The 57,295-nt window shown below is 64.4% G+C and carries 51 protein-coding genes and 1 pseudogene (2 of these 52 cut by a window edge); 13 read left to right on the top strand and 39 right to left on the bottom strand.

Translation table 11 applies throughout. From position 1 onward, the window contains the following. The 3 genes from LL06_RS10745 to LL06_RS10735 form a co-directional block, all read right to left on the bottom strand. Positions 1-1,645, bottom strand: the 5' portion of a protein-coding gene (locus LL06_RS10745) for a NosR/NirI family protein (protein ID WP_201772329.1). It extends 605 nt beyond the left edge of the window; the window shows 1,645 of its 2,250 coding nt (coding positions 1-1,645); it begins with the start codon at positions 1,643-1,645; its stop codon lies off the left edge, out of view. A gap of 259 nt (positions 1,646-1,904) precedes the next feature. Then, positions 1,905-3,083: a cytochrome c peroxidase gene (locus tag LL06_RS10740; protein WP_035525941.1), complete on the bottom strand. Its 1,179-nt coding sequence runs from the start codon at positions 3,081-3,083 to the stop codon at positions 1,905-1,907. Between the two features lie 228 nt (positions 3,084-3,311). Continuing rightward, a complete protein-coding gene (locus LL06_RS10735; RefSeq protein ID WP_035525939.1) occupies positions 3,312-3,590 on the bottom strand; it encodes a DUF2249 domain-containing protein in 279 nt (92 codons plus the stop codon). Between the two features lie 247 nt (positions 3,591-3,837). Here LL06_RS10735 and LL06_RS10730 point away from each other — a divergent pair, with 247 nt between their 5' ends. Next, complete coding sequence (locus LL06_RS10730) at positions 3,838-4,119, top strand: DUF1858 domain-containing protein (protein WP_035525936.1); 282 nt, start codon at positions 3,838-3,840, stop codon at positions 4,117-4,119. 85 nt (positions 4,120-4,204) lie between these two features. Here LL06_RS10730 and LL06_RS10725 read toward each other — a convergent pair whose 3' ends face one another. Next, a complete protein-coding gene (locus tag LL06_RS10725; protein WP_035525934.1) occupies positions 4,205-4,903 on the bottom strand; it encodes a Crp/Fnr family transcriptional regulator in 699 nt (232 codons plus the stop codon). A 137-nt stretch (positions 4,904-5,040) separates the two neighbouring features. Between LL06_RS10725 and LL06_RS10720 the strand changes: the two genes are divergently transcribed. The 4 genes from LL06_RS10720 (at position 5,041) to LL06_RS10705 (ending at position 8,821) form a co-directional block, all read left to right on the top strand. Next, positions 5,041-5,484 (top strand): pseudoazurin, encoded by a 444-nt coding sequence (locus LL06_RS10720; RefSeq protein WP_035525931.1) that lies wholly within the window; start codon positions 5,041-5,043, stop codon positions 5,482-5,484. A gap of 460 nt (positions 5,485-5,944) precedes the next feature. After that, positions 5,945-7,192 carry an FAD-dependent oxidoreductase gene (locus LL06_RS10715; protein ID WP_201772328.1) on the top strand — a complete coding sequence of 416 codons (1,248 nt, stop codon included), beginning with the start codon at positions 5,945-5,947 and terminating at the stop codon, positions 7,190-7,192. Further along, a complete protein-coding gene (locus tag LL06_RS10710; RefSeq protein ID WP_035525926.1) occupies positions 7,189-7,509 on the top strand; it encodes a 2Fe-2S iron-sulfur cluster-binding protein in 321 nt (106 codons plus the stop codon). The genes LL06_RS10715 and LL06_RS10710 overlap by 4 nt, the downstream gene beginning before the upstream one ends. Before the next feature lie 28 nt (positions 7,510-7,537). Beyond that, on the top strand, positions 7,538-8,821 hold the full coding sequence (locus tag LL06_RS10705; protein ID WP_052161415.1) for a cytochrome P450: 1,284 nt from the start codon (positions 7,538-7,540) through the stop codon (positions 8,819-8,821). 21 nt (positions 8,822-8,842) lie between these two features. Here the strand turns inward: LL06_RS10705 and LL06_RS26365 are convergent, their stop codons facing one another. The 9 genes from LL06_RS26365 to LL06_RS10660 form a co-directional block, all read right to left on the bottom strand. Then, positions 8,843-9,823: a helix-turn-helix domain-containing protein gene (locus LL06_RS26365; protein ID WP_052161414.1), complete on the bottom strand. Its 981-nt coding sequence runs from the start codon at positions 9,821-9,823 to the stop codon at positions 8,843-8,845. Between the two features lie 154 nt (positions 9,824-9,977). After that, entirely contained in the window at positions 9,978-11,213 is a 1,236-nt protein-coding gene (locus LL06_RS10695) for an aminotransferase class III-fold pyridoxal phosphate-dependent enzyme (RefSeq protein ID WP_035525924.1), read from the bottom strand. A gap of 13 nt (positions 11,214-11,226) precedes the next feature. Further along, positions 11,227-11,883, bottom strand: a complete 657-nt coding sequence (locus LL06_RS10690) for a class II aldolase/adducin family protein (protein WP_035525921.1) — start codon at positions 11,881-11,883, stop codon at positions 11,227-11,229. A 4-nt stretch (positions 11,884-11,887) separates the two neighbouring features. Beyond that, complete coding sequence (gene otnK / locus LL06_RS10685; protein ID WP_052161413.1) at positions 11,888-13,216, bottom strand: 3-oxo-tetronate kinase; 1,329 nt, start codon at positions 13,214-13,216, stop codon at positions 11,888-11,890. Further along, positions 13,213-14,271, bottom strand: coding sequence for an ABC transporter ATP-binding protein (locus tag LL06_RS10680; protein WP_052161412.1), 1,059 nt, complete (start codon positions 14,269-14,271; stop codon positions 13,213-13,215). Before LL06_RS10680 ends, otnK begins: the two co-directional genes overlap by 4 nt. Beyond that, complete coding sequence (locus LL06_RS10675) at positions 14,268-15,278, bottom strand: ABC transporter ATP-binding protein (protein WP_052161411.1); 1,011 nt, start codon at positions 15,276-15,278, stop codon at positions 14,268-14,270. Before LL06_RS10675 ends, LL06_RS10680 begins: the two co-directional genes overlap by 4 nt. Position 15,279: 1 nt before the next feature. Beyond that, positions 15,280-16,122 (bottom strand): ABC transporter permease, encoded by an 843-nt coding sequence (locus LL06_RS10670; RefSeq protein WP_052161410.1) that lies wholly within the window; start codon positions 16,120-16,122, stop codon positions 15,280-15,282. A 4-nt stretch (positions 16,123-16,126) separates the two neighbouring features. Continuing rightward, the gene (locus LL06_RS10665; RefSeq protein WP_035525918.1) at positions 16,127-17,140 is read right to left on the bottom strand and encodes an ABC transporter permease; all 1,014 of its coding nucleotides are present in this window, start codon (positions 17,138-17,140) and stop codon (positions 16,127-16,129) included. Between the two features lie 279 nt (positions 17,141-17,419). Further along, a complete protein-coding gene (locus LL06_RS10660) occupies positions 17,420-19,048 on the bottom strand; it encodes an ABC transporter substrate-binding protein (RefSeq protein ID WP_035525916.1) in 1,629 nt (542 codons plus the stop codon). Between the two features lie 189 nt (positions 19,049-19,237). Here LL06_RS10660 and LL06_RS10655 point away from each other — a divergent pair, with 189 nt between their 5' ends. After that, the gene (locus tag LL06_RS10655; RefSeq protein WP_035525914.1) at positions 19,238-20,263 is read left to right on the top strand and encodes a helix-turn-helix domain-containing protein; all 1,026 of its coding nucleotides are present in this window, start codon (positions 19,238-19,240) and stop codon (positions 20,261-20,263) included. A gap of 23 nt (positions 20,264-20,286) precedes the next feature. Here the strand turns inward: LL06_RS10655 and LL06_RS10650 are convergent, their stop codons facing one another. After that, a complete protein-coding gene (locus LL06_RS10650) occupies positions 20,287-21,723 on the bottom strand; it encodes an NAD-dependent succinate-semialdehyde dehydrogenase (RefSeq protein ID WP_035525909.1) in 1,437 nt (478 codons plus the stop codon). Between the two features lie 17 nt (positions 21,724-21,740). Continuing rightward, positions 21,741-22,961 carry a CaiB/BaiF CoA-transferase family protein gene (locus tag LL06_RS10645; protein ID WP_035525907.1) on the bottom strand — a complete coding sequence of 407 codons (1,221 nt, stop codon included), beginning with the start codon at positions 22,959-22,961 and terminating at the stop codon, positions 21,741-21,743. Positions 22,962-23,079: 118 nt separating this feature from the next. On the opposite strand from LL06_RS10645, the gene LL06_RS10640 reads away from it, so the two are divergent. Next, positions 23,080-23,940 carry an IclR family transcriptional regulator gene (locus LL06_RS10640; RefSeq protein WP_052161433.1) on the top strand — a complete coding sequence of 287 codons (861 nt, stop codon included), beginning with the start codon at positions 23,080-23,082 and terminating at the stop codon, positions 23,938-23,940. Positions 23,941-23,984: 44 nt separating this feature from the next. On the opposite strand, the gene LL06_RS10635 is transcribed toward LL06_RS10640, so the two are convergent. Next, on the bottom strand, positions 23,985-25,124 hold the full coding sequence (locus LL06_RS10635) for an acyl-CoA dehydrogenase family protein (RefSeq protein WP_035525905.1): 1,140 nt from the start codon (positions 25,122-25,124) through the stop codon (positions 23,985-23,987). Between the two features lie 136 nt (positions 25,125-25,260). On the opposite strand from LL06_RS10635, the gene LL06_RS10630 reads away from it, so the two are divergent. Then, positions 25,261-27,432 carry an alpha-ketoacid dehydrogenase subunit alpha/beta gene (locus LL06_RS10630; protein WP_035525889.1) on the top strand — a complete coding sequence of 724 codons (2,172 nt, stop codon included), beginning with the start codon at positions 25,261-25,263 and terminating at the stop codon, positions 27,430-27,432. A gap of 25 nt (positions 27,433-27,457) precedes the next feature. On the opposite strand, the gene LL06_RS10625 is transcribed toward LL06_RS10630, so the two are convergent. The 7 genes from LL06_RS10625 to dctP form a co-directional block, all read right to left on the bottom strand. Continuing rightward, a complete protein-coding gene (locus LL06_RS10625; RefSeq protein ID WP_035525886.1) occupies positions 27,458-27,883 on the bottom strand; it encodes an organic hydroperoxide resistance protein in 426 nt (141 codons plus the stop codon). 31 nt (positions 27,884-27,914) lie between these two features. Next, positions 27,915-28,712, bottom strand: a complete 798-nt coding sequence (locus LL06_RS10620; protein WP_035525884.1) for an aspartate/glutamate racemase family protein — start codon at positions 28,710-28,712, stop codon at positions 27,915-27,917. A gap of 102 nt (positions 28,713-28,814) precedes the next feature. Continuing rightward, complete coding sequence (locus tag LL06_RS10615) at positions 28,815-29,642, bottom strand: alpha/beta hydrolase (RefSeq protein WP_035525877.1); 828 nt, start codon at positions 29,640-29,642, stop codon at positions 28,815-28,817. Between the two features lie 55 nt (positions 29,643-29,697). Beyond that, the gene (locus tag LL06_RS10610; RefSeq protein WP_035525875.1) at positions 29,698-30,861 is read right to left on the bottom strand and encodes an MFS transporter; all 1,164 of its coding nucleotides are present in this window, start codon (positions 30,859-30,861) and stop codon (positions 29,698-29,700) included. Between the two features lie 85 nt (positions 30,862-30,946). After that, the gene (locus tag LL06_RS10605; RefSeq protein ID WP_035525873.1) at positions 30,947-32,422 is read right to left on the bottom strand and encodes a TRAP transporter large permease subunit; all 1,476 of its coding nucleotides are present in this window, start codon (positions 32,420-32,422) and stop codon (positions 30,947-30,949) included. A gap of 3 nt (positions 32,423-32,425) precedes the next feature. Then, positions 32,426-32,947 carry a TRAP transporter small permease gene (locus tag LL06_RS26360; RefSeq protein WP_052161409.1) on the bottom strand — a complete coding sequence of 174 codons (522 nt, stop codon included), beginning with the start codon at positions 32,945-32,947 and terminating at the stop codon, positions 32,426-32,428. Positions 32,948-33,026: 79 nt separating this feature from the next. Continuing rightward, a complete protein-coding gene (gene dctP, locus LL06_RS10595) occupies positions 33,027-34,016 on the bottom strand; it encodes a TRAP transporter substrate-binding protein DctP (protein WP_161784963.1) in 990 nt (329 codons plus the stop codon). Positions 34,017-34,529: 513 nt separating this feature from the next. On the opposite strand from dctP, the gene LL06_RS10590 reads away from it, so the two are divergent. The 3 genes from LL06_RS10590 (at position 34,530) to LL06_RS10580 (ending at position 38,718) form a co-directional block, all read left to right on the top strand. Further along, on the top strand, positions 34,530-36,161 hold the full coding sequence (locus tag LL06_RS10590; RefSeq protein WP_081963880.1) for an ATP-dependent acyl-CoA ligase: 1,632 nt from the start codon (positions 34,530-34,532) through the stop codon (positions 36,159-36,161). A gap of 128 nt (positions 36,162-36,289) precedes the next feature. Then, positions 36,290-37,465, top strand: a complete 1,176-nt coding sequence (locus tag LL06_RS10585; RefSeq protein WP_035526182.1) for a thiolase family protein — start codon at positions 36,290-36,292, stop codon at positions 37,463-37,465. Between the two features lie 2 nt (positions 37,466-37,467). Then, a complete protein-coding gene (locus tag LL06_RS10580) occupies positions 37,468-38,718 on the top strand; it encodes an SDR family NAD(P)-dependent oxidoreductase (protein WP_035525871.1) in 1,251 nt (416 codons plus the stop codon). A gap of 153 nt (positions 38,719-38,871) precedes the next feature. Here LL06_RS10580 and LL06_RS10575 read toward each other — a convergent pair whose 3' ends face one another. From LL06_RS10575 to LL06_RS10540, 8 genes and pseudogenes are all read right to left on the bottom strand, one after another. After that, a complete protein-coding gene (locus LL06_RS10575) occupies positions 38,872-40,188 on the bottom strand; it encodes a TRAP transporter large permease (protein ID WP_035525869.1) in 1,317 nt (438 codons plus the stop codon). Next, entirely contained in the window at positions 40,185-40,739 is a 555-nt protein-coding gene (locus tag LL06_RS10570; RefSeq protein ID WP_161784962.1) for a TRAP transporter small permease, read from the bottom strand. The genes LL06_RS10575 and LL06_RS10570 overlap by 4 nt, the downstream gene beginning before the upstream one ends. Positions 40,740-40,755: 16 nt before the next feature. Further along, on the bottom strand, positions 40,756-41,790 hold the full coding sequence (locus tag LL06_RS10565) for a TRAP transporter substrate-binding protein (protein ID WP_035525867.1): 1,035 nt from the start codon (positions 41,788-41,790) through the stop codon (positions 40,756-40,758). A gap of 413 nt (positions 41,791-42,203) precedes the next feature. Continuing rightward, positions 42,204-42,962, bottom strand: coding sequence for a GntR family transcriptional regulator (locus tag LL06_RS10560; RefSeq protein ID WP_035525865.1), 759 nt, complete (start codon positions 42,960-42,962; stop codon positions 42,204-42,206). 94 nt (positions 42,963-43,056) lie between these two features. Beyond that, positions 43,057-44,049, bottom strand: coding sequence for a 3-hydroxybutyryl-CoA dehydrogenase (locus tag LL06_RS10555; RefSeq protein WP_081963875.1), 993 nt, complete (start codon positions 44,047-44,049; stop codon positions 43,057-43,059). Then, positions 44,046-45,140, bottom strand: a pseudogene (locus LL06_RS10550) (NAD/NADP octopine/nopaline dehydrogenase family protein). The gene LL06_RS10555 and the pseudogene LL06_RS10550 overlap by 4 nt, the downstream one beginning before the upstream one ends. A gap of 106 nt (positions 45,141-45,246) precedes the next feature. Beyond that, positions 45,247-45,675 (bottom strand): cupin domain-containing protein, encoded by a 429-nt coding sequence (locus LL06_RS10545; RefSeq protein WP_035525861.1) that lies wholly within the window; start codon positions 45,673-45,675, stop codon positions 45,247-45,249. A 48-nt stretch (positions 45,676-45,723) separates the two neighbouring features. Further along, the gene (locus LL06_RS10540) at positions 45,724-46,575 is read right to left on the bottom strand and encodes an alpha/beta hydrolase (protein WP_035525859.1); all 852 of its coding nucleotides are present in this window, start codon (positions 46,573-46,575) and stop codon (positions 45,724-45,726) included. Between the two features lie 148 nt (positions 46,576-46,723). On the opposite strand from LL06_RS10540, the gene LL06_RS10535 reads away from it, so the two are divergent. Further along, positions 46,724-47,953, top strand: coding sequence for a flavin-dependent oxidoreductase (locus tag LL06_RS10535; protein WP_035525857.1), 1,230 nt, complete (start codon positions 46,724-46,726; stop codon positions 47,951-47,953). Positions 47,954-48,038: 85 nt separating this feature from the next. Here the strand turns inward: LL06_RS10535 and LL06_RS10530 are convergent, their stop codons facing one another. From LL06_RS10530 to LL06_RS10495, 8 genes are read right to left on the bottom strand one after another with little or no spacing between them, the layout of a single operon-like run. Then, positions 48,039-48,764 carry an SDR family oxidoreductase gene (locus tag LL06_RS10530; RefSeq protein ID WP_035525856.1) on the bottom strand — a complete coding sequence of 242 codons (726 nt, stop codon included), beginning with the start codon at positions 48,762-48,764 and terminating at the stop codon, positions 48,039-48,041. A gap of 5 nt (positions 48,765-48,769) precedes the next feature. Further along, a complete protein-coding gene (locus LL06_RS10525) occupies positions 48,770-49,561 on the bottom strand; it encodes a cyclase family protein (protein ID WP_052161405.1) in 792 nt (263 codons plus the stop codon). Further along, positions 49,558-50,796, bottom strand: a complete 1,239-nt coding sequence (locus LL06_RS10520) for an SDR family NAD(P)-dependent oxidoreductase (protein ID WP_035525852.1) — start codon at positions 50,794-50,796, stop codon at positions 49,558-49,560. Before LL06_RS10520 ends, LL06_RS10525 begins: the two co-directional genes overlap by 4 nt. Before the next feature lies 1 nt (position 50,797). After that, positions 50,798-51,970, bottom strand: a complete 1,173-nt coding sequence (locus LL06_RS10515) for a thiolase family protein (RefSeq protein WP_035525850.1) — start codon at positions 51,968-51,970, stop codon at positions 50,798-50,800. Then, positions 51,967-53,580 (bottom strand): AMP-binding protein, encoded by a 1,614-nt coding sequence (locus LL06_RS10510; protein ID WP_035525848.1) that lies wholly within the window; start codon positions 53,578-53,580, stop codon positions 51,967-51,969. Before LL06_RS10510 ends, LL06_RS10515 begins: the two co-directional genes overlap by 4 nt. A gap of 8 nt (positions 53,581-53,588) precedes the next feature. Next, positions 53,589-54,062, bottom strand: a complete 474-nt coding sequence (locus LL06_RS10505) for an aromatic-ring-hydroxylating dioxygenase subunit beta (protein WP_035525845.1) — start codon at positions 54,060-54,062, stop codon at positions 53,589-53,591. Next, positions 54,059-55,399 (bottom strand): aromatic ring-hydroxylating dioxygenase subunit alpha, encoded by a 1,341-nt coding sequence (locus LL06_RS10500; protein ID WP_035525843.1) that lies wholly within the window; start codon positions 55,397-55,399, stop codon positions 54,059-54,061. The genes LL06_RS10505 and LL06_RS10500 overlap by 4 nt, the downstream gene beginning before the upstream one ends. 18 nt (positions 55,400-55,417) lie before the next feature. Next, a complete protein-coding gene (locus LL06_RS10495; protein ID WP_035525840.1) occupies positions 55,418-56,362 on the bottom strand; it encodes a PDR/VanB family oxidoreductase in 945 nt (314 codons plus the stop codon). 342 nt (positions 56,363-56,704) lie between these two features. Between LL06_RS10495 and LL06_RS10490 the strand changes: the two genes are divergently transcribed. Beyond that, positions 56,705-57,295: the 5' portion of a tripartite tricarboxylate transporter substrate binding protein gene (locus LL06_RS10490; protein WP_035525837.1), read on the top strand. Its footprint extends 354 nt past the window's final position; the window shows 591 of its 945 coding nt (coding positions 1-591); its start codon is at positions 56,705-56,707; its stop codon lies beyond the right edge, outside the window.

The raw sequence follows: 57,295 nt of genomic DNA, 5'->3' as shown, positions 1-57,295 counted from the left end.
TGAGTTCCTGCAAGGCGCCGAACGGGCACAACCAGCCGCAGAACACGCCCCGGCCCCAGAACAGCAGCGATGCCGCCACCGAGAACCAGAGGATGAAGACCAGCGGATCCATCAGGAAGGCGGACCAGGAGAAATCCGTCGTGACCGCCGAGAAGAAGGCCAGAATATTGACCACCGACAATTGTCCGTTGGCGTACCAGCCCAGCCCCACAAGCGTGAATGTGAGGAAGGCCATCCGGAACCAGTAGGTAAAGCGCTCATGCCGCGTGACCTGCATCTGGAAGAAGAAGACGCCGGTCAGGAGGATCAGCGCCGCCACCAGCACGGCCACCTCGACACGCTTCTGGACCCAGATCCGCTTCCACAGATGACTGAGCTCGCGGGTGTCGGATACCGCGACATCGCTGCGGATCTGGGGATTGCTGACCACGGCAGTGTCGATGGCGAGCTTTTCCGTATAGCGGTCGGGAATGCGGTAACCGAGATCGAAGGTGATGAAGGTTTTGTCGATGGCGCCCACCGCGCGCTGCACCAGCAATTGCAGACGGAACGGTTCTGCCGGATCAAATCCGCTGTCGGCGGGCACCTTGAAAATGTCGAGCTCCGAGAAGGACGGCGCGTCATCGGCCGCGAGCCGGCCCAGCCGCCTGTGCTGCTTGTCGTGAAAGCGGACAGCCGTGTCGCCCTGGATGAGCTGGATGCGGTCAAAGATGCCGCCGCGCACATAGCCCGACCCCTTGAAGGAGTACTTGCCCCTGCCCAGCACCAGGATGGCCTGTTCGCCCTCCTTCAGCCAGGCGCGCAACTTGCCATATTCTTCCTCGCCGAGCAGCGTGCGGCCGATTTCCGGAGCGCTGACCAGGGCCATGTGCATGTCGATGAAGGTGTCTTCCGGTGCCCCTTTTTCCGGGCGCTTGATGGCGCGGGCGTCGCCGGTCTCCTCAAAGGCCGTGTTCACCTGCCCGACATCAAGCCGCAAGCTGCGGACGGAGCCATCTCCGGTTAGCGTTTGCCAGTCGGAGAGGGTGACAGCGTCATCGCCGGGCATGACGAGCCGTTTTGTCGGACCGGCACTCGCCAGTTCAGGCTCGAGGCCGCCAAGGCCCAGGGATCGCGCCACCTTCAGGCCGGCCCGGACGATGGAATCGTCGATGACGATAATGGTCACGGTGGCGCCCGAGACGATGTCGAGATCATGCGCAGAGCCGCCGGCGGCGGCCTCCGCGATCAGATCGAGGCCCGCATATTTCTCGGTGACGGCGGTGATCTTGGCCTCGGGAATGCCGATGAGCACGATCGGTTCCGAGTGCTTGACCAGCCGGACCCCGGTCACCGTCGCGGTGTCGTCGACGCCCATCAGCGTGTGGATCGGTTTGCCGGAATAGCCGGTGGTCGTGACGAAATCGGACGTCAGGAACACATAGCCCACGACCGCGCCATCCTTGAGGGCTTCGACGACCGGAATGTCGGCGCGCAACTGCCCGTAGGCCGTGGCGCCGGGGACGATCTCCTCGACAGCGACGGTGTCCAGGAACTTCATGACCAGGGGTTCGGCCTGCGCCGAGCCCAGGCAAAGCAAGAGGCCCGCCAACGCCATCAACGTCGATCTCGCCCACCCCTTCCTGCCGTTGAATATGCCTGCCATGGTTCGCTGGTCCAATGTTGCGTTGGGCGCGAACCTATCGGGGTGCTGCGGGCGGCTCTTTGATGTAGCGCAAACTCAAATAAGATATGCGAGCTACTTCAAGATGTTAGATTGTATATCTGCAATGTATTAGAAACCGCAAATTTAACCCCGACAGCTCGCGCGATCGACCGGGGCCGCGGGCGGGGACGCCTGCAAAACCTGGTCTGCCGCCGAAGGCGCAGCGATCGAAAGAGCCCGTTTTAAAGGAGCGGCCTGCTCATTGGCCGAGCAGCTTTTCGTAGCGGGCGTCGGTCAGCGTCTTGAGAAAGGCCACCAGCGCGTCCACGCGCCTGTCGTCCAGCGCCGGGCCATGCGTCAGTTCCTTGACAGCCAGGGTGTCCGGCACCGGCGGAAGCCCGAACGCTTTGCCCGTCTCAGGGTTGAGCTGGGCGGTCGCGGCCTTGGAATTGTACCGGTTGTAGAAGCGCACGACCGTCCTGAGATCCCCAAACACGCCATTGTGCATGTAGGGGCCCGTCACCGCGACGTTGCGCAATGTCGGCGTGCGGAACTTGCCGCGTTCCTCCGCGGCCTCCGCAAGCGGATTGCCCGCAAGACCGGGATCGACCGTCCCGGCGGCAACGCCATTGGCCTGCCGAAGCGCCGAATTATCCGGAACGCCGATATTGTGGTAGCGGTTGTCGGTGAAGGTTTCCTTCGGGTCCATCTGGCTGCGGGAGAGCTGATGGCACTGGCTGCAGTTTGTGAACTGCTGCGAGAAGAACAGCACCCTGCCCAGCTCCTCCTCGCCGGTCAGCGTCGCCTCGCCGCGCAGGAAGCGGTCATATCTGGAATCGAACGGCGCAAACATATCGGTCCGCTCGAATGCGGCGATTGCCTGGGTCAAGGCCTTGTAGGCGGCGTCCGGATCGTCGAGGACCCCCTCGCCGAACGTCTCCGGAAAGGCTGTCCGGTAGGCCGCGTTCTCGCGCAGCCGTTCGGCGACGGCGGCCTTGTCGGGCATCCCCATCTCGGCCGGATTGAGGGGCGGTCCGCCCGCCTGGTCTTCCAGCGTCGGCGCCCGCCCGTCGAGAAACAGGCCGCCGGTCCATTGGCCGTCCTCGTTCCGGTGAAGCGGCGGCACCAGCGCGCCATAGGCAGCGGTGGGGGCGTTGCGGTCGCCGAGCGATGTCCCGTCGTCGCCAAGCGATGCGGCAAGCCCGCGGGAATCGGCGAAGCCCCGGTCGGGATCGTGGCAGGTCGCGCAGGACTGGGTGCGGTTGAGGGACAGGTTCGGGTCAAAGAACAGGGCTTCGCCCAGAGCCGTCAGGGCGGCGGGATCGGCGGCCGCGATATCGGTCGCCGGTTGCTGCGCGGCAAGCAGCATCGCACTGCCTGATGCAAGCGCCATGGTTGCCGTCGCCAACACGCTGATTGCAAGGGCATATCGCTTCATTGGAGGTCTCCGCAAATGTGCATCTCTAACGACGCGCGGCCCTTCCGACCGTGATCCAGGTCAAAGATTGCCGGGATTTCCCAAGCGCTCGCCACGGCCGCCACGACCGCGGCTTGGCGCCGCTGCCTGGCCGGGCCCGAATCGTCGGTCATGATCATGGCCTTCGCAACAGGCGCGGATCCCGATCGGCCGGAATCCGCCGCGCGCCCGCGCTGCAAATGGACCGCATCAGGAGCCGCTGCAGCATCCGCAACAACTGGCCGCTTCCCTGGAGATGACGGCGCGCCAGACCTCGGGCCCCTGTTCGACATAGGTCCAGCCGAAGACATCTGGGAACCGCGCTTCGATCTGGAACTGCAGCGGCCGCGGCTCGTGGTCGCTGACGACCGCGAAGCAGTGGCCTGGTTCCAGCGCCTCGAGCATGGAGAAGATTCGCGCATGGCGCTCCTGGTGAGGAATGGTGCGGACGTCGATCGCGGGAATTTCGGCGGGGTGTTCAACAGTCATTGGCAAGGCTCCAGGTTCAACGGCGGCGAGCCAGGCGCATGAAGCGCCGCCCGCTCGGCAAGACGCTAGCAAATCCGGCCGGCCCCTTGTTTGTCGAAGCGCAAAGTCCCGACGGGCTGACGATGCAGCGGCGATATCCATCCCCGGACAGGCGGGCATCACCGCGCGGTTCGGTTGAGCTGTTTGCGGCGGAACAACGATGCGACGAAGAAAGACGCGTAAGTCCGTGGCTCGAGGAGGAGCCCGGATGACGCCTTTCACCCTGGACCCGGACATGCCGGTCGACGAGATCATGCGCAGATGGCCCGCGACACTCCGGGTCATGATCCGCCACCGCATGCTGTGCATCGGCTGCCCCGCCGCACCCTTTCATACGGTCGCGGTCGCGGCCGCCGCCCATACATTGGACGAAGCCGTTCTCTCGGGCGAGTTGCTGACGGCGATGCGGTCGCAACCGCCCGCGGAGATCCGGTCGGCGTCTGAGGATCTGGAACCGGGAAACCCGGACGGGCAAGCTCCATCCGGGTAACCGGCCATGGCCCTCTGCTGAACCCGCGACCTCCATCCCTCGCGCCCCGAGCGCCGCTCCACTCCGGGGCAAGCCGTGCGGCGCCCTATTTGCCCTTGCGGTTCTCCGCAACCAGCATGAGGGCATGGGGATCGGTGACCGTCACCTTCTGGCGGCCGCTGCGGACGATGCCTTCCTCCTCCCAGGCGCTCATCAACCTGCTGACGGTATGCAGCGTGCTCCCCGTCATCTCGGCGATGTCCTGCCGCGAAATCGGGAAATCGATCTCGATGCCTTCTTCGGTCTCGCGGCCGGACTGCTGAACGAGGCGCAGGACCGCGCCGGCAATCCGCTGCTCGACCTGGCGCGTCGACATGTCCATCACCCGGGACTGGGTCTCCTGAAGCCGCTCCCCGATCGTCTGGTAGGCGTTGGCGCCGAAGCCGGGGACACGCGACTGAAGATCCTGCCAGGCGCCGTTCGGCCAGGCCAGCACGACGCAGTCGACCGCCGCAATCGCGCTGGCGGGATAGGTGGTCCGCCCCATCGCGACCGCGATGCCGAACAGTTCGCCCTCGTTGATGTAGCGGGCGATCATCTGCTCGCCCTCCGGCGTGGTGCGCACCACCCTGATATAGCCCGAGAGCAACAGGAAGAATTGCCGCGCCTCCTCGTCCTGCGAGAAGACTTCCGTGTTCTTGGCGAAGCGGGAAGAGCGCGCCGGCGCAAGCACGGCATCCGCATCTTCGCCGCTCAGTCCGGCGAAGGCGGGCAAATCCACTATGAGCGACTTGTCGAGCGGCATGCGGGGCGTCATCCGGAGATCGAAACTGCCCGCGTTTCTACCCTTTTGTTTGTGCTTGCGCAAACGGCCTTGCCGCATCGCGGGCTATCAATGGGTCAACGGCACTCCACTGCCGCGGACAGGAAAAGGACAGAAAAATGGGTAACACTCTCACAGCGCTCGCCCTCGGCGCCGCAGTCTTCGTCACCGGCGTGGCTCATGCAGCGGAAATCGAAGTCCACATGCTCAACAAGGGGGCCAAGGGCGCGATGGTGTTCGAGCCCGACCTGGTCATCGCGGCACCCGGCGACACGATCCGCTTCGTCCCTACCGACAAGGGCCACAATGTCGAGACCATCGCCGGCATGCTGCCCGAAGGCGCAGAGCCCTTCAAGGGCAAGTACAACAAGGAATTGACCATCACGCTCGATGCGGAAGGCGTCTACGGGGTGAAGTGCAGCCCGCATTACGCCATGGGCATGGTCGCCCTGATCCGCGTCGGCAACCCTGCCAACGCGGAGGAAGCCAAGGCCGTGAAGCAGTCGGGGAAGGCCAAGGCTGTCTTTGCCGAGCTCTTCGGCCAGGCGCTGGCGGCGAACTGAGACGAGGAGGCCGCCTCACCCAGGGGAGGGCCACCCGGCGGCCGGGGAGCGTGGCGGCGCTCCCCGGCCGTAATACGCATGTCACGTCGACGGCGATTCCCAGACAGTGCCGTCGCGGCTTCGATCGCCGTCGCATTCGCCACGTCCCGCTTGGCGCTCTCGAATACCAGCCCGCAGAAGCCTCAGCGTCGGGGAAGCTCACTCCGGCGTCGCCGATAGTGCACCGCTGACCCTGCCGCATCCGCCGATAGCTGACATACCTGGCGTGCGAAGGAGGCCGCTTGCCTTCCCGGTTTATCAGCAGCGGGTCCGCCCCCAGCAGCGCTCCGGCAATCTGTCGTGTAATGAACAGAGCTTAGCGGATTCTGCGAGCTTACCTTCGGCATTGAACGCTATGTTCGCCAAGACAGCCCAGTTCTGCAACGGTACCGGATTAAGCTCAGCCCCCATGATCTCACCCGTGAACAAGATTGTTATCGTCGGCGCCGGCTTGGCGGGCCTGAACGCCGCAGCCCTTCTGCGATCGGGCGGATACCAGGGAGAGATCCTGCTGATCGGCGCCGAACCCGCTTCTCCCTATCAGCGCCCGCCCCTGTCCAAGGCATTCCTGAAGGGCGAGATCGACTTCGAGAGCCTCAGGCTGAAATCGCAGTCCTTCGCTGCCGATCAGAGAATCGATTTTCGTCCCGGCGTCACTGTCGATCGGATCGATCGCGACGCAAAGGCAGTGAGGCTCGGCGACGGAACGGTGGAACGCTACGACATTCTCATCCTGTCCACGGGATCGAGGCCCCGCCGTTTCGCCGGAATGGATGACGATCTGGAGGGCGTCCATTACCTTCGGACCCTGGAGGATGCAGAGAGGCTGCGCCTGTCCCTCCGTCCCAACGCCCGGATCGCGTTGATCGGCGGCGGCTATCTGGGGCTGGAAGTTGCAGCCGCCGCTGTCGAACTCGGGGCGGACGTGGTCGTCTTCGAGCGGGAGAAGAGGCTTCTGTCGCGGGTCGCGAGTGCTCCCATTTCGGAATTTCTCGAGGCCTATCACCAGCGGCGGGGTGTCTCGTTCATGACCGAGGCGGAGATCGGCGGCCTCGAGACCGCCAATGGCAGAGTGGCAGCGATCCGTCTCAAGGACGACCGCCTGTTTCCCTGCACGGCGGTGCTGATCTGCGTGGGCGGGGTCCCGAACGACGAACTGGCGCAGAACGCCGGGCTGAAATGTGACGGCGGGATTGTCGTCGATGCTGACGGGCGCACGAACGACCCATGCATCTTCGCGATCGGCGACGTCAGCCGGCGGCCCCTACCTTTCAACGACAACCGGCTGCATCGGCTGGAGAGCGTGGCGAACGCGATCGAGCAGGCGAAATCTGCGGCCGCGGCCATTCTGGCGCAGGCGAAACCCGAGGACGAGGTTCCCTGGTTCTGGTCCGATCAGGCCGAGATGAAGTTCAAGAGCGCGGGGCTCGCCATCGATGCCGATCGGCAAATCCTGCGCGGGACGGCCGGACACCGTGGCTTCTCGGTGCTGCACCTGAAAGATGACAGGCTGATCTGCATCGAAACGATCAATCATGCCGGCGACTTCATGGCGGGCAAGAAACTGATCGCTTCGAGGCGCAGGCTCGATGCCGAACAGATCGGGGATCCCGCGATCCCCCTCAAGACCCTGATACCGGACGACAACGTGAGGACCTCCCGCCCATGACAGATACACCGAGACTCCACGTGACCGGGCGCGACGGGAGCACCTGGCAAATCGACGCCTATGCCGCAGGTTCGCTTCTGTCCATTCTCCGGGACGCAGGCGTCGACGAGATCGCGGCGCTGTGCGGCGGCAATTGCTCCTGCGCCACCTGCCACGTCTATGTCGAGACAGCCGCCAGACTGCCGGAACCCGGCCTGGAGGAACGCGAAATGCTCGATACTCTGGTCCATCAGACACCGCTTTCACGCCTCGCCTGCCAGGTGACCGTCGGCGACGGCGCCGAGCTGCTGAGGGTGAGAATAGCGCCGGAAGAGTAATCCAGACCTCAAGCACGGGTGACACGCAATGACCGAACTCGACATCAAATCCCTGCCCGCCTTGTCCGACTACGGCTTCACCGGCGGCCGGGACAATTTTCGCGTCTTCTGCCGGAAGGTCTTCGCGGCGCCGGAGCCGCGCTTTCTTCGCACGGCCGAGAACAATCTCGTCGTCTTTCGCAACGCTGATCTGATCCGGTTCGGCACGGCGCCGGAAATCGGCAACCAGCCGATCGGCAGGATGTATCCCGCTCGCTTCAAGCAGGGCGCAAGCCCGGAGCGGCCGCCTGGTTGGGAGATCGGCGAGGTGATTTCCAGCCAGATCTTCACCTTCAATCCGCCGCTCCACGGTCCGGCGCGCCGCATGATCCTGAACTGGCTCGGGCCAAAGCAGGTCGGCCAGATGGCGGAGCTGGCGCGCGACGTCGCACGCACCGTGATCGGCCGTATACGGGATGGCGAAACCGTCGATCTGGTCGAGACGGTCGCCGAGGCTGTCGTGGTCGGCTTCTGGAGCAGGCTGCTTTACCTGACTGACGAAGAGGCCGTGGTCATCGGCCGCTGTGCCCAGGACATGACGAGGCTTTTCCGCACCAATCGCAGCCAGGAAGACCTGCAGGTCCTCGACAAGGCCTTCGCCGAATATGCCCGCCTGCTTCACCTCGCCTCGATCCGGGGGCTGGAAAGGAGCGATCCGGCAATGCTGGAAATCGCGGCAAGATTGAAGGAGATCGATATCCCCGACGACCCCTATGAGGTGGGACTGGTTCCCAAATCGGTCGGAGCGGTTCTTGCCGGCAATCTGGTCGACGGCTTTCACACGGCGGCGCTGGCGGCAGCCAATACGCTTTACGTTCTGCTCGACACTCCGGAGGCGCTTGCCGCGGTGCGCCGGGCGCCCGACACCCTGCCCCGGGCGATCACGGAGGCGCTTCGGCTGGAGCCGCCCGTTCTGGCCCTCAACCGTTATGCGCTGCGGGATTTCCATTTCGATGGCCTGGTCCTGCCGGCCGGGAACAAGATCATGATGATGTGGGCGGCGGGCAATCACGACCCCTCGGCGTTTCCCGAGCCCGAACGTTTCGACATCGGCCGGCCCCAGCCGGGGCTTACGACCTTCGGCTCGGGAGTCCATATCTGCCCCGGTCGCCACGCCGGCGTGATGCTGACGCGGGTGATGCTGGAGGAATTCTTTGCGCAGGAGGTGGAGATTGGCAAGGCCGGGAAGCCGGCGGAATGGATCCCCGACCATTTTATGAACCAGCTCAGCGTGTTCCCGGCCAGCATCAGCCGCGCGGAAAGGGGCGATTGACCCTGCCCGCCGCGCGAGGCCTCAGTACAGCCGACGCCCGTCCGGACGGTCGCCATTCTCCCGAAACGCCTTTCGGTAGCTTGCCGGGCTCGTCTTGTATCTTGCGCGGAAGGCTCTGAAATAGGATCCCGGCGAGGAGAAGCCGCAGGCGAGCCCGGTCTCGCCGACGCTCAGGCCGCTGTAGAGCAGAAGTTCCTTGGCGCGCTGAAGCCGGAATGTCAGGTAGTGGCTCTTCGGACTGGCCTTGAGGTATTTCCGGAAGAGATATTGCAGTTCTCTGGCGGAAATTCCGCAATGGCCGGCGAGCTCCTCGATCGAGAGCGGTTCCTCGATCATCTCCTGCATCAGTTTCTGCGCGCGGGCGAGGACGGGATTGGTCTGCCAAATCGGGCCGTTGACGATCTGACGCTGGACGCTGGCCCCGCTTCTCGCGGCGGGATAGACGATTTCGTTGGTGACAAGCTCTTTCATGGCCCTGCCACAAAAGCGCTCGAGCAGATCGAGCGACAGATCCAGGCTCGCCAGTTGCCCGGCGCAGGTCGACCGGTCGCGATCCACGACAAAGAGCTGCTCGACGACATCGGTATCGGGGTGGCGCTCCCGGAAGGACGGGATCGTGCTCCAGTGGCTTGTGGCCCGGTAGCCTTTCAGGAGACCGGCCTCCGCCAGGAGCAGGGGCGCCGCGTCGAAGGCGCAGATCTGCGCCCGGGAAGCTGCCTGTCGGCGCAGCCAGCGAAAGAGCGCGCTCTTCCTGTGGCCGCTGAATTCGTAGGAAGAATGCAGCAGCACCAGATCATAGGCCCTGCCGTCGTCGAGCGAGGCGGTGCAGGGCAGGACCTTGTCCAGGGACGCGGACCGGTCATTGTCCTCCGACAGGAAGTCGATCCGGAAAAGGGGCGATTGGCTCAGCCTGTTTGCCGCGCGAAACGGCTCGATGGAAAGCAACGTGGCATGCAGCGCGGGTTCGACACACACCAGCGCGATCGAGAATGTGCGTTGCATGTCCAGGTGCGCTCGCTCGTGTGACTGCATGACATGGTCCGTTGTGCGTGATCGGCCGAGGTTGAGCCGGCCCGTTTGATCCCTTCGCCGTCGCCAGGCCGCGAACTGAGGGCGCGGCCGTTGCGCGCCCTCGGTATGTCTTTCGCGTTCGTTGCTAACGGGCTGTCCGCGCCGTCTCCTTCATCGCCGCGTCCGCCGCCTCGAGCGCATGATCGATATCCGCGGGCTGGTGGGCGGCGCACAGGAACATGTTGTGTCGCGGATGCATGTAGATGCCATGGCGCAGGGCCGCCGAGCAGAAGCTGTTGGCGATCGCGAGATCCTGATCGCCGACGAAGCGAACCATCGGCATCTGCACAGGTCCGGTCTGGCTGAGCTCATAGCCATGGCGCGCGGCAATCTCTGCGAGGCCGTCACGAAACCGTTGGCCCATGGCTTCTATATGGGCAAGCGCGTCCGTCGTACGCAGGATCTCGATGGTTTTCAGCGACGCCGCCATCGCGGCCGATCCGTACCAGAAGGAGCCGGTCACGAAGATCTTGGAGGCCCCTTCCATCATGCTCCGGCTGCCGGCCACCGCCGCCAGCGGCCAGCCGTTGGCGATGGATTTCGAATAGGCGCCGAGGTCCGGCTTGACGCCGTGGCGTGCCCAGCTCCCGCGCAGGTCGAGCCTGAATCCGGCGCGGACATCGTCGAGGATCAGGGCTGCCCCGGTCCGGTCGCAGACCGCGCGGGCATGCCTGAGAAAGGCTTCGTCCGGCATTTCCTGGTCGCGGTTCACATCGTGACGATAGGCCGTCATCATGATCGCGGCCATGTCGTCGCCGGCCTGGGCCACGGCCTCGTCCAGGCTCGCAATGTCGTTGTAGTCGAACAGGACGAGATGGGTGCGATCCTCCGCCGTCACGCCGATGAGCGAGGGCGAGCACCACGGAACCGCGCCATGATAGGCGCCGCGCGCAATGAGGATCTTGCGCTTGCCCGTCGCGGCCCGCGCGACGGTGACACAGGTGGTGGTCGCGTCGGTCCCGTTCTTCTGGAAAAGCGCCCAGTCGGCGTATTCGATCGTGTCGACCAGCGTCTCCGCCAGCTCGACCATCCGTTCGGACGGACCATTGCCGATGTCGCCGATGCCGATCTGTTCGATTGCCGCCCTGTCCACATCCGGTTGCTTGTAGCCCAGGATGTTGGGGCCCCAGGCGCACATGAAGTCGATATATTCGTTGCCGTCGACATCCCAGACGCGGCATCCCTCGGATTTCGCGAAGAACTGCGGGTAGCCGGGTCCGATCGCGCGCGTCGCCATGTGTCCCCAGACACCGTTGGGCACCACCTTGCTGGCCCGTTCGCGGAGCGCCATGTCGCGGCTGTTGATGAGCGTCTGAGTCATCTGCCTCTTCCTTTCACGCGGTCTGCGCGTCTTGCCGGCCATAGGTCTTGTAGCGTTGCTTGACCTCGACCAGCTCCTGATCGGTCAACAGCACCGGCTCGGCGAAGGCCTTGCAGAGCATGTATTGTCGCGCCAGCGTTTCGAGTTTCAGCGCACGGCCATAGGCCTCCGCCAGCGTGGAGCCCACCGTGACCATGCCGTGATTGGCGAGCAGGCAAGCGGTGCGGTCTTCGAGCGCCTCGACCGTGGCTTCCGCCAGTTCCGGCGAGCCGAAGGTGGCATAGCGCGAGCACCGCACGGTGTCGCCGCCGAAGCCCGCGATCATGTAATGGAAGGCAGGCAGATCCAGGCGCGCGCAGGACAGGGCCACGCAATGATCCGAATGGGCATGGACGACCGCCCGGACTTCCGGGCGCGCCTTGTAGATGGCGGAATGAAGGGCCCATTCGCTCGACGGCTTGAAGTCGCCCAACCAGCCACCTTCGAGATCCATGCTGACGATGGCCTCGGTGGCGAGGTCCCGGGGCGGAATGCCGCTTGGGGTAATGAGCATGCCGCCGCCGCTGCGCAGACTCATGTTGCCGGTCGTGCCGATGTTGATGCGCTGCATCTCGGCGTCGATCGACGCGTCGATCAGCGATTGGCGGGGGTCTTGGGAGGATATGCTCATGGGATCAGCCTTTCGGAGGCCATTGGTCGAGACAGGGGGCTTCGGAGATCGGGCGGCGCATGTCGTCCAGCGCCGAGGCGAATATATCGGGGCCGCCGAGCTTTCCGGACTTCAGCATCAGCGCCATGGGATAAGGCCGGGCGGCGACGGATCGGGAAAAGCCGGGCTCGCGATACGGCCCGACATCGAGATCGGTGATGCCGAGCGCCCGGACGACGGATCCGGAGGTTTCTCCGCCCGCCACCACGAGCCGCCGGACGCCAAGATCGACCACGATCGCCCGCGCGATGTCCGACAGGATCGCTTCCACCTTCGAGGCGATTTCGAGCCGGCCATGGCGAGCCTGGAGCTCATCGACGCGCGCTTGCGGCAGGGCGGTGCTGATCGCGAAATGGTGGCCCTCGGCAATCGCTTTTTCGGCGAACTGCGTGGCTTCCGAGACGATATCGTGGCCGGCATAGGCCTGTTCGACATCGATCGAAAAGACGCTGTGGGAGCGAGCGAAGCGATCGAGCTGCGCGGCCGTCTGATCCGCAAGGCTCCCGACCAGAACGGCGCCGGGACCATCGACGCCGTCGAGATGAACGCGGGCCGGCGACGGCAGCAGGCCGCTCTCGAACCAGAGCGGCGGCAGATGGGCGGCGACGGAGGAATTGCCGGTCAGGAGCGGCGCATCCACAGCGGCGGCCGCGAGCGTGGCGAGATGGCGCTCATAGAGCGTGTCGCAGAGGAAGAAGGCGGTTTCGGCTGCCGTCTCGAGGTAGCTCCGCACCGCCTCGGGGCCCCGGTCGACCACGGTGTAGTCGATCAGGCCGGCAGGTCTCCGGCTCTGGGCCTGAAGAACGCGCACGAGGTTGGAGTCCGTCATCGGCGTCAGGGGATCCAGCCGTTTCGGCGATTCCGCCAGCAGTTGCGCCGCGCCGAACATGTGGCCCTGATAGACGGTGCGCCGCGTCTCGCAGAGGGCGGGCACGAACAGCGCCTGGCGCGCGCCGAGCCGGTCGAGGATCGCTTCGGCGCACGGGCCGATATTGCCTTCGGGCGTGGAATCGAAGGTGGCGCAGTATTTGAGGAACACCTGCCGGGCGCCCCGTCCGACGAGACGCTCCAGCGCCTCCGACGTTGACCCGACCGCCTCCGCGACGGGGGCGACGCGGGATTTCAGCGCAAAGACATGCGCGGCGCCGTATCGGGCCGGTTCGCCGGAGCCGATCGACAGCGACGTGGGCACGCCGCGCGCGATCAGCATCGAGGCCAGTTCGATGCCGCCGGTCAGGTCATCCGCGATGGCGCCGAAGACGAGCTTGTTCCGGCTTGAGGTGCCTGGCGTCATGCGGTCACCTGCCCAGTGGCGCTGTCCGCGACTCCGGCCCGGTTCTCGCCCCGTTCGGGAAAGTGGCAGGCGGCCTGAAGCCCCGGCTCGATGGCTTCCAACTCGGGGACCACGGTCGCGCATATGTCCTGCGCCTTCCAGCAGCGTGTGCGGAACGGACAGCCCGAAGGCACGTTGAGCGGGCTCGGCACGTCTCCCGTGAGCGTGATCCGCCGGCGCGCGCGCTCTGCGTCCGGGTCCGGGAGGGGCACCGCCGAGAGCAGCGCCTTGGTATAGGGATGGGCCGGCGCCCTGTAGATCTGCGCGGCCTCGCCGATCTCGACGATCTTGCCGAGATACATCACCGCCACCCGGTCGGAGACATGCCGCACCACAGCGAGATCATGGGCAATGAACACATAGGCGATGCCGAGCTTCTGCTGCAGTTCCTCCAGCAGGTTCAGGATGCCGGCCTGCACCGAGACGTCGAGCGCCGACACGGGTTCGTCGAGCACCAGCACCTCGGGATCGAGCGCAAGCGCCCGCGCGATGCCGACGCGCTGCCGCTGGCCGCCCGACAGTTCATGCGGATAGCGGCCGCCATGCTCGGGCGCGAGGCGGACGAGGTCGAGCAGTTCGGCAGCCCTGGCCAGCGCCGGCGCGCCAGTCACCCCGATCAGCCGGAGCGGCTCGGCGATGATGTCGCGGATCCTCATCCTCGGATGCAGCGACGCCAGCGGATCCTGGAACACGATCTGGAGATGGCGGCGGAACTTGCGCATCTCCTCGGCCGGCAAGGTCGCGAGGTTGGTGCCCTTGAAGCTCACGTCGCCCGAAGTGGGGTCGATGAGCCGAAGCAGGCAGCGGCCGAGCGTCGACTTTCCGCAGCCCGATTCTCCGACCAGGCCGAGTGTCTCGCCCTTGGCAAGCTGGAACGAGACGCCGCCGACGGCCTTGACCGTGCGCACCGGGCTCCAGCCGAACAGGCCGCCCCGCATGACGAAATCCTTGGTGAGATTGCTGACCGACAGGATCGGCTCGTCGGCCCCGGTGGCGATGGTTGCTGGTCGGGTCATGCGCGTTCCGCCTCCGCAGTTACCCGGCCCGCGCCGCCGTCGCGCAGGTCTTCCGCGAAGTGGCAGGCCGTCAGCACATTGTCCACCGGCCGGAGCACGGGCTCCTCCGTCCGGCAGGCATCGCGCGCCATCGGGCAGCGCGGGTGGAACGGACAGCCTTCCGGTCGCGCGCTGAGAAGGGGCGGACTGCCGGGAATGGGTTCAAGGCGCGATTGCTCGCCCGCGATGGTCGGAAGACAGGACAGGAGGCCGCGCGTGTAGGGATGCCGCGTGCGATAGAAGATGTCCCGGACGCTGCCGCTCTCCATGATCTTGCCGGCATACATGACGATCACGTCGTCCGCCGCGCCCGCCACGATGCCGAGATCATGCGTGATCAGGACCAGCCCCATGGAAAACCTGTCCTGGAGCGACTTGAGCACGTCCAGGATCTGCGCTTGCACCGTCACATCGAGCGCGGTTGTCGGCTCGTCCGCGATCAGCACCTCCGGATTGTTGGCGACCGCCATCGCGATCATGGCGCGTTGCCGCATGCCGCCGGAAAACTCGTGGACATACTGATTGACGCGGATCTCCGGCTGCGGCACCGCCACCAGGTCCAGGAGTTCGACCGCCCGCTGCCGCGCAGTCGATGCCGACATGCCGGGATTGTGAAGGCGGACAGCCTCGGCGATCAGCTTTCCGACCGTGATCACCGGATTGAGCGCCGTCATCGGATCCTGGAAGATCATCCCGATCTTACTGCCGCGCAGCGCGCGCATGCGCCGTTCCGGCGCGCGCACCAGTTCCTCGCCGCGCAGTTTGATCGATCCGGATATCACCGCTCCCGGCGGGGACAGACCCATCACCGCGCGCATGGTGATCGACTTGCCGGAGCCGGATTCGCCGACGATGCCGAGAACCTTGCCGGCTTCGGCGGTGAAGGTCACGCCACGGACGATTTCCAGGCCGTTGCGCAGCGTCACGCGCAGGTCGCGCGCTTCAAGCAGGGGTGCAGTCTCCGCCATCTCAGTGCTCCCTCGGGTCGAGGATGTCGCGCAGCGCGTCACCGATGAAATTGAATCCCAGCCCGAGCATCAGGATGGCCATGCCGGGACCGAAGGCGATCCACCAGGAATAGAAGTGAGACGCCCCGTCGGAAATCATCGCGCCCCATTCCGGCGCCGGCGGCTGTGCGCCCAGCCCGATGAAGCTGAGCGAGGCGGCCAGCAACACGACCTGGCCGAAATCCATGGTGGCGCTGATGATCGTCGGCGTCCACGACAGCGGCAGGATGTGCTTGGTGAGCAGGCGGAAGGAGGAGGCGCCCCCCGCGCGGGCCGCCTCGATGTGGTCGCGCGAAATCACGTCGAGCACCTGGCCGCGCATCAGCCGGGCATAGACCGGCCACCAGACGACGATGACCGCAATCGCCGCGTTCTGCAGACCGGGTCCGAGCGACGCCGCGACGGCCATGGCCAGCAGGACCGGCGGGAAAGCCAGGGTGACATCGACGAGGCGCATCAGCACGCTGTCCGTCCAGCCGCCGAAGAACCCGGCAAGGGCGCCGACTAGGGAGCCGATCACCACCGAACAGACGACCACGACGAAGGAAATGGAGAGCGAATAGCGGACGCCGTACAGCGTGCGGGTCATGACGTCGCGGCCCAGCGCGTCCGTGCCGAGCCAGTGCTGCAAGGAAGGCGCCTGAAGCTTGCGGGCGACGATCTTGAGGGGATCGTAGACGGTCCACACGTCGATCGTCAGCGCCACGACGATCCAGAAGCCGACGATCAGCAGGCCGGCGACCAAAGCTGGCCGGAGCGTCAGGTTCTTCATCCAATGCGCGCGCGCGCCCACAACGATGGACATGGGCTCACTCCAGTCTGATGCGAGGGTTGGCATAGGCATAGGCGATGTCGGTGATCAGGTTCGCCAGCAGGAAGGCCGAGGCGCCGATCAGGGAAACGCCGATGATGGCGGGGTAATCGAGGGTACGGGCCGAATCGACCGCATAGGAGCCGATTCCCGGCCAGCCGAACACCGCTTCAGTCAGGACCGCGCCGGTGATCAGATAGGCGAAGGAATAGCCGATGATCGTCAGCGTCGGAATCATGGCGTTGGGCAGCGCGTGACGAAACAGCGTCCGCGCCTCGCCTGCTCCCTTTGCGCGCGCCGCCAGAATGTAGTCCTGCCCCAGGGCATCCAGCATGCTCGCCCGCACCAGCCGCGCGATGATGCCGGTGACGGACCAGCCGAGCACGAAGGACGGCAGTACGAGGTGATGCAGCGCATTGAGAAACGTGTCGAACTGCCCCGCGGCCAGGGAGTCGATCGTCAGCAGCCCCGTCATGAACGGCGGCGGGTCGGCGCGCGGATCGAGCCGGCCGGGACCCGGGATCCAGGAGAACTTCACGGTGAACAGATAGAGCAGCAGCAGCCCGGACCAGAAGACCGGCACCGTGGAGCCGAAGAGCGCCACCAGGCGGGCAAAATAGTCGAGCAGCCGGTTCTGGAACCGCGAGGCGAGCACGCCGAGCGCGACGCCGCTGATCGTGCCGAACAGCATGGCGAAGATCACGAGTTCGAGCGTCGCCGGCAGCCTCTCGGCAATATCGGTGAGGACGGGCCGGCGCGTCCGGAACGAAACGCCCATGTCGCCGGACACGAGATTCTGGATATAGATCAGGTACTGCTCGGGCAGGCTGCGGTCGAGACCCCATCTTTGCTTGGCCGCGGCGACCACCTCCGGATTGTTCATCTGCCGCTCGCTCACCAGTGCGGACAAGGGGTCCGCCTGGGTAAAGTGGGAGAGGAAGAAGGCCACGGTCGCCACGCCCAGCAGGAGGAGGGGAATGGAGATCAACCGTCGGAACAGATACTGCGTCATTATGTTCTGGGTCCAGACATGGGTGGTTCCTGGTCGGGCAAAGGCTCGTTCGACGTCCGCAGGCCACGATACGAAGGTCGGCCGCGACGCCCCGCCCGTTCAGGCGCACTGGCCGCGGCGATCCGGCGCTCGGTCAGTGTTGCGGAGAAAGCTGCAAGGAGCAACCGGCACGCCACGCCGGGACGCGGGCAAGGCGGTCGCCGGTTCCCGGCAAGTCGTTGGCCCGGACCGGAGGCGATGCCGCCTCCGGTCTCCTTCGGCACGCGTCTTGGGAGCGTGTTACTCGGCCTTGATGTCCGCAAGGACCATGTTGCAGCAGGCGCTGAAACGCAGGCCGCTAATACCCTTCCGGAAAGCGAACACGGCTTCCGGACTCAGGATCGGCAGGATGATGTGATCATTCGCCATCACGGCTGCCAGCTTCTCGAAAAGCTCGGCGCTCTTGTCGCTGGGCGCGGCAAGGGCATCGGCAAGCATCTTGGGCGTTTCAGGATTGGCCAGCGCCGGATCGGCCGCGCCGCCGGCGCGCTTGTACCAGACCGTGCCGTCCATCATCGCAAAATACTGGGCATATTGCGAAGACCCGTAATAGTCCGGCGCGAAGAACACGGCCGTCATCGGAATCCCGTCACCATTGACCTTCTCGCGCCAGACGGAGAACTCCACCGGCGCCAGCTCGAGCTCGATGTTGATCTCGGCGAGATCCTGCTGGATCTTCTGCATCATCAGCGTGTAGTCGACGCCATACTGGTTGACGTTCGGGAAGGTGGCGTCGAGCTTGAAGCCGTCGGCTGCTCCTGCCTCGGCCATCAGCGCCTTGGCCTTTTCAACATCGTACTTGATGGGCTCGCCAACGCCGCCGCCAGGAAAGCCAACGGGAATCGGCGCAGGCAACCGGATCGCCTTGCCGTCGACCGTCAGGTCGATGATGCCGTCATAATCGATGGCGCTGGCGATCGCTTCGCGGACCTTGGCGTCGAGCGGATGGGCCAGGTTCTTGGCGCCCGGGCTCAGTGCGATATAGACCATGTTGGGAGACGGCTGCGTCTCGACAATGATGTCTTCGTTGGTGATGTTCTTCGCCGTCGTCGGATCGACCTGCATGGCGATGTCGGCGCTGCCGCTTTCGAGCAACTGCGTCTGGCTCACGGCGTCCTTGGACTGCAGGAAGATGAATTCGGCGACCGCCGGCTTCTTGCCCCAGTAATTCTCGTTGCGCTTGAGGCGCAGTTCCTGGCTGGGGCTGTAGCTTTCCAGCACGAAGGGCCCGGCACCGGCGGAATTGGCGAGCAGCCACTGCTCGGCGGTGTCCGTGGTGGCGGCGTCGGCGCCGGCGTTGCCGCCTTGTTCAGCCACCACATCGGAGTTGATGATGCCGGCATAGGGGGCCGTCAGCGAGCCGACGAATTCGGAATTGGGGGCTGTCAGCGTGACGACGACGGTGGCTTCGTCCGGCGTTTCGATCGACTGCACATTGTCGAGGATGTAAGCGATGCCGCCCTTGATGTTCTTGAGCCGCTCGAGCGTCCACTTGACGTCCTTGGCTTCGACCTGCGAGCCGTCGGAGAACTTCGCGTTTGGATCGAGCTTGAAGGTGATCACCGTCGAATCGTCGCTGGCGCTCCACTCCTTCGCCAGCATGGGCACGATCGACTTGTTGTCGGGCGACAGATCGACCAGCCGGTCATAGACCGAGCTCAGATAGATCTGGCAGGTGTCGCAGAACGCGCGGGCGGGATCGAGCGAGTTCAGATCCATGTCGCGGGCAACGACAAGGGGTCGGCCGCTGTCTGCGGCAAGTCCCAGAGTCGGGAAGGCGGCGAAGGACGTCAGCACTGTCGCGGCCGCTGCCAGAACGGCGCGGCGGCGAATGGAGGCACGGCGGGTCTCATTATTTGTAAGCTGCATTTCTCTATCTCCCATCCACTGATTTCGTGGCTCTTCGCTGCGAGGTTCCTTGTTTTTCTTCGCTGCGACGAGGCGATAATGGCATTGAAGAAAGTCCGGATTGTTGACAAAAGCGAACATTCTAGTGCTAAATGCGCATAGAAAAACGCTTTTGATGGCGTCCTGCCGTCCACGGGGCGGGGGTGATTCTTGGAACGGCTCGGAGAGATCAAGCAGTCTTCGGAAGTCGGGGTCGAGCGGCCGCGCTCGATCGCCCTCGTCATCGGACGCGAGCCTTCGCTCCATACCGTTTTCCTGTCGATCGAGCCGTTTCGCGCCGCCAATCGGGTAAGCGGAAAAGCCCTTTTCAGCATCGATTTCATCCCTGCCGATGCAGAGACGCCGCCGACAAGCATGGATGTCACCCTGCCGGTCACCGGCAGTCTCGACTTGGGCAGGAAATACGACCTGATCTTTCTTCTCGTCACCTACGATGTCGCGGATGCGGCGAAGGCCAGGCTGTTCAAATGGCTGCGGCGCCAGGCCCCCGCCGGCGCGCATCTGTGCGGAGTCGACGCCGGCCCGCTGCTGCTTGCCGAAGCGGGGCTGCTCGACGGATACACCGCGACCTGCCACTGGACGGGCATGGCCTCGCTTAAGGAGTTCTCCGCCACCAGCCGCATTGTCGAGCAACTCTATGTCGTCGATCGCAACCGCTCGACCTGCGCCGGACAGGCCGCGATCCTCGACTATTCCATGACGATGCTACGGATGATGTGCGGGGACGCGCTCTACACTCTGGTCTGCAACGAGCTGATCTATGCAGCGCCGCGCCCCGCGGAAGTCAGGCAGCGCGAAATCGTCAACGGCCAGCCGTTCATGATCAATCCGATCCTGAACCGCGCGCAACGGATCATGCAGGAGACAGTTGAGGAGCCGCTGGACATGGCGGAGGTTGCCGACCGTTGCGGCATATCCCTGCGCGAACTGCAGTATCTCTTCCGGCGCCACCTCAACACCAGTCCGAAGAAGATCTACATGGCGCTCAGGCTGCAGCAAGCCAAGGAACTGCTGCTTTACAGCTCGATGAGCATCCGCGAGACCGGCCTTGCCTGCGGCTTTGCCAGCCCCTCCGCCTACTACCGTGCCTTCCGCGCCGTCTACGGGAAGAGCCCGCAGGAATACCGCAGCGACTTCGCGAAGAAGTCGACGATGTATGGCCGCAATCTCTATTGAGGCGCTTCCCGGCCAGCGGCAATTCAGCCCTTGCGGGTGACAAGTCGGGTGTCGAGATAGGCCTCGAGCGCCTCCGAGCCGCCTTCGGTGCCGTAGCCCGAGTCGCGGGTGCCGCCGAACGGCACCTCAGGCAGCGCCAGACCATAGTGGTTGATGCTCATCATTCCCGCCACCACCTCGTTGCCGAGACGGGTCGCGGTTGCGCTGCTGCGCGTGAAGCCGAACGCCGCCAAGCCGTATGGCAGGCGGTTGGCCTCCTCGATCGCCGCGTCGAGTGTGTCAAACCGATTGATGATGGCGACCGGGCCGAAGGGCTCCTCGTTCATGATGCGGGCGTCCGTGGGCACGTCGGCCAGCACGGTCGGCTCGAAGAACCAACCTTCGTTGCCGATCCGCCGGCCCCCCGTCACCAGTTTGGCATTGCGTGTCGTGGCGTCGTTGATCAATGCCTCGAGCGCCGGAATGCGACGTTCGTTCGCCAGAGGGCCCATCCCGACGCCGGAGTCCAGGCCATCTCCGACGCGGATGGCCCGGGCGCCTTCCGCGAAACGCTCGGTAAAATGGTCGGCGACGCTGTCATGGACGAGGAAGCGCGTCGGCGCGACGCAGATCTGGCCGGCATTCCTGAACTTGGCCGCGACCATCACCCTGGCGGCCTCATCGACATCCGCATCCTCGGCGACGATGACAGGCGCGTGTCCGCCCAGTTCCATGGTGGCGCGCTTCATGTGCAGCCCGGCCAAGGCCGCCAGCGTCTTGCCGACCGGGGTCGATCCGGTGAAGCTGATCTTGCGGATCGCGGGATGCGGGATGAGATATCCCGAGATGTCCGCCGGCACGCCATAGACCAGGTTGACGACGCCTCTGGGAATGCCCGCATCGACGAACGCGTTGATCAGGGCCGCGGGAGAGGCGGGCGTCTCTTCCGCCGCCTTGACGATGATCGAACACCCCGCCGCAAGCGCTGCCGAAAGCTTGCGCACCACCTGGTTGATGGGAAAGTTCCAGGGCGTGAAGGCCGCGACCGGACCGACCGGCAGCTTCAGCGTCATCTGGATCACATCGGGCGCGCGGCCCGGGATGATTTGGCCATAGGTGCGCTGCGCCTCGCCCGCGAACCAGTCGATGATGTCGGCGCCGGCCAGGGTTTCGAGGCGCGATTGCTCGAGCGGCTTGCCCTGTTCCAGGGTCATCCAGGTCGCGATCTCGTCAGCGCGGGATCTGAGGATCTCGGCCGCGCGGCGCATGAGCCTCGCCCGCTCGTGGGCCGAGGTTGCGCGCCAGATGCCGAAGCCGCGCACCGCCGCGTCAAGCGCCTGATCGAGGTCGTCCGTGTCGGCCCATGCGACATGGCCGATCACCTTGGCCGTGGCGGGATTGACCACCGGCAAGGTCCTGCCGCTTTTCGAAGCTCGCCACTCGCCGTCGATGAGAAGCTGGGTGTCGGGATAGGCATGCATGGCGATCGTCCTTCGTGTCAGGCGGCGTCGTGGCAGGCGATCGCGCCTGCGGCTTCAAGCGCGTCGATCTGCCCGGGGGACAGCCCGAGAACGGCCTGTAGCACGCAGGAAGTGTCCTCGCCCAAAAGGGGCGGCGCCTTGGATTTGAGGTCTTGCTGGCAGGCGAGCCCGTGGGCCGGGCGGATGAGCCGGATCGGGCCCAGGTGAGGATGCTCGAGCTCCTGGACCACGCCGCGCTCGAGCACGCTCGGGCTCTGCAGCGCCTCCGAAACCGACTTCACGCGGCCGGCCGGCACCTTTGCCTTGGCACAGGCGTCGAGCCAATGCTGGCAGGTCTGCCGGCTGAGGATGTCGATCAGCACCGGGATCAGGGCGTTGCGATTGACGGCGCGCAGATGCGCGGTCGAAAACCGCGGGTCGCCGGCCATGTCCGGGCGGCCGATCACCTGCTCGCAGAAGCTCCGGAAAATCCTGTCGTTGCCGACCGCCAGGGCGAAGACGCCGTCCGATGCATCGAACACCTGGTAGGGAACCACCGTCGGATGGGCGTTGCCGTAGCGCCTGGGTTCGGTGCCGCCGTTGAGATAGCCGGTGCCCACGTTGATGAGCATGTTGAGCGCCGAATCCAGAAGCGCCACATCGATGTACTGGCCAACGCCCGTGTCGCGGCGCTGGTAGAGGGCGGCGAGGATCGACTGGGTCGCGATCATCCCGGCGACAACGTCGGTGAATGCGACGCCGAGCCGGTTCGGCGGGCCATCCACCTCCCCGGTGATCGACATCAGCCCGCTCTCGGCCTGCATGATGAAGTCGTAGCCCGGCCTGTCGTGCTCGGGGCCGGTCTGGCCATAGCCCGAGATCGAGCAATAGACGACGCCGGGATTGAGGGCGCGGATCGCCTCATAGCCGATGCCGAGGCGGTCGGCGGTGCCGGCGGTGAAATTCTCGACGACCACGTCCGCCTTCGCCGCCAGATCGAGCGCGACCTGCAATCCCTCGGGATTCTTGAGATCGAGCGCGATGCTGTGCTTGCCGCGATTGGCGCAGAGATAATAGGTGCTCACGCCCTTGTAGTTGGGGATGGACCAGGCGCGGGTGTCGTCGCCGCCGGCGATGGTCTCGATCTTCCAGACTTCCGCGCCGAGGTCCGAAAGGCTCATCGTCGCCCATGGCCCCGCCAGGACACGGCTGAAATCAAGGATTCGAATGCCGTCGAGCGGCATCTTGGGCTGTGTCATGATGGTCTTCCCAAAGGCTGGCCTGTGGTAATATTGACAAGGCGCTCACGCGCCGTCAACATAATTGAAATTAATTTCCATTTTTGATGTCACGTGACCCGGATTGGAGTCGGACTGGATGCGCAAGCGAAGCAAGTCGACTGACGGCGCCGACGGGGGCAGCTCCGGCAATCCCGCCGCCTCGCTGACCCGGGGCCTCGACATCCTGCGCGCCTTCACGCCCGACGACGCCACGCTGGGTAACCAGGAGCTGATCGAGCGCACCGGCCTGGCCGGGGCCACCGTCTCCCGGCTCACCTCCACGCTCGTCGGCCTGGGCTACCTGCACTACGACGCGGCGCTCGGCCGCTACAGCATCGGCGCGGCGACCATCTCGCTTGGCTATTCCGCGCTGAGCTCCAATCCGATCATCCATATGGCGCGCCCGCTGATGCAGGAGCTTGCGGACTGGACCGGCGCCGCCGTGGCGCTGGGCACGCGCGACGGGCTCGACATGGTCTATCTCGCCAATTGCAGGTCAATGTCGCCGGTGACGCTGCAGCTCAATGTCGGATCCCGCGTGCCGATCGCCCGGACCGCCATGGGCCTCGCCTATCTCAGCGGTCTCGACGCGGAGAAGCGGGAGCCCATCGTCGCCGCCGTTAAGCGGGCGGAGACCGACGGCGGCGAACGGTTCGCCGCGAATCTCGCACGGGCGATGGCGGACCGTGCAGACCTCGGCTTCGTGACGGGTTTCGGCTCCTGGCACAGCTACATCAACGCGGTCGGCGTCACGTTTCATCCGACCGACGGTTCCCCGGTTGTCGCGCTGACATGCGGCGGCATCGTCGATATCCTGCCGGCCGAGAAGTGTCGCAAGGCAGTGGGCCCAAGGCTCGTGGCAATTGTCGACCAGCTTCGCGACAGGCTGGCAGGCGGCCCGGGCGCCGGGGCTTCCGGCATCGCCGGCGGCGACGGCCAGCCGGGTCCACGCGGTTAGGCGATTCCGGCCGATGCGGCTTCCGCCCGCGGCCTTTTGCCCGGTCAGGCGTTCAGCATTTCCCGGGCGATGATCAGTTGCTGGATCTGCGAGGTCCCCTCATAGAGGCGGAACAGCCTGACATCGCGATAGAAATGCTCGACCGGATAGGCCTGCATGTAGCCGGCGCCGCCGTGGATCTGCACGGCCCGGTCGGCGACGCGGCCCACCATTTCGGAACAGAACAGCTTCGCGCTCGCCGCCTGCTGGATGATGCGGTCGCCGTCATCGAACATGCGGGCGGCCTCCAGCACCATGGACCGGCCGGCAAAGGTCTCGGTGGCGCTGTCGGCCAGCATGGCCTGGATCAACTGGTGCTCGGCGATCGGCTTGCCGAACTGGACGCGGGTCTTGGCGAAGGCGACGCTCTCGTCGCACAGCCGCTGCGCCGTGCCCGCGCACACGGCGGCGATATGAAGCCGCCCGCGGTTGAGCACTTTCATCGCCGTCTTGAAGCCCTGGCCTTCCCGGCCGCCGATCAGCGCATCGGCGGGAACGCGGCAATTGTCGAACATCACGTCGCAGGTCCGTGTGCCGCGCTGGCCCATCTTCCTGTCGACGGGTCCGAGCGACAGGCCCGGGCTGTCGGCCGGGACGAGGAAGGCGGAGACCCCTCCGGCGCCTTCGCCACCGGTGCGGGCCATCACCGTGAAGACATCGGCGACAGGCGCATTGGTGATGTAGCGCTTCGTGCCGTTGAGCACGTAGCCATCGCCATCCCTCGCCGCGGTCGTCTTCACCGAGGCGGCGTCCGATCCGATATCGGGTTCGGTCAGCGCGAAGGATCCGATCACCTCGCCGCTCGCCATCCGCGGCAGCCAGTGGGACTTCTGCGCGTCGGTGCCGTCGAGGATGATGCCCTGCGAGCCGATGCCGTTGTTGGTGCCGATGACCGAGCGGAATGCCGCGGATGTGTAGCCGAGTTCGAGCGCGACCAGCACCTCTTCCTCCATCGTCAGGCCGAGCCCGCCATGGGCCTCCGGTATGGACATGCCAAAGAGCCCCATCGACCGCATTTCGTCGACCAGGCCCGGCGGTATCGCATTGTCCTCCTCGACTTGAGCTTCCGCGGGCATCAGCCGTTCGCGGACGAAGCGGCGCACTGTCTCCGTGAGCGCTGCGATGAGATCACGATCCCTGATCATGGATGGACTTTCGAATGTGGACAGGAATGATGGATATCAAAAGGCTCGCACAGCTTCGTTTGACAATCAATCAAAATCGGAATTAATTTCCAGAAATGAAATCCGGAATGTTCCGACTGCCTTCAAGAGGAAGCCCATGGTCACCCAGATGTCGATTTCGCCTGCGGCGCCCTGGTTCCGGATCGAGGTGAATGAGTCGGACTGGCGCGACGAACAGGCGCGCGATCTCGTCAATTGGTACGGGCAGATGCTGCTCGTCAGGCGGTTCGAGGAGAAGCTGCTCGATCTCGAAAAGGCCGGGCTCATTCATGGGCCGGCGCATGCGAGCATCGGCCAGGAGGCCTGCGGGGTCGGTGCCATGTCGGCGCTCGGCACCCACGACAAGATCAACGGCACGCACCGCGCCCACCACCAGGTGCTGACCAAGCTGCTGAACGCCGAGCTGCCCGAGGATTTCGACATCAGCCGCGACTCCTTCGCCGAAGGCATGGACACGGCCATCTACCGCCTCATGGCCGAGATCATGGGTCTCGCGCCGGGCTATTGCGGTGGCCGTGGCGGCTCGATGCACATGCGCCATGAAGATGCCGGCATCGTCGGAACATCCGCGATCATCGGCGGAAATCCGCCCCATGCCGTGGGCTACGCGCTGGCCGACCGGATGCTGGGCCGCGACGCCATCTCCGTGACCTTCTTCGGCGACGGCGCGGCACTCGCCGGCACCACCTATGAATCGATGAACATCGCCGCCGCGCAGAACCTGCCGGTGATCTTCTTCATCGAGAACAACCTCTATGGCGTGTCGACCCACATCAGAGAGGTGACGCGCGAGACGAGGCTGTCCTCCCGCGGCGCGATGCTGGGCATCGCCTCCATCGAATGCGATGGCATGGATGTGGTGGCCGTTCACAGGGCGATGCTGGAGGCGCGCCGCATCATCGGCGAGACGGGGGGTCCCGTCGTGATCGAGGCGCTCTGCTACCGCCATCTGCATCAGTCGGGCGGCCGTGCGGGAAGCGACTTCGGCTACCGCACGCGCGAAGAGGAAGCCGAATGGAAGGCGCGGGACCCGATCAGCCTGGCGCGGGCGCGGCTGACCTTGCTCGGCGTCCTCGACGAAGCGGCCTTCTCGCGCATCGACAGTCTCGTGACCGAGCGCGTCGCCGCCGCCGCGTCGCGCCTGACCGAGCCGGTGCCCGGCGGAAATGCGCTGAGGATCCCAGACCGCCTCTTCCCGGACCCTGCGACGGTTGATGAGGGGATCGTCGGGACCCTCGCCGAGATGAAGGGGGCGCGCTTTCTCGACCATGACCAGATGCATGGCAGAGCGGTCGAAAAGCTGAAATACGTCACCGCCGCCTCGGAGACCCTTGCCGCCGCCATGGACCGCGACCCGACGATCATCGTCATGGGCGAGGACGCGCACCAATTGCGCGGGGGCGTCAGCGGCTTCACCAAGACTGCGCTGGAACGCTTCCCGGAGCGCATCCTGCCGATGCCGATCGCCGAAAACGGCTTCACCGGGATTGCGCTCGGGGCGGCGCTGAACGGCCTTCGGCCGGTCGTGGAGATCATGTTCGGCGATTTCTGCTTCACGGCCGCCGACCAGATCGTCAACGGAGTGGGCAAGGTCCGGCACATGTTCGGCGGCGGCTTCCCGGTGCCCCTGGTGCTCAGGGTGCGCATTTCCCCGCACACCGGCTACGGGTCCCAGCATTCGGGCGACCCCTCGGCGCTGTTCGGCATGTTTCCCGGCTGGCGCATCGTCATGCCGACAACCGCCTTCGACTATATCGGCCTCATGAATTCGGCCCTTCGCTGCGACGACCCTGTGGTCCTCTTCGAGCATGTCGCCTTTTACCAGCGCGAATACGAGGTTCCGGCGGGCGACCGGGAATTCTGCATCCCCTTCGGCTCCGCCCGCGTGGTGCGGCCAGGCGCGGCCTGCACCATCCTCGCGACATCGGTCATGGTGCAGAACGCCGTGGACGCCGCCGAGGAAAGCGGCGTCGACGCCGAGATCATCGATCTGCGCAATCTCGATCACCACGGCATGGACTGGGAGACCATCGGTCGCTCGATCAAGAAGACCGGCAACGTGATCATCGCCGAGCAGACCGCCCGGCGGCTGTCGATGGGGGCGACGTGGTGCGCCGAGATCCAGGAACGGTTCTTCGATTATCTCGACCACGAAATCCTGAGGGTGACGGGGGGACTGGCGGCTCCGACCGTTTCCTCCCCCCTGAACCGCGCAGCCCTCGGCGATGCGGACGCCATTCGCGACGCCATGCGGAGAATGTGCCGGTGAGGCGCAGCCTCCGGTCCGGCCCCGGTCAGACCAGGGTCAGCGTGACATCCATGTTGCCCCGCGTGGCGTTCGAGAACGGGCACCGCTTGTGCGCCTCGGCGACGATCCTTTCGGCGATGTCCCGATCGATCTGCGGGATCGAGATCAGCAGTTCCGCGGTCAGCTTGTATCCTTCCGAAGTCGACAGGACGCCGATATGCGCTTCGATCGTGGGATCCTCGGGAAGCTTGATCTTCTCGAGCCGGGCAACCAGTTTGGTCGCGCTCAGGAAGCAGCCGGAATAGGCTGCGGCGAACAGTTGCTCCGGATTCGTGCCGTCGCCTCCCGCGCCTCCGAATTCCTTCGGCATCGACAAGCCGACGTCCAGATTTCCGTCGCTGCTGACAGCCTTGCCGCCGTCCCGTCCGCCGGTGGTCCTGACCTTTGCGGTATAGATGAGTTTGTCCGTCATGTGCTTTGTCCTTGGTTGGGCTGTTGGAAAATCAGTTGGAAGCGAGGGCGTTCTGGCCATGGGCCATCAAGGTCCTGAAATCTTTGCGTGATCGCTCGTTGGCGTAGCCGAAGCTCGGGCCGCGGTTCGGCTCGAGGCCGCTCAAGGCGTTGAGCTGGACCCACATTTCCGCGGATTTCAGCGCCACCGCCGCGCAGTTCACGACCGGCGCGTTGCCGACCATGAAGCCCTTCTCGCCGCCGATCAGCAGGCCCGGCAGGACGCCGGCCGGGACGATGACATCGGCGCCGCCCTCGACCATCGGCAGGGCGCAATCGGCAAAGCCCTTGAGCAAGGCGGCCTTCTTCTCCGCGTTGCCGGCGAAGGCCTCGTTGAAGTCCTGCGGGGTCAGGCCAAGGCCCTTGACGAATTTCACCCGGTGGCCGAGCCCGTAAAGATCGGCCTGTTCGTAGTGCATGATCTCGAAGGCGGGATCGATGGAGACCAGGCCGATGCGCCGACCCAGTTGCGATGCCGCGAGCAAGGTTGCCTCTCCCGTGCCGACGACCGGAATCCGCAAGGCGGATCGCACATCGTAAAGGCAGGGATCCTGGAAATGGCCCATGACGAAACAGTCGTACCCGGCTTCCTCGGCGGCCAGCGCCGCGTCGATGGCCTGCAGACCACAGCGCAGTTCGCTCAGGCGGCTGAAATCGCGATCGGGCGGCACCATCCCCGCCACATGGACCTCGGTCCCGGGGGCGGCGATGTCATTGAGATAGGCTTGCAGCGTGCTCAGGTAAGACGCTCCAATGTTCGAGTCGACGAAGCTTTGCCAAAAAATCCGCATTCTCATCTCCGTTGATCAGACCGGCCGGTCCTCATCGCGTACTGGCCGGCCTCTGGTTGACATGTCTCTCGTCCAGGGAAGCCGGCTCCCTGCGTTCTTCTCTCAGGTCGGGGCAGACGGTACAGTCTCGTTGCGCCCGAGGAAGTCAGCCACCGCGCGTGCGAATGTCTCCGGCATCTGGTCGGGAAACGGGATACCTGCGCCGGGGATCTCCATCAGCTGCGCCTGTTGCAGGGCGGCAACGATCCGGGGAGCCATCGCACAGGCCTTGGTATCGTCGCCTGGAGCGATGACCAGCGTCGAACACTCGACAAGGCCGATCCTTTCTTCCATGCGGTAGCGGTTGACGACCCGGTGCCCTTCCGCGGCCATGGGACCTGCCCTGATCGCGTCCACGACGAAGCGTTCCAGCAATGCCCGGCCATCCGCCTGCGGGTAATGCGGCTGCCGGCGGGACCAGAGTTCCGTGAGGTGGCTGCCATCGTCGCGGGGCTCGACCTCGTCGATGACACGGACGCCCGCATAGGCCGCACGGCGGGCCGCATCCACATAGGACATGGCCGAAACGACCAGCCGGCGAACCCGGCTCGGCGCCCGGGCGGCGATCTCGAGGCCGATCACCGCGCCGGTATGATGCCCGGCGACGCAAAATTTCTCGTATCCCAGCGCACTCATCATCTCCAGCGCTGCCTCGGCCCATCCTTCGATCGTTGTCCTGTCGGAAGGGAGCGGATCGGAATCGCCAAATCCGCGCGTATCCATGGCGATGGCCCGGTGGGTCCGGCCAAGGCGCGGCAGGACATCGACGAATTCCATCCAGGAGCGCGGGGTCTGATGCAGCAGCAGGACAGGCTCTCCCTGCCCGGCAATGGCCACATGCACGCGCCCGGACGGCGTCGCCACGAAGCTGCGGTCGATCTGCGGCATCATACGGCGAACCTCTCTGTCTCCCATGGGTCCCGCCCGGTGTTGGGAAGGCGCCATGTCATAGTCCCGACCAGTCCCGCAACCGGCCGAGAATCAGCACCAGGACCGCTCCCCCGCCAAAACACGCCATTGTGTAGCTGATTGCGCTGTGGTCGCCGTCGTACAGACGCGACGCCATCAGCGCTCCCATGAAACCCGCGATCATGGTGCAGGCGCCGAACAGGGAAGCGGCAAAGGCCGGCATCTCCGCGGCCGGCTCCAGGGCCGAAGCCATGGACGTGGGCAGGATCATCCCGAACACCAGCAGGTAGAGACAGACAGACATCCAGAAGACCTGAAGATTGGGCGAAAGCTGGCTAAGCGCCAGATGGAGGACGACCGAACCGCTCAGGATCGTGACCGCCAGGTTGCCGACCTTGCGCAAGGTAATCCGCTTCAGCAACTGGCCCGCGAGCAATGCACCCGCGGTGTTGGCCAGAGCCGCGACCGTGAACAACGCGCCAAAGGAGCCGGGGCTGATCCCGTATCGTGTTTCCGCCGTGATGGCTCCCACGGCGCCGAGCGACGCATAGCCGCCGAAGACCAGGCCTCCGGTGGCGGTCGGCACCACGAAGCGCCGGTTCCCCAGCAGGTAGCGGGCCGACTGCCGCAGGAACCTGAGCGAGAACCGCTCCGGCCGGCTGCGGCCGAAGTTCGGATCGAGCACGAAGAACGTGTAGGCGAGGAACGCCAGCGACAGCGTCATCAGCGCGAGAAAGATGACGCGCCATGAAAACAGGATCAGGAACCCCGATCCCAGCACGGGCGCGATCAGGGTCGCCATTGTCAGTATGGCGCCGAGCAGCGTCAGGACGCGCGCCGCCTCCGATCCTGACGACACATCCCTCACCATCGCCCGCGCGATCACCGGCGCGCCGGCCATCAATCCTTGCGCACAGCGCGCCGCCAGAAGCAGTTCGAACGTGGGCGCCAGCGCACAGGCCAGCGAGGCGATCGCGAAGCCGAACAGCGAGATCAGCAGCGCCCGCCGCCGGCCGAACGCGTCCGAATAGAGCCCCCAGAAAATCTGGCCGATTCCGTAGGCCAGGAAGTAGACCCCCACCAGCAAGGCGCCGCTGGCCTCCGGTTTGCCGAAAGCCCGGGCGACGACGCCGGTGGCCGGCAGCACGACTTCGACCGTGACTGCCGCGAGCGCCGTGATGCCCCCCATGTAGATCAGCATGTCAGGTCGACTGAACGGCTGATCTGCCTTCGTAGGGTCGTGAGGCCGGGTCACGGGAGCGGAGCCCGGAAAGGTCGAAGGGCCATCATTTCAGTTGGTTCGGAAGCCAGGTGGCCAGTTCCGGAACAAGGATCAGCAGTCCCAGAACCAGAAGCTCGATCAGGATGAACGGCACCGCGGAGCCGATGATCTGGCTGATCGTGATCCCTTCGGGCGCCACGCCCTTCATGACATAGAGCAACAGGCCGAAGGGCGGCGTGAGAAGTCCGATCTCCATGGAAATCAGGATCAGCACCATCAACCAGATGGCGTCGATGTCATAGACCGCCTGCAGGGAATGAGACCCGAGCAGAAAGAACGGCAGCGTCAGGAGCAGCATGCTGACCTGGTCCATGAAGGCGCCGAGAAACAGCAGGATCACCATCATCATGATCACCACGACCAGCGGGCTCATCTCCAGCGAAACCATGGCTTCGAGCATGCCGTTGGTCGCACCGGAAACCGCCAGCGCCTGGGTGAAGACCAGGGACCCCGCGATGATGAAGATGATCATCGTGTTGATCTTGACGGTGCCGATCAACGCATCGGCGATGGCGCGCCAGGTGAAATCGGCGCCCTCGATGCCGGTGATCGTGATCTTTTCCTTGAACAGCCGGAAGAAGTAGCACGACCCGAGCGCCGCCAGGCAGCCCATCGCGGCGGCCTCGGTGGGCGACGCGAACTTGAAGAAGATGCTGCCGACGACAACCACGAAGATGGACATGAGCGGCGTCACATAGACGATGAACGGCAACACCCGGTTCAGCGTCCGCTTGAGATTGCCGTCATAGGTCCGCGCCCAGACCTGCCGCCCCGCCTTGTGGTAGGCGAGCGTGATCGGCCGATCGAGATGGCTGGTATCCGGATCATAGGCGGGAGCGAGGTCGGGATTGAGGGTGCAACGCACGATCACATAGAGAAAGAACAGCAACGCCATCAGCAGGCCCGGCACGATGCCCGCCACCAGCAGCATGGCCACCGATTGCTGCGCGAGACTGGCGAGCAGAACCGCAAGCGAGGAAGGCGGGATCAGCATGGCGATGCCGCCGACGGCCATGATCGGCCCCATCGCGATCGCCGGCTTGTAGCCCCGCTTGATCATGTCGGGCAGCAGCACCTTGCCCAGGATGGCCGTATTGGCGACCGTGGAACCGGACAGCGAGGAAAACACCGTGCCGCCGACGATCGCGACGATGGAGAGACGGCCGGGTATGCGGGAAATCATCTGCTCGATGGCGCCGATCGCCCGGAACGCCACGCCCGTCTGCAGCAGGATTTCCCCCATCAGCAGGAAGAGCGCGATCGTCGTGAGTGAATAGCTGACCGCCTCGTGGAATTCCATCGGCATGCTTTCGAGCGACACCATGACGATGGCCCAGTTGCCGAGCGAGTACCAGGCGCCGATGAACAAGGCGGTTCCGAACAGATTGGCGGCCATGAAGGCGAAGGCGACGGGCAGGCCGAGAAACAGGAAGAAGCAGACCGTGCCCAGCAGCAGGCTCAATGCATAATACCATTCCATGGATCAGAATCCCGCGCTTGCTTCGGCGACATAGCCATGCTGTCCGGCACGGCGATAGCGCAGAAGAAATTCGATCGTGAGCAGAACAAAGGCGATGCAGAAGACCGAGAGGATGATCCAGTTCGGAATCCTCAGGTCTTTGTCAGGCAATGTTCCCAGGAGATAGGAGGAGAAGGTGCTCCGGGCCCCCAGATACGCCATGATGGCGCAAAGGACCGCGCCGACCAGATCCATCGCGCGCTCCAGCCAGGCTGCGGCGCGGACCGGCAGGTTGGAGATGACGATATCCACCCGCACATGTGCCCCCTGCTGCAGCACCCAGGTCGCAGACAGGAATATGCCGAAGAAGAGGAAGTACTCCGCCCCCTCGTTCAGCCATTCAAGCCCGCCCACTCTGAGCTTGCGCAGCATGAAATCGAAGGGCACCAGAAGGGTGAAGATGCCGATCGAGATCGCCACGCCGATTGCGATCGCGGTATTGAATCGGATGAACTTGGCTTCGAAGGTGTTGAGCAAGTCGGTCATGGGGCGCCCCAGTCTTCAGGTGAGAAGATCGTCGACCTGCCAGGGCGGCAGGTCGACTTCGATCGGATCGCTGAGCGGATCAGTTGCTCTTTGAAAAGAGCTCCTTGAGCTTGGGACCCGTTTCGGGGTTCTCCTGAAGGAACTCGGCCCAGGCGGAGTCCTTTGCCACGGCGAGCCATTTTTCGGCATCCGCGCCTTCAAACGTGATCGTCTTCATGCCGTTTTCGGCCATCGTCGCCAGCATCTTCGCATCGAGGTCCTTGGCCAGGTCGCTGGTCGGCTCGGCCTTCGCCTCGAACTCGAGGACCACGGACATCACAAGGTCGCGCGCTTCCTGGCTCATCGATTCCCAGCGTGCCAGATTGGCGATGGTGTGAACGGTCGCGTGATAGACGCCGGGATCGACGCGATAATGCGCGACCTTGTACCAGTCCGGGGAGATGCCCCGGAGCGACCAGCCAAAGCCGTCAACCGTGCCGTTTTCCATCAGCGTGTAGACCTCGGGCATCGTCGAGCGCTGCACCGTCGCCCCCATGGCCTTGAAGAAGGCGGTGTAGACCGGCGAAATACGCAAGTTGAGGCCTGTCAGGTCCGGCCTGTCGATCGGATCGGCGAGGAAAAGGTGGAAGGCACCATCGTCCTGGTGCCGGCCGAGAAAGATCGCGCCTTTCGCCTTCATCAGCTCCTGGAAATAATCGAGGCCCCCGTTCTCGCGCAGTTCGGCATAGGTGTGGTCGGCCAGGCGCAGGACGGGCGCTTCGGGGACGAGGTTGCCGAAGAACGCTTCAGGGCAGCCGGCGATGTCATAGGCACCCAGCGCCATGCGTTCGGCGACCTGGAACGGGCTGCCGATGGCGGGCGCACCGCCCAGGAGTTCGACTTGGACAACCCCCTCGCCGCGCTTGTTGATCTCGGCAACGAGCTCCTCGAACAGGACACCGGGAGGTGCGCCGACCGGAAAGCAGCTCACGGCCCGAAGGACGGCCACCTCTGCGAATGCAGACGTTGCGGCGAAGGTTGACATTGCGAGTGCTGCTGCGCCGAGCAGAAACGACTTCATAGGCTTCATTTCAGACCCTCCTTTTTGGGTTGATGTCCCGGACATGCGGCGCCTCATTGGGAGGCCGCATGTCCCGGGCTGACGAAGCTGGTTTCCTGACTGTCCCGAGTGATTTCTTGTTGCTGATGGACAGGAAACTCCGCCTGGGTTGTGTGTCGGACCGGAGGGGCATTCGCTCCCCGCCGTGGATTGGACTGGATGGGATGGCAACCAGTTCTCATTGCATCCGGCCAATCCCGCCCCCGGGGCGATCCAAACTATTTTAGCGCTTAACCTTTTATTTTACATATAAGCTTTTGTCAAAGCATATAAATTGAATCGCGGCCGGCAGCCGGAATATTTCATTTTTGTATTTTTATTCAACAGGATAGAATGGTAACGAGGCGGGCGAGCCATGCTCCGGGGCCGTTTGCGCCGGCAAATGGCATTTGACGCGAACAGGCTGGCGGATTATTTGACATGTAAGATAGTCCCGGTCGAAAGCCGGCTTTTTTCGCTTAGTCCTTGCCGGGGGAGAGCACCTTGACGCATCTGGAACGGCCATCGCGACAGCAGCAGACGGACAGCTATGCCCGGATTGCCGCGGAGTTCCCGCCCGGGGACCGGACGCTCTCCACGCTTCTCACACGCCAGGCGGAGAAATACCGCGACAAGCCGTTGGTGACCTGCGGCGACGCCCGCTGGAGCTTCGAACAGACGGCCCGGATCGCCCAGACCTATGCCCGGTATCTTGCCCATGCCGGCGTGACGGCCGGCGACAGGGTCGCCATCCATTCCGGCAACCGCGCCGAATTCCTGCAGGTCTATCTGGGCTGTGCCTGGCTGGGGGCCATCGCGACGCCCATCAACACAGCCTTCCGGGGCGCCCAACTGGCCCATGTGATGAACAATGCCGAGCCCAAACTGCTGGTCGTGGAGTCCGGGTTCCTGCCGGTCTATGACGACCTGCCCGAAGGGACCAGGGTGCCCGGCCTGATCTGGCGGATCGAAGACGATCAAATCGTGACCGGCCAGGGCGATCTCGCGGCGGTCGGCGCCGAGCTCGGCGACGTGGTCCCGTGCACCACCCCCGGCCAAACGGTTGCCATTCTCTACACCTCCGGCACCACCGGCCCGTCGAAAGGCGTGTGCTGCCCGCAGGCGCAGATGTTCTGGTGGGGCGTGTATTCGGCGCGCGCGCTGGGCGTGCGCGAGGGCGATGTGCTGATGACCACGTTGCCTGTGTTCCACACGAATGCGCTGAACACGTTCTATCAGGCGCTGCTGAACGGATGCGAATACGTGCTCGAGCCGAAATTTTCGGCATCCCGGTTCTGGGATCGCGCCAGGGAAACCGGCGCCACCGTAACCTATCTGCTGGGGGCAATGGCGGCGATCCTGATGGCGCAGCCCGCCCGCGGTAACGACAGGGATCACAGCGTGCGGGTCGCCCTAGGCGGCGGCGTGCCGGGGCCGATGCAGGCCCCCTTTCTCGAGCGCTTTGGTGTGCCGCTGGTGGATGGATACGCCTCGACGGAAACCAATTTCGTCTTCTACACCCCTGCTCCGTCGGATCATCCGGGATCGATGGGGTATCTCGCGCCCGGCGCGGAAGCCATGATCGTCGATGAGCACCAGACACCCGTTCCCGATGGCGTCGCTGGCGAACTGCTGTTGCGCCCCACGGAGCCCTATTCCTTTGCATCGGGCTATTTCGGCATGGCCGAGAAAACCGTGGAGGCCTGGCAGAACCTGTGGTTTCACACCGGCGACCGGGTGCAGCGTGAACCGGAAGGCTACTACCGCTTCATCGACCGGACAAAGGACGCCATCCGTCGCCGGGGCGAGAATGTCTCCAGTTGGGAGGTCGAGCAGGTGATCCTGTCGCATCCCGCCATCAAGGCCTGCGCGGCCTATCCTGTCCCCTCGGAACTGGGCGAGGAAGAAGTCGCCGTGGCCCTGCAGTTGAAGCCCGGCGTTGAGTTCGACGAACTCGACCTCATCAAATACGCGGAGAGCCGCCTCGCCTATTTCGCGGTGCCGCGGTTTCTCAGACGTGTTGACGACATGCCGCTCACCGAGAACGGCAAGGTCAAGAAAGTCGTCCTGCGATCGGATGGAATCGTCGACGGCATGTGGGATCGTGACCAGTCGGGCTACAAGATCAGGCGATAGCACAGGCGAAGGACCGCTTTCATGAACACTCGTCACCCAAGTTGTGCGTCCCGGCGGCCTTCGATGCGGCGCCGCTTCGCCTCGCCTTGTCCGGCCGCGGGTCTCCTCTGTCCGCCACGGGGGGCCATGTGAGCGCCGCCACGCCAGGCCGAAGCGGGTATGACGGCGTCGTCCTCGCCTGCCCCGTCACCGTGCCCTATCAGCGCTTTTCGACCAGGCCGGCCCATTGGTGGATCGGCAAGGCGCTGCGCGGCCTGAGCACATCGGCAGGACTGTCCCACAAGGATTTCGACGGCTTCTGCCTGTCGAGCTTCACGGTTGGACCCGACAGCGCCATCGGCCTGGCCCAGCACATGGGGATGTCCCTGCGCTGGGTCGATACGATTCCGCTGGGAGGCGCAAGCGGCATCGCCGCCGTCCGCCGCGCGGCCCGGGCGGTCCAGGCCGGAGATGCAAGCGTGGTCGCCTGCGTCGGAGCGGACACCAACCATGTCGACACATTCCGGCAGACGACGGCGAATTTCGCCCGCTTTGCCCAGGATGCGGTGCTGTCCTACGGCTCCGGCGGGGCCAATGCCAGCTTCGCCCTGATTGCCCGGACCTACATGCAGCGCTTCGGGGTGACCCGCGAGGATCTCGGCCGCATCGCGGTCGCGCAGCGCGACAACGCCTTGCGCAATCCCAACGCCCTGATGAGTAAGCCGCTCACGCTGGAGCAGTACATGACGGCGCGGCCGATCGCCGACCCGATCCATCTGTTCGACTGCGTCATGCCCTGCGCCGGCGCCGAGGGGCTGCTGGTCATGCGCGAGGAAACGGCCAGGGCGCTCGGCCTGCCCTTCGCCCGGCTTCTGTCATCGATCGAACGCCACAACGCGGTGCATGACGACGTGCAGCTTCGCGGCGGCTGGGTGGCCGATATCGACGAGCTCTACGCCATTGCCGGCATTGGGCCCAAGGATCTGGACGTGGTGCAGACCTATGACGATTATCCGGTGATATGCATGATGCAATTCGAGGATCTCGGCTTCTGCAGGAAGGGCGAAGGCGCGGAGTTCGTCCGCGCCCATGACCTGACGATCGACGGGGATTTCCCGCACAACACTTCGGGGGGCCAGTTGTCGTGTGGGCAGGCCGGGGGCGGCGGTGGCTATCTCGGGCTGAACGAGGCGCTGCGCCAGGTCACCGGCACAGCCGGGCCGACCCAGGTTCCAGGCGCCCGGCTGTCCCTGGCTTCGGGATTTGGCATGATGACCTACGACCGCGGCCTTTCGTCAGGCGCCGTCATTCTGGCGGGGAACTGACCATGACAGAGCCACTCAAGCGCCCGTCCCGCAAAGACCCGCTGATGCGCACTCAGGTGCCGATGCTGCCGCCATCGTTTCAGTCGCGGACGGCGCAGATCCTCACCGCGGCCGCCGCCGAGGGCCGGTTCGCGCTGCAACAATGCGCCGAGTGCGGCGCCATCGCCTATCCGCCGCGGGACGCCTGCACCGAGTGCCTGTCGGACGACCTGCCGCTCACCGACCTTCCCACCGGCGGCGTGATCCTGTCGCATACCCTGATCTCGGCGCCGGGCGAGCCCTATTTCCGCGAGCGTGCTCCCTGGCTGATCGGACTGGTGAAACTCGATTGCGGCCCCATCCTGGTGGCCCATCTCCACGCCGATTGCAGCACCGGCGACAGGGTCCGTCTGTCGCTGCAGATGGACAAGGCCGGGAACGCCGCCGCTTTTGCGCGGCCTGAGCAGGATGCACCCAACATGACCGACGACAGGCAGTGGCGCGAAATGACCGCGGACCCCAAATTCCGGCGCGTGCTGGTGACCGACGGGAGATCAGGCGTGGGCCAGGCCATCGCCCGCAGACTGGCGGATGCGGGCGCCACCGTCCTTGTCGGGATATCCGAGCCTTGGAAGCCGTTCGAGGGGCAGGACCGGCTCACCGCCGGCGATCGGCTGCAGGTGATGGAGCTCAGCGTCGATGACGAGCGTTCGGTGCAGCGACTGGCGGCGCTGATTGGCGGCAAGGTCGACATCCTCGTCAACACCACCGATTACGTCCGGCCCGGAAACCTGCTCGACCAGGCCAACGCCTCAGCCGTCCGGGACCAGGTCAACCGGCATTTCATGGGGTTCGTGCACCTGGCCCAGGCCTTCGGCGGGGCGATGCGGGCGCGCGGCGCGGATGGACCCACCGGCGCAGCGGCGTGGGTGAACGTGTTTTCCGCCTATGCCCTGGCCAATGCAAATCCGTTCGGCGCGTTCAGCGCGGTCCAGGCCGGCTGCCTGTCGCTGTCGCAGTCCCTGCGCGGCGAAATGCGCCCGGGCGGGATCCGGGTGATCAACCTGTTCGCCGGGCCGATCGACGGGGAATGGTACCAGACCCTGCCCGCGCCGAAACTCGCGCCCGATGCCATCGCCCTGGCCCTGGTGAAGGCGCTGCAGACCGGCCAGGAGGATGTGTTTGTCGGCGACATCGCCCAGGACATCCGGGAGCGCCTGAGGGAGAACCCCAAAGGCGCCGAGCGGGCGCTCAACAAGGATCAATCCGCCTGATCGTCACTTGCCGGCACGCTTACCCGTAAACTCACGCCGACGCCGTGCAAGACCGGCGGCGGCCTTCGGCGGGTCATGATCCTGTCCGGGCAGCCGGCAAGGCCGCCCGGACAGGCTTTCCAGACCGATGGGGTTATCGGTTTCGTTCGGGCCCTAGTTCATCATGTTCGGAAGATAGAGGCTGATACCGGAGAACGCCATCAGCAGCGCCAGGCGGAAAAGGTCGGCCACCCAGAATGGCGTGACGCCGCGGAATATGGTGCCGGTGGAGACATCGCTCACCACGCCCTTGAGGACGAAGACATTCAGCCCGACCGGCGGCGTGATGAGGCTGATCTCGGTGACCACGACCACCACGATGCCGAACCATACCGGATCGATGCCGAGCGCCGAGACCAGCGGAAAGAAGATCGGCACCGTCAAGAGAAGCATCGACATGCTCTCGAAGACGCAGCCGAGCAGCAGATACACCGCAACGATGACCAGCATGACGGTCATCGGTCCCGCCCCGAAGCTCAGCACGAATGTCTGAAGGTCGGCGGGCAATCCTGCCAGGTTGACAAAATTGGAGAACATCCAGGCCCCGATCAGGACGCTGAACAGCGCGGCGGTGGTCGCCGCCGTATCGATCAGTATCACGCCGATCACGCGTGCGTTGAGCTGGCCCCGGAAAAGAGCGATCAGGAATGCCCCCATCGCGCCGATGCCGGCCGCTTCGGTGGGCGAAAACGTGATGTTGAGGGGAGCGAAGTCGAACGCGCCATAGAGTCCGCCGATGACGATGAAGAACAGAAGCACCACGCTCCAGACATCCCGCAGCGCCCGGAGCCGTTCGGGCCATGTGCTGCGGGGGCCGCTCGGACCGGCGGACGGATCGCGCATGACCGAGAACTGGACGGCGAAAAGATAGAACAACACGCCCAGCAGACCCGGAATGATGCCGGCCAGGAACAGTTTCGCGATGCTTGTCTGCGTCATCAGACCATAGATGACGAGGATCACGCTGGGCGGAATGAGAATGCCGAGCGTCCCCCCAGCCGCGATCGACGCGGTGGAGAGCGCGTCATTGTATCCGAGCCTCCGCATTTCCGGCATGGCGACCTTTGCCATCGTCGCGGCGGTGGCCACCGACGAACCGCAGATCGCCGAGAAGCCGGCGCAGGCGACAATCGTTGTCATCGCCAGGCCGCCGCGCAAATGGCCGAGAAAGACAAATGCGGCTCGATAGAGTTCCCTGGAGAGGCCACCCTTGTTGACGAACTGCCCCATCAGCACGAAGAGCGGCACCACCGACAGACCATAGTCCTGGCTCGTATCGATCATCAGCCGGCCGACGACGGATATCGAGGCGGACATGCTGGTCATGTAGGCCATGCCGACAGCGCCGACGACACCCATGGCAAAGGCAATCGGCAGACGCAGGAACGCAAGCACCATCACCGCGATCAGGCCGGCAATCGAGATCATCATAGCGGATTGTCTTTCTTCGGCTGGATGTCGGATTGGCGCTTCTCCGGCCCCGAAAATAGCCTCGCCAAAGCCGAGACAATGCGAGCCAGGTAGATCAGGCAGGTGAATGCGATGGCGAGGGAGAAGAACTGGATCAGCAGGTACTGCGGCAAGCGCAGATACTCGGTCACCTCGCCATAGCCGCGCGACCTGGTGCCCAGCTCCCAGATCCGGTGACACGCCACCGCCAGCATGCCCAGGCACAGCAGGTCAATGAGCATGCGCTGCACATCGGCCATGCGTCCGGCGAAGAAACCGTCGAACAGATCGACCACGATATGCTCCTCGCGCACGGCCGCCAAAGGCAGCGCGGCGAAGACGATGATGCCCATGAAGATCTGGGTCACCTCCGCCGAAGACCCGAGAGGCGCCGAGAACAGGCTGCGCATGATGACGTCGGCGAAGGTGAGCAGCATCAGGACGAACAGACACGCAGCCGACAGCCAGGCAGGCGCTCTTGCAAGCCGCTCGATGCGGCTTGCAAGAGTAACAATCGAAGCCGGACCCTTCATGGCCTCAGGACCGCCGTCACTTCGCATCGAGCTTTGCCAGCTCCGACTTGAAAAAGTCGTAAGCTGCCTGAGCGTCGATCCCGGTCTTGGCCACATCGTCGATGACATTCTGGGTGATCTCCGCTGTCATCTCCGCCCAGATCGCCTGGTCCGCTTCGCTGGCGATCGTCAGGGTGTTGTCCGGGTCAGCTTTGAGGGCTTCCAGGCCTTCCGCGTCGAACTCATCCCAGAAGCGGCCGGTGATGCGCGAGAGCTCTTCGCCGAAAAGCTCGTTCAGGGCCGCCTGGTCCCTTTCCTCGAGCGATTCGAACTTGCTGCGGTTCATGATGGTCGCCATCGAGGTGTGATAGAACCCGGAAGGCATCTTGTAGGTGTGCTCGGCGACCTCGGTGAGATTGAACCCCTTCTTGGCCTCCATCGGCATCAGGACGCCGTCGGCGGCATGCGACGCCAGGGTCTCATAGACCTTGGGCGCGGGCACGTTGATCGCGACAGCGCCCAGCGCATCGCCCACCAGCCCGGCCACGCCGCCGCCGATCCGCAGCTTCATGCCGGAGATCTCGCTCAGGGAGGAGATTTTCCGCGAGGTGTGCAGGAGACCGTCGCCGTGGGAATGCAGCGCAAGCACCATCAGGTCGCCATGCTCATTGGCCTGCTTGAAGAATTTTTCATAGGTGCGCCAGTAGGCCACGGCCAGCGCTTCCGCACTGCCGCCCATGCCCGGCACATCGGCGATCAGCGCGCTGGGGAAGCGCCCGGGCGTGTAATGGTGCGTGATCCAGGAGATATCGGCCAGCCCATCGCTGACCACGTCCGCCTGGGCCGGCGGAGGGGCGAGATTGTATTTGAGCTCGGCGGTGACGCGGCCTTCCGTTCTCTCTTCGATCTGCTTGATCATCCAGGGGAACATCGTCGCGTTGACGCCATGCGACGGCGGCGCCCAGGTGGAAATCGTCAGCTTGATCTGCTCGGCGGAAGCCTGGCCCAGCGAAGCCATCAACAGCACTGATCCAAGCAGTCCCTTGATCATCGATTTTGCATTCATCTTCATTCCCTCTCTTGTTGATTGCTTGTTGACACATCGAACCGGCATGCTTCGGCGCCTGACGATCTCTCCCATCGCACGCGATGAGCCGGTTCTTTGCGGCTCGCTCGACGGGCCCAGTCTCCCTGGTGCGCCGTACCCAACCACTCGCTGCATCTCGCCCACTTCGTGGGCTCTCAGGTCGCCGCAGCGAGCAATCCGGATTTCATTTTACACATAAATTTATTCATTACCATAGATTATCTTGTAAAATATCCTCGCTGGATCCCTTTGTTTCTCAAGGTTCGGCTGGCCGGGAGCCTCATTCTCTCTCAAACGCGAAGCCGTGCGGTGCGCATGGAGGGTCCTTCCCGGAAGCGGCTGCTCCCAGGCCGAAATGCCCGTGTTTCGACAGGGTATCGGCGGCAGACGAAGCCGCGTCAGCCCTCCCGGTGGCGGGGAATGTCGTCCTTCGACAGGGTTTCGATCAGTTCACCGGTCCGGTGGATACTCGCCGCGAACATTTTGACCGCCTCGTCCGAGGACCGTGCCAAAGACAGCTCGACGATCTTCTTGTTTTCTTCGAGAAAGTAGCGCTTGAGCGAACTGTTGGAGGCGGAGGCCACGAAATACGGCCAGCGATACCTTTGGGTATGATCGTAGAGCTGCGCCGAGATGTTCTGCATCCATTGCGATCCGCTGGCCGAAAGCAGCGTCAGATGAAACGTCCGATGCCGGTCCTCGAGCTCCGCAACCTCGTCTTCGGTGGGATCCTGGTCTCGGGCGAGCGATCGCTCGATGCACTTGGCGAGGGCATGAAAGGCTCCGATCAGGCGCCCTTCCCAATCGTCGTCACCGCGATCGATGGACCGCCGCAATCCCTCGCAGTCAACCAGGATCCGCGTCTCGATGGCGTCCCACATTTCCTCGAGCGAGACTTCCGTCACCCGAAAGCCGCGGGCGGCCACGGAGTCGACCAGGCGTTCGCTTTGCAGCCGGTTCAGCGCCTCGCGCAAGGGCGAGAAACTCAAACCGTAGCGATCCTTCAGGGCTTGCAGCCGCAACGGACTGCCCGCCGGAAAATGACCCTTGAGGATATCGGAACGGATCTGGCCATAGGCATACTGGCCCAGGGTCACCGCATCCTCCTGATCGGCGCCCGACGCCTCGGATGATATCGATTTCAGTTTCGTGGACATCAACTCATCTTCTCCGTTTAAGCAAAGGCCGACCCGACCCTAGCTCGACTGGCGGCGGAAGCGACTGAAATCGTCGCCCCGCCGCGAATCCATTCTACAATACCGGCGGGCGCGCCAGGCCTTCCTGCCGCAGACGATCCAACATTTGTCCCAGGCGGCCTTCCCGGTAGGCCGGAATGTCCCGCCCGGTGTAATCGAGAAAGCCCTGGCCGGTCTTCAGGCCGATCCGGCCCTGTTCCATGTTGCGCTTGACGATGTCGGGAGCCGCATAGCGTTGATCCTGACGCGCCTCGCTCAGATAGGCGCAGGCATTGAACAGAATGTCGCCGCCGCCCCAGTCGATGAACTCGAGCATTCCCAGGACCGAGAACCGGAAACTGAAGCCGTAGCGGATCGCCTTTTCAATGTCTTCGGCGCTGGCAACGCCTTCCTCGACCAGCCGCGCGGCCTCGATCATGGCGACCTGCTGGATGCGCGGAATCATGTATCCGGGGCTCGGTGCGCAGACGACCGGCACCTTGCCGATGGATTCCAGGAACGAGGTGAGCCTCTGCGTCACCTCCGGCAGGGTCTTGGCGCCCGGGCACACTTCGACCAGCGGCACGAGGAACGCAGGATTGAGCCAATGGGCGTTGAGGAATTGCCCGGGCCGGGCCATCGCCGGAGAAAGGTCGTCCACGCAGATCGTCGATGTGGTGGAAGCGATGATCGCGTCGGGCCGCATCGCGGCCTCCGCGCGGGCAAGAACCTGCTTCTTGACCTCGAGATTTTCCGGCACCCCCTCGAACACGAAATCCGCGCCGGCAAGCGCTGCCTCCGCATCCGCATCTGCGACGATCCTGATCCGGCGCAGGATCGTGTCGACCCCCGAGAGCTCGAAGAGGCCGAGACGGCTCAGCATCTCCAGGATGTCGCGGCATTCATCGAGAACTTCCCGCGCCAGCGCGTCGAAGGCATCGGATTCGCGCGGCTTGATATCGACAAGCACCATCTCGTGGCCGGCATAGGCAAAGACCACGGCGATCCCGCGCCCCATCCTTCCGACCCCGAGACAGGCGACGACTTCCTTTTCAGCAGCCCGGCTCATGCCGCAAACCCCGTTCGCAGCAGGGCCTGCAGCTCATCCCTGGACAGGCTTCCCAGGCCGAGCGTCGCCAGCGTCCGCCCGTCCCGGGCGAAATCCCTGCCGCAGACGGCCGAGGCGATCGAAAGCAAGCCGCGCGCCACCGGCGCCTCCACCCCCGCAAGGTCGGCGAGCGAGCACAGCAAGGCAAGGCCCAGTCGGACGTCCTCCATCATGTACCGGTGCTCGGTCAGGACGATTTTCTCGCGCCAGTCTCCGGACTTGGTCAGGTTCGACCGTGACTTGCGATTGTACATCCATTCGTCGCCGTCGTCCCTGTAGTGATCGGCGAGCGGGAAATGCGGCGCGCCGTATCCCAGCGCCTCGCGTATCGCCACCCGCTCGCCATCAAGACGGTCGGTCACCCGGCGGATGGAGGCTTGCGTCCCTTCGTTGTGGATGTCCCAAGCCTCGAAATGCTCCAGCGGTCCCGCATTCATGAGGATCAGCGGCGGATGAATGATCGGGCCCGCGTTCATCAGCGCGGCCGACAGCACGTCGCCGCAGGATTCGACAACCCCGGGAAAGGCTTCGCCGATGACGGCGATTGCCTGGTCCTTGAGGACAAGCGGAAGGATGCCGGTCGGCAGACGAACCGCCCGGGTCGAGATGAGGACCTCGGCAAACCCGTGCTTTCGCACCAGCCAGGGCAGGGTGCCGGTCTCGGCGAATGCGACCCCTTCAAGCGTTCCGGCAGCGGCTGCCGCCCGGGCGAACACCACGGATCCCAGTGTCCCGGGCGGCAGAAAGACGACCTGCCCCGGAACCAGATGCGGCGCAATCGCCTGGGCCAGGTCCTCTTGCGCGTGCGCGGGAACCGGACAGAAGACCAGTTGCGCGCCCTTCATGGCCTCCGCGATGTCGGACGTGGTCATCTACAGCTCGGCCTCGCGGCTGCCGTCCCCATCGCGAACGGCGATCCGGTTGCCGAGCCGGCGATGGTTGTCGATATCGGCCTGCGCACGACGCCAAAGCCGGACGTCGTGTCCATTCAGCGCGAAGTCGCCTGCTGCCGCAAGCGAACCGTTTCCTCCACCGAGAACTGCGATTTTCATGTTCTATTCCTTATCGTGCACCGAATTTCATGCGGACGCTGCGGGGGCCGCATGCCGGAGAGCCTTGGCCGGCCTGCAATTCTGACCTGACCGATCTGAGCCTGGCTCAGACAAACGGAAGGTCATGCTCGGCGGCGAGCGCGGCCATCGCGTCCCTGTCCGTCATGTTGTTGATTTTCTGGAAATACTCATAGGTCAGGTTGGTGGGAGAGACCGAGAAGATCGCCCTCACCGGCTTGCCGGATCGATTGTGGATCGAGTGGGGCACGTTCATGGGCATCGTCACCATGTCTCCGCGTCCGATCTTGACGTCTTCCTGACCGAGGACCAGTTCCAGCTCGCCTTCCAGGATATAGATGAACTCGTCCTGGTTGGGATGGACGTGCCGGGGCACGAAGCTGTCTGCCGGCAGCGTCGCGTCCCAGATGAAGGAGGTCTGCGTCACCGCCATCGGGATGTAGATCTGGTCGAGGATATTCCAGGCCTGGCCATCCACGCCGGCTTTCGCCCGGACTGCGCCGCTACTTGCATCCATTTTGCCACTCTCCCTGTGATTGGCCTTCAAAAACACTGCGCCCGCCCGCTAGAGAGCCTGGCCGATGCGCCCGACCAGCGTGTCGAAAAGCGGATTTCCCGGCTTCTCCAGCTCGAGAATGATATCGAAATGGTGGAAATCGGGCATGGCGATCGAAGTCGCGCTGTTGCCGTTGCCGCGCCACGCCTGCTCATAGATTTCGGTCTGCCGCCGGAATTCCGATGATTCCAGACCGCCGTAGGAGACCAGGAGGTCGGCGACGCTTTTCCCGGGAACATGAAGGATTGGGCTGTTGCGCTGGATCAGTCCGGCGTCGAGCCGCAGTTCCTTGTTGACGAAGGTATGCTCGATGGGCGCAAGATCGAAGATGCCGCTGACCGACAGGGCCGTGCCGACGACATCGTCGCGGAAATCAAAATCCTTCTGCCATCCCTTCGCCAACAGCATGCCGACGAGGTGGCCCCCGGCGGAATGGCCGCCGATATGGATCCGGCCCGCATCAATGCCGTAATCGCCCGCATTGGCCGCAAGCCAGGCGATTGCCTGCCGAACCTGCCGGACAATCTCGTCGAGATCGACCACCGGCGCCAACTGGTAGTCGACCGTGCAAACCGCGATCCCCTGCCCGACCAGCCCGGGCGCCACGAAGATATTCTCGTCCTTCGAGGACGACCGCCAATAGCCGCCGTGGATCCAGACAAACAGCGGCGCGCCCGGTCCGGCGGGGAAAAGATCCAGCTTCGAGCCGGAGCGCTGGTCGTAGACGACATCGGCGATCCGCTCGACCCGCTCAGCCGCGTCCGCGCTGCGTTGCCGGTAAATCGCGTCCTTGTCGAAACCTGCGGCGGGAATGAACGCGTTGTACTCGTCATCCAGATTTGCGCTGTACGCCGCGTCCATACGAGCCTCCCTGCCTTGACCGTTGTCGGAACCGATCTGATGGCCGGATCCTGCAGGAGCAGTTTCGCAAAGTCAAATTATTTTATAAAATATCTAGAATTGTCGCAAATAGCTGCTACCCTCCCGGAAATCGCGAAGGAGAGCTCACTTGCACTTATTGATCATAGGCGCCGGGATCGGCGGCTTAAGCACGGCCCTGATGCTCGCCGAGCAGGGCATCAGTTGCAGCGTCCTTGAACAGGCTCCGGAGATCAGGGAGGTTGGCGTCGGGATCAACATCCTGCCGCATGCGGTCAAGCACCTGGCTCGCCTCGGACTGCTTGGCGAGCTCGAAGCCAACGCCATCCCCACCGGAACCCTGATCCTGGCAAACCGCTTCGGGCAGGAAGTCTGGCGCGAAGTGCGCGGCGCCAAGGCGGGATATGACGTCCCGCAATTCTCCATCCACCGCGGACGCCTGCAGAAGATCCTGCTCGATGCCGTGCGTGAGAGAGTGGGGGATGTGGTGCGGGTCGACCACAGGCTGACAGGCTTTGTTCAGGCCGACGGAGCGGCGACCGCGCTGTTCGAGACCGCGCAGGGGCCGGTCACCCTGCAGGCGGACGGGTTGATCGGCGCGGACGGGATCCATTCCGTGGTGCGCAAGGGTCTGTTTCCCGATCAGGGGCCGCCGCTCTGGAGCGGCGTGATGATGTGGCGCGGCGCCCGCGACTGGCCCAAATTTCTTGACGGAAACTCGATGACCATCCTGGGCGGGCGGCGCGAGAAGCTGGTGGTCTATCCCATTGCGCCCGGCACGACCGAGGACACGCGCCTGACCAATTGGGTGATCAATATCGGCATTGCCGCGCCCGGGTCCCCACTGCCCCAGAGTGAGGACTGGTCGCGCGAAGGCGCGCGCCAGGCGCTTCTCAAGCGAATCGACCGGTTCAGCAGCCCGCTTCTCGACGTCCGCGGATTGCTCGAATCCACACCCCAGTTCTGGGAGCATCCGATGTGCGACCGCGATGCGCTGCCTTTCTGGTCCAAGGACCGCGTCACGCTCCTGGGAGACGCCGCCCATCCGATGTATCCAATGGGCTCGAACGGCGCCGGTCAGGCAATCCTCGACGCCGCATGCCTGTCGCGCGAACTCGGCGCGCGCAAGACCGTGATCGACGCCTTCAAGGCCTATGAGGCGGAACGGCTTCCCCTCACAGCCGAGGTCGTGCGGCGCAATCGCCTGGGCGGGCCGGAAATGGTTATCGATCGCGTCGAGGAACTCGCCCCCGACGGGTTCGACGACATCGAGGCCCTTCTGCCGTACCCGGAACGCCTGAGGCTTTCGAACGAATACGCCGAAACAGCCGGTTTCTCGCAAGCCAGGGTGAATGCATGAATGGGCACGGCTGGGTCAGCGCCGGCTGACCCGGCACGCCCGGCAGATCTGTTGCGACATGCCGCGCGTCATTGCGCGGCAGGCTTCAGCTTCCAAGCCCGCCCAGGCTGGTTCCGCCACAGACATAGAGCACCTGGCCGGTCACGAAGCTCGCCTTCGGGTCGAGGAAGAACAGGGCGGCATTGGCGATATCGTCCGCCGTGCCGATGCGCCTGACCGGCACGGAGTTGGCGATCTTGTCCTCGAGTTCCCCGCCCTTCGGCACGATGCCCCAGAAATTTTCGGTCTTCACCGGTCCCGGAGCGATGACGTTGACGGTGATGCCCTGGCCTGCCAGTTCGAGCGCCCAGGTCCGGGCAAGGCCATGCACGCCGGCCTTGGTGGAGGCATAGGCGGAGCGGGTCGGCATCCCCATCGAGGCCCGGGAACTGATGAACAGGATGCGGCCCTGGCCGCTCTCCTTCATTCCCGGCAGCATCGCCTGCGTCAGCGCCAGCGGGGCCGCCAGATGCAGCTGGGCGAGCGTGAGAACATCCTCGGGCTTCGCATCGGCAATCAGATTGGGCAGGATCATGCCGGCATTGTGCACAAGTGCGCTGACCCTGTGGTCGGCGGCGATCCGTGCGGCGATCTCGGCTGTCGCGGCCGCATCGGTGAGATCGGCGGCATAGCCCGAGAGCTTCTCATGCTCCCAGCCGGGCAGCTCCAGGCCTAGGGAGACGACCGCCTCGCCGGCGGCCAGCAGCCGTTGTGCGATTGCCGCCCCGATCCCGGAATTGCCGCCGGTTATCAGCGTCGTCCGCCCCGCCATGCGCCTTACTCCGCGTCATAGAGCGCGAAGACGCGCAAGGGGCTGGCCGAGCCGCCCTGAATTTTCAACGGTGCCGCAACGATCATCGCGCCGAAGGTCGGCAGCTTGTCAAGATTGGTGAGACACTGGAGCCCATAGCGGCCATTGCCGTGCAGGATCGAATGGGCGGGCATCGGCGGGTTGAAATGGGAGCCCTGTCCTGCATCGGTTCCCACCGTCTCGACAGCCAGGCCGATGCAGTCCCGCTCATGCACCAGGAACTCCATGGCGCCTGCATCCGGACCGGGCGAATGCGCGCCGTCCTTCTTGAGGTTGAGATAGTCCGGGGTGCCGACCCGCTTGTACCAGTCGGTGCGCAGGGCGACCCAGTGCCGGGGCGGGATCTTGCCGTTGCGGGTTTCCCAGTCCTCGAGAAAGGCCCGGGTCAGCACGAAATCCGCATCCGCGGCAGCTTCCGCGGAAATATCGACGACAACCGCAGGCGCGACAAAGTCGCTGACCGGGACTGCATCGACCGTGTTGGACGGCAGGTCCCTGCCCGTCACCCAGTGAGCCGGCGCATCGAAATGGGTGCCGGTATGTTCATTCATGCTGATGTTGTTCCAGTACCAGGCCGGGCCGTTGTCGTCGTAGCGCGACACGGTCTCAACCCGGAAAGGCGCGCACTGGCCGAACTCGGCGGGCAACACAATCACCGGAAAATCGGGGGACAGTGTATTGGTCAAGTCGACGCATTTCAGCTTTCCGCTGACCAGGGCCGCGGCCATCTCAGCGCACAACGAACCGGAATTGCTCATAGGTTTTCCTCTCGGATGGTCAAAAATGGATCCTGCTGCCAGCGCGCCGCCAGGTCCTCGGCGACATCGCCGACGCACACCTGTTCCAACCCGTCCTGAAGCACCTGGACGACAGCCTGCGCGACCCTGGATGTCGCGACCTTGGGCGGCGGCACCGCCTGATGCCACGCATCGTCAATCGGTCCGCACAGCACGCTCGCAACACGGATGCCGACGGACGCCATCTCGCCGCGAAGACCGGCGACCAGCGACAGCCTGGCCGCGGCACTTGCCGCGAACCCGGCAAATCCCGCGTTGCCGGTCATGGCATAGATGGAATTGATGTCGACGAAGGCGGCGGCGGAATTCACGCCGTCATCCGAGCGCGCGCCCAGGGCCGGGCCAAAGGACTGCGCCAGCCGCAGCAGCCCGAAGGCATTGATGTCCATGGCCGTCTGCAGCGTCGCAAGCCTGCTGCCGGACGACACGCCCCCGGGGCGGACATAGCCTGCGGTGTTGACGATGATATCGACGCGGCCGCCAAGCGTGCCGGCCAGCTCGCTCACGCTGCGGCTGTCGGTCAGGTCCAGCGGCACCATGTCGATATTGGGCGTCGACGCGATCCACTCCTCCCCGTCATGGCGGAGCAGCGGGTCGGAATTGCCAAGAAAGACCGTGCCCGCGCCGGCCGCAAGCAGCGCCTGCGCGACATCCTGCCCAAGCCTGGTCCGTCCGTCGGTGACGAGAATACGGCGGTGCTTCGGCGCCGAGGTGAAGACGCGCAGTTGCGGGTCATCCTGCATATGCGGTGTCTCCTTCAACGGCAGGGCGAACAGGGCGGGATTGCCGCCGCGATCCAGGACCAGGCGCATTCTCACCTGGTCACCGATCGCGACGTCGCCGTGAAGATGCGCCACCGCGGTGGGGCCGGCGTCGAGCTGAACCGTCCCGATCCGCCAGGGCAGATGTTCGCGAAAGAAGTTGTCGGTGGTTGCGCGCACGACGGTTTCCGCCAGCAGGACCGCGGTCTGCGGCTGGTCGGCCCAGCGCAACTCCCCCCAGCAGTGAGGGCAGCGGTCTCTGGGCGGATAGGTCGCTTCGCTGCACCCCTCGCAGACCTGCAGGACGAACCGCCCCTGCCCGGCGCGGACCGCCATCGCCTTGGCGGCGCGGCTGCGCAGACGCGGCGGGACATGGCCCAGCCGGGACGGCGTCAGCGGATCCTTGCGCTTAGGGGGAGAAAGGGGATTGCTCATGTCAGGTCGCCCCTTCCAGCACGGCGGCGCCGGTGCAGACGCCGCGGTCGTAATTCACAAGTCCAAATCCCGACACCAGCGCCCGCCTGGCGTCGGGAACCTGGTCGCCCAGCGGGCACCCCAGCACCTGCCTCAACGCCTCGGTGACGTTCTGGAACCCGCCGGCCGCACCCGCCTGGCCTGCGGAGAGCTGGCCGCCATTGGTGTTGAGCGGCAACGATCCCGAGATCGTGAAATCATGCCTGTCGATGAAGCCCGCGACTTCGCCCTTCCGGCAGAAGCCGAGATCCTCCATCTGCATGGCCACGATCACCGGATAATCGTCGTAGAACTGGATCGTATCCATGTCTTCGGGACTGCAGCCGGCTGCCTCCCACAGCGTGTCAACATCCCTGACCCATCCGCCACGGACCTGGATGGGGTCTTCGGGAAAGGCGTTGTGGCGCTCGATCGTCGCCTTGATCGAGGCTGCAGCAAGCCCCAGGGATGCCGCCTTCTCTTCCGTTGTTACGATGAAGGCTTCGGCGCCCGCGCAGGGCATGACGCAATCGAGAAGATGTACCGGGTCGCTGATCGCCCGGGACGACATGTATTGGTCAAGGCTCAGCGGGCGCTTCATCAAGGCATGCGGGTTGGACAGGGCGTTTGCCCGTTGCGCCACGCAGAGCTTGCCGAAGCTTTCGCGCCCGACCCCATAGGTGCGCATGAAATTGTCGGTGATCAGCGCGAAGGTCGCGTTCGGCCCGCCAAAGCCATAGGGATACATCGCGTCTTGGGAAAACCGCGAGAACCCGGCAAGGGTCTGGCGGAAGCTGTCGACCTGGTTGGTGTCGGCGGCAAGGCAGACGACAAGGTCGGCGTCGCCCGACTGGACGGCGCGCGCCGCACGTCGGAGTGCCATGACCCCGCTGGCGCCGCCTGTGGGAATGTGGTCCATCCATCTCGGGCAGAGCCCCAGATGCTGGATCATGCCGACCACGCTGTCGGGTCCCGACGAAAAGCTGGCGAAACAGAACCCGTCGATATCGGCCGGCCCGAGACCAGTGCGTTCGCCGAGCGCGCTCAACGCGGCGCCGGCCCACCAATGCGCGGTTTCAGGCGAGTAGCGGACATAGGGCACGGTGACGGGGCAGCAGACCGCGACGCCGTCATAGGCGGCCGGGCGCCGGGTCAAACCCGCCGCCTCTTGAGCGCGCGCGTGTCATGGAACTCGCCCCTGGCCATGAGGTCGGCGACCAGGTCCTTGACCTTTCCCCGCAGGATTTTCTGCGTGGCGGTCAAGGGCAGTTCCGGGACGAAGGACACCCAGCCCGGGACCTTGTAATAGGCCATCTGGTCCAGCGCCCACTGCACGATCTCCTCCGCCTTGCCGGCCGACCCGTCGCCGGCGCCAAGGACGATGACGACGGCAACCTCGTCGCCGCGGGTCTCGTCCGGCGTCGCCGCAGCCGCGGTCATGCGGATGTCGGGATGGCGATTAAGGATGGTCTCAACTTCCACCGCGGCGATGTTTTCGCCCGACCGGCGGATGACGTTCTTCTTGCGGTCGATGAAATGAAACGAGCCATCCGCATCCCGCGAGACGATATCGCCGGTGTGAAACCAGCCCCCTTCCCAGACCTCGTCGGTGGCCTGCCGGTTCTTCAGATATCCGGAAAAGAACCCGTAGCGGGGATTGTCCCCGGCCCGCCGCACCAGCAGTTCGCCGGGCGCATCGCCCTCGACGTCGTGCCCGGCATCGTCAACCACCCGCACTTCGACGTCCGGCTCGGCGCGGCCGAAGCAGGACGTGCCGGTCTTGCGCGGCTCTTCAAAAGCGCAGATCACCCCGCCGCTGCCGGTTTCCGTCATCGCCCAGGCCTCGATGAGCGGGAAGCCGAAGCGCTGTTCGAAGGGCTCGTGCAGCTTCTTGTCCACGCCGGCGCCGAACCCGAACCTCACCGAATGATCCCGGTCCGCCGGCGATGGTTCTGCGCCGCTCAGCATCGACGGCATGACGCCCAGATAGTGAACCACCGTGGCGCGGCTCTCGCGCACCGACTGCCACCAGCTCCGGGGATGAAACCGGTCCAGAAGGATGATGCAGCCGCCAACCGTGATCATCGCCATGACCGAGACGGCCATGGCATTCATGTGGAACACCGGCAGGGGCGTGAGCATCCGCTCGCAGTCCTTGCGCAGGCTGATATATCCGCCGGTCGTCTCATACCAGTCGCCGGAATGCAGGAAGTACTCGTTGCTCAGGATGCAGCCCTTGGGCTGGCCGGTGGTTCCGGACGTGTAGAGTAGGGCGCATTCGGTGGAACTCCCCAGATTCACGCCGCCCGAAGCGGGGAGGGTCGCTTCGGGCAGCGTGTCTCCGGGGGAGATGACCGGCAGGGTGAGACCCGCATTTGTGGCCGCCTGGCGCACTTCGTCTGCCCTCTCGGGCAGGACGATCGCCAGGATCATTTCCGAGTGGGCGGCCAGGTATTCGAGCTCCGCCAGCCGCAGGTCGGGATTGATCGGCACGACCGAAGCGCCGAGGCTGTTGAGCGCCAGCCAGATCTCCAGATAGACCGGCCGGTTCTGCAGCAGCAATCCGACGCGGTGCCCTGCCCCGTAGCCGGCCCCGGCGAACCGCTTGGCCCAGCGGCCGACGCGTTCCCCCATTTCGGCATAGGAGACTTCACCGGCCGGGATCGCGTAGATGCGGGCGGTCTCGTCCAGAACCTGCAGAAAGGGCGCGTCGCCACGCCGATGGACGGCGTCAGAGAAGCGTTCGAAAACGGTTTGGTGGGACATGCGCCGCCCTAGATGAAGAGTTGGAGATTGCCGAAGGGGGCATCGAAATTGATCAGGTCGATCCGCTTGAGCTTGATCTTCAGCGCTCCGTCCACGTCGACCAGGTGATGCGACACCCAGCCCGAATAGCGCTCGAGCTGATCGCCGCGGGTTTCGGTGTAGATGAAGGAGGTCCTGGCCTTGCAGACGCCGTCGTCCTCGCCGAGCGACAGGACGCGCGGCCGCTCGAGCAGGTGGTGGCAACGGCTCTTGGGCTTCTGGCTGAAGGTGCGTTCGCCGGCAAGGCGCTCGACCCGCACCGTCAGCAGCAGCCGGTCTTCATACATCAGCGACGGCTGCATGATCGGATCCTGCTGCTTCCATTCGAGCGGCATCCAGTAGCGCCCCTCCTCGTGAAACAACGCCAGCCAGTCTTCCCAGCGCATCTCGTCGAGAGCCGCGACCTCATCATAGATGAAGTCCACAATCCGGTCCGGTTTCATTCCGCGGCCTCCACGCTTTGATCCATGTTGAGGGTCATGAACTTGCTCCAGGCATAGAACTGGTTGCGCATCTGCCGCTCGGAGGTTCCGTTGACCACCTCGTTCGCGTCGCGCGGCTCGTCCGCCTCGTACAGGCGGTGAAGGTCGATCCATTCATTGCCGTCCGAGCGCAGCCCTTCCTGGGCCCGCTCGTACATTTCGAGGTCGTCGTGGCCGACGATCGAGGTGGGCGCATTGATGAAGCGGTTGTACATAAGAGATCGCTCATATAGCTTGTCCGGCGCCCCGACCAGACGGAAGACAAAGCTCTCGACCAGGGTCTTGTCGACGGCGAGGGGGATGAAGTTGCGCAGGATCTGAACCGGCCCCTTGACCATGATATTGGGGAAATAGATCGTGTTGTGGCGGACATCGCCCAGGATCGCCCTGGCCCTTTCGGGTCCATAGGCCGCCTCCATCCTGGTCATGTATTCGGACACGTCGTCATAGTCCTGGTGGATCGAGCCAGAGACGCCGGTATGGCCATGGCCGTTCGGCCAGACGCGGATGCCCGCTCCCTCATAGAACTCGTAGGGCGACATGAACGGCGCATAGAGCTGCACGGCCATCGGGGTTTCGGTGAACTTGTGCTTCTCGCGCTCCCAGACGCTGACCGCCGTGCCGGCGGAGCTTTCATGGGCGACCATCGGATGGCAAGTGTCGGTCTGGTTGTCGACCAGCATCTTCCAGTTGCACTGGTGCATATAGCGGATCGGCGCGGCAATGATCTCGAGTTTGCCTTCGGGAGACCGGTCGATCATGTTGTCGATGGTCGACAGGGACTCGCCGAAATAATCTTCAAAGGAGAGCCCGTTGTCGGCGAGCCGGGCGAAGATGAAATCGCGATAGATCTTGACGTTCCTGACGCGGGCCAGTCCTTCGGATGCGGCATCCGTATCGAACCCGGTTCCCTCGTATCCCTTTTTCAGCGGGATCGCGAGAATCGATCCGTCGGTCTTGAACGACCAGGCGTGATAGGGACAGCGGAAGAACTTGCCGGTGTTGCCGCAGGCCTCGGAGGCGATCTTGACGCCCTTGTGCGGGCACCGGTTGTGCAGGACGTAGATCTCGCCGTCGCGATGGCGGGAGATCAGCAGCGGCTGGTGGCCGATTTTCGAGGTGATGAAATCGCCCGTATTCTTCAACTGGCTGGCATGGCCGACATAGACCCAGGTGTTTGGAAACAGGCTTTCCATCTCCAGGTCGAAAATCTCCTTGTCCACATAGGTATCCCGGTGAACGGCATAGCCTTTCACCAGGTCTCGTATGGCTTTCGCATTCCCACGGTATCGGTCCATGACAACCTCCCTTGCGGATCAAATATCCAGAACCAGTCGCGGCGTCTTCGACCGCGAAACACAAATCTGCATGACTTTCCCCGAAGCCTTTTCGGCGTCGGTGAGAATGATGTCCCGGTGATCGGGCTCGCCCTCGATCACCTCGCACTGGCAGATCCCGCAATCGCCCCGCTTGCAGTCGTAGAGCGGGTCGAGACCCGCCTCCTCCAGCGCCTCGATGATCGTCTTGTCGGCGGGGACGTGAACCACCTGCCCCGAACTCTTCACGACAACATCGAAGGCCGTGTCCGATGCGTGGTCGATCTCGGCTGAGAAGAGCTCGTAGTGGAGCTGGTCCGGCGGGAATCCCTGACTGCCCGCGATCGCCTTGACGGCCTCGATCATGCCGGTCGGCCCGCAGAAATAGACGTGGGCGTTCCTGGCTGCCGCTTTCAGCACGGCGGCGATATCGAGCGCGGTGTCCTGATCGTCGTAATGGAGATGCAGCCGGTCGCCGCAGATCCGTTTCATGTCGTCGACAAACGCCAGCCTGCCCTCGCTTCGTCCCGCGTAATGCACGTCGAACCGCCGGCCCGCGCGCGAAAGCTCGTCGGCCATCGACAGGATCGGCGTGATCCCGATGCCACCGGCGATCAGGATTGCGGGCCCGTCATGGTCCTGCAGGGCGAACTGGTTGACCGGGTCCGAGATCCGGACCTTGTCGCCCGGCTTGAGGGCGTGCATGAAGCGGGACCCGCCCCGGCCGCCCTTCTCAAGCAGAACGCCCAGCACCAGGCCTCCCAAGTCCGGCCCGGGCAGAGCGAGCAGCGAATAGGCCCGGCTGGTTCCGTCGGTCAGGTGCACGCGAACATGCGCACCCGCGGACCAGGCCACTTCCGCACCGTCCACGCCGACGAATTCAAGCCTCTTTATGTCAACGGTCTCATACGCCGATGACCGGAGCTGGTAGGTGTTGGTCCGCATCTCACACACTTTATGGTTTTGCATAGTTTTATATATGAAATAATGCCTGTCAAGCTATTTGCTCGGCAATTGCAGGACTCGGATTGATTTCCATCGTTTTAGCTGTAAAATTATGCATTAGCATGTATTGCAATTCCGGCCGGGCCTCCGGGCTCCTTCCGGGCACCCGGCCAATCCGAGGGAGAACGCGGCACATGCGGCGAATGGCGTCCTTCTCCGAGGCTTCGGAGGACCGGCGGCCATGAACAGGGTGAAGTGGAAGGGCGCTCTCGAAGAAACGACCAAGGGTGGTCGGGCCCGGACACCGCGAACAGCAATGTCAAACCAAACTGGGAGAATGAAATGTTAAAGAAAACACTGATGGCCGCCACGGCTGTTGCCGCCATCTTCGCCGGCAGCCAGACGACGCTGGCGGAATATCCGGAGAAGCCGGTCGAATTCGTCGTGCCGTTCCCTCCCGGGGATCTCGAGGACATCCTGACCCGGATGATCGCCGACAAATTCCAGGAAACCTACGGCGTGCCATCGGCGGTCGTGAACCGGCCCGGCGGCGGCGGCGGTCCCTTCCCCGGCGCGGTGAGCGTCGCCCAGGCGCCGGGCGACGGGTACACCATTGGCTCCTTCGTGCTCGATGTGCCGCTGATCGGCCACATGATCGGCATCCCGGACCTCGCCGACCAGCCTTTCGAACCGGTCGGCATCTTCCTGACCTATCCCTTCATCCTTGCCGCCGGCAAGGACGCCCCCTTCAGCACCATGGAAGAGCTCGCGGCCTATGCGCAGGACCACAAGGTCGTCGTCGGGCATTTCGGCGCCGGCGCCACCCCGACCGAGATCACCATGGCGGCCCAGTCCGCTTTCGGCTTCAAATGGGGCGCCGACGCGGCGTTTGATGCGCTCGACTGCAATACGCTGGCTTCGGGCGACGCCGAC

This window comes from Hoeflea sp. BAL378 (assembly GCF_000759435.1).
Lineage (GTDB): Bacteria > Pseudomonadota > Alphaproteobacteria > Rhizobiales > Rhizobiaceae > Hoeflea.
Note: the sequence above shows the minus strand (reverse complement) of the source record. Positions and strands in the feature narration are given on the sequence as shown.

Excerpts from the sequence above, each read along its gene's own strand:
- LL06_RS26365 (WP_052161414.1), bottom strand. The coding sequence starts at position 9,823 with ATGCAACGCACATTCTCGATCGCGCTGGTGTGTGTCGAACCCGCGCTG.
- LL06_RS10695 (WP_035525924.1), bottom strand. The coding sequence starts at position 11,213 with ATGACTCAGACGCTCATCAACAGCCGCGACATGGCGCTCCGCGAACGG.
- LL06_RS10650 (WP_035525909.1), bottom strand. The coding sequence starts at position 21,723 with ATGCATGCCTATCCCGACACCCAGCTTCTCATCGACGGCGAGTGGCGA.
- LL06_RS10580 (WP_035525871.1), top strand. The coding sequence starts at position 37,468 with ATGACAGAGCCACTCAAGCGCCCGTCCCGCAAAGACCCGCTGATGCGC.
- LL06_RS10555 (WP_081963875.1), bottom strand. The coding sequence starts at position 44,049 with ATGAGCCGGGCTGCTGAAAAGGAAGTCGTCGCCTGTCTCGGGGTCGGA.
- LL06_RS10640 (WP_052161433.1), top strand. The coding sequence starts at position 23,080 with ATGCGCAAGCGAAGCAAGTCGACTGACGGCGCCGACGGGGGCAGCTCC.
- LL06_RS10680 (WP_052161412.1), bottom strand. The coding sequence starts at position 14,271 with ATGACCCGACCAGCAACCATCGCCACCGGGGCCGACGAGCCGATCCTG.
- LL06_RS10495 (WP_035525840.1), bottom strand. The coding sequence starts at position 56,362 with ATGCGGACCAACACCTACCAGCTCCGGTCATCGGCGTATGAGACCGTT.
- LL06_RS10605 (WP_035525873.1), bottom strand. The coding sequence starts at position 32,422 with ATGGAATGGTATTATGCATTGAGCCTGCTGCTGGGCACGGTCTGCTTC.
- LL06_RS10660 (WP_035525916.1), bottom strand. The coding sequence starts at position 19,048 with ATGCAGCTTACAAATAATGAGACCCGCCGTGCCTCCATTCGCCGCCGC.
- LL06_RS10665 (WP_035525918.1), bottom strand. The coding sequence starts at position 17,140 with ATGACGCAGTATCTGTTCCGACGGTTGATCTCCATTCCCCTCCTCCTG.
- LL06_RS10740 (WP_035525941.1), bottom strand. The coding sequence starts at position 3,083 with ATGAAGCGATATGCCCTTGCAATCAGCGTGTTGGCGACGGCAACCATG.
- LL06_RS26360 (WP_052161409.1), bottom strand. The coding sequence starts at position 32,947 with ATGACCGACTTGCTCAACACCTTCGAAGCCAAGTTCATCCGATTCAAT.
- LL06_RS10560 (WP_035525865.1), bottom strand. The coding sequence starts at position 42,962 with ATGTCCACGAAACTGAAATCGATATCATCCGAGGCGTCGGGCGCCGAT.
- LL06_RS10500 (WP_035525843.1), bottom strand. The coding sequence starts at position 55,399 with ATGGACCGATACCGTGGGAATGCGAAAGCCATACGAGACCTGGTGAAA.
- LL06_RS10565 (WP_035525867.1), bottom strand. The coding sequence starts at position 41,790 with ATGAAGATGAATGCAAAATCGATGATCAAGGGACTGCTTGGATCAGTG.
- LL06_RS10710 (WP_035525926.1), top strand. The coding sequence starts at position 7,189 with ATGACAGATACACCGAGACTCCACGTGACCGGGCGCGACGGGAGCACC.
- LL06_RS10505 (WP_035525845.1), bottom strand. The coding sequence starts at position 54,062 with ATGAAACCGGACCGGATTGTGGACTTCATCTATGATGAGGTCGCGGCT.
- LL06_RS10675 (WP_052161411.1), bottom strand. The coding sequence starts at position 15,278 with ATGGCGGAGACTGCACCCCTGCTTGAAGCGCGCGACCTGCGCGTGACG.
- LL06_RS10620 (WP_035525884.1), bottom strand. The coding sequence starts at position 28,712 with ATGCGGATTTTTTGGCAAAGCTTCGTCGACTCGAACATTGGAGCGTCT.
- dctP (WP_161784963.1), bottom strand. The coding sequence starts at position 34,016 with ATGAAGCCTATGAAGTCGTTTCTGCTCGGCGCAGCAGCACTCGCAATG.
- LL06_RS10525 (WP_052161405.1), bottom strand. The coding sequence starts at position 49,561 with ATGAGCAATTCCGGTTCGTTGTGCGCTGAGATGGCCGCGGCCCTGGTC.
- LL06_RS10540 (WP_035525859.1), bottom strand. The coding sequence starts at position 46,575 with ATGGACGCGGCGTACAGCGCAAATCTGGATGACGAGTACAACGCGTTC.
- LL06_RS10670 (WP_052161410.1), bottom strand. The coding sequence starts at position 16,122 with ATGTCCATCGTTGTGGGCGCGCGCGCGCATTGGATGAAGAACCTGACG.
- LL06_RS10520 (WP_035525852.1), bottom strand. The coding sequence starts at position 50,796 with ATGAGCAATCCCCTTTCTCCCCCTAAGCGCAAGGATCCGCTGACGCCG.
- LL06_RS10725 (WP_035525934.1), bottom strand. The coding sequence starts at position 4,903 with ATGCCGCTCGACAAGTCGCTCATAGTGGATTTGCCCGCCTTCGCCGGA.
- LL06_RS10570 (WP_161784962.1), bottom strand. The coding sequence starts at position 40,739 with ATGAAGGGTCCGGCTTCGATTGTTACTCTTGCAAGCCGCATCGAGCGG.
- LL06_RS10635 (WP_035525905.1), bottom strand. The coding sequence starts at position 25,124 with ATGATCAGGGATCGTGATCTCATCGCAGCGCTCACGGAGACAGTGCGC.
- LL06_RS10735 (WP_035525939.1), bottom strand. The coding sequence starts at position 3,590 with ATGACTGTTGAACACCCCGCCGAAATTCCCGCGATCGACGTCCGCACC.
- LL06_RS10720 (WP_035525931.1), top strand. The coding sequence starts at position 5,041 with ATGGGTAACACTCTCACAGCGCTCGCCCTCGGCGCCGCAGTCTTCGTC.
- LL06_RS10645 (WP_035525907.1), bottom strand. The coding sequence starts at position 22,961 with ATGACACAGCCCAAGATGCCGCTCGACGGCATTCGAATCCTTGATTTC.
- LL06_RS10610 (WP_035525875.1), bottom strand. The coding sequence starts at position 30,861 with ATGCTGATCTACATGGGGGGCATCACGGCGCTCGCGGCAGTCACGGTC.
- LL06_RS10730 (WP_035525936.1), top strand. The coding sequence starts at position 3,838 with ATGACGCCTTTCACCCTGGACCCGGACATGCCGGTCGACGAGATCATG.
- LL06_RS10545 (WP_035525861.1), bottom strand. The coding sequence starts at position 45,675 with ATGGATGCAAGTAGCGGCGCAGTCCGGGCGAAAGCCGGCGTGGATGGC.
- LL06_RS10530 (WP_035525856.1), bottom strand. The coding sequence starts at position 48,764 with ATGGCGGGGCGGACGACGCTGATAACCGGCGGCAATTCCGGGATCGGG.
- LL06_RS10615 (WP_035525877.1), bottom strand. The coding sequence starts at position 29,642 with ATGATGCCGCAGATCGACCGCAGCTTCGTGGCGACGCCGTCCGGGCGC.
- LL06_RS10705 (WP_052161415.1), top strand. The coding sequence starts at position 7,538 with ATGACCGAACTCGACATCAAATCCCTGCCCGCCTTGTCCGACTACGGC.
- LL06_RS10690 (WP_035525921.1), bottom strand. The coding sequence starts at position 11,883 with ATGAGCATATCCTCCCAAGACCCCCGCCAATCGCTGATCGACGCGTCG.
- LL06_RS10625 (WP_035525886.1), bottom strand. The coding sequence starts at position 27,883 with ATGACGGACAAACTCATCTATACCGCAAAGGTCAGGACCACCGGCGGA.
- otnK (WP_052161413.1), bottom strand. The coding sequence starts at position 13,216 with ATGACGCCAGGCACCTCAAGCCGGAACAAGCTCGTCTTCGGCGCCATC.
- LL06_RS10575 (WP_035525869.1), bottom strand. The coding sequence starts at position 40,188 with ATGATGATCTCGATTGCCGGCCTGATCGCGGTGATGGTGCTTGCGTTC.
- LL06_RS10510 (WP_035525848.1), bottom strand. The coding sequence starts at position 53,580 with ATGTCCCACCAAACCGTTTTCGAACGCTTCTCTGACGCCGTCCATCGG.
- LL06_RS10630 (WP_035525889.1), top strand. The coding sequence starts at position 25,261 with ATGGTCACCCAGATGTCGATTTCGCCTGCGGCGCCCTGGTTCCGGATC.